This is a genomic window from Apilactobacillus kunkeei, assembly GCF_001421115.1.
GTDB lineage: Bacteria > Bacillota > Bacilli > Lactobacillales > Lactobacillaceae > Apilactobacillus > Apilactobacillus kunkeei_F.
In genome coordinates, this window is sequence record NZ_JXCW01000004.1 from 115,344 (window position 1) to 173,014 (window position 57,671).

60 protein-coding genes, 1 tRNA gene and 2 other annotated features (1 of these 63 only partly in view) are annotated in these 57,671 nt (G+C 35.3%); of the genes, 5 read left to right on the top strand and 56 right to left on the bottom strand.

What is annotated here, in order from left to right:
* From RZ55_RS03360 to RZ55_RS03415, 12 genes are all read right to left on the bottom strand, one after another.
* A protein-coding gene (locus tag RZ55_RS03360; RefSeq protein WP_057175790.1) for a vWA domain-containing protein crosses the window boundary here: on the bottom strand, positions 1-611 show its start. 619 nt of this gene lie to the left of the window's left edge; the window shows 611 of its 1,230 coding nt (coding positions 1-611); its start codon is at positions 609-611; its stop codon lies off the left edge, out of view.
* A gap of 5 nt (positions 612-616) precedes the next feature.
* On the bottom strand, positions 617-1,717 hold the full coding sequence (locus RZ55_RS03365) for a hypothetical protein (protein WP_057175791.1): 1,101 nt from the start codon (positions 1,715-1,717) through the stop codon (positions 617-619).
* A gap of 53 nt (positions 1,718-1,770) precedes the next feature.
* Positions 1,771-3,249 carry a signal recognition particle protein gene (ffh, locus tag RZ55_RS03370; RefSeq protein ID WP_034533538.1) on the bottom strand — a complete coding sequence of 493 codons (1,479 nt, stop codon included), beginning with the start codon at positions 3,247-3,249 and terminating at the stop codon, positions 1,771-1,773.
* 14 nt (positions 3,250-3,263) lie between these two features.
* Complete coding sequence (locus RZ55_RS03375; RefSeq protein ID WP_034531089.1) at positions 3,264-3,605, bottom strand: putative DNA-binding protein; 342 nt, start codon at positions 3,603-3,605, stop codon at positions 3,264-3,266.
* 25 nt (positions 3,606-3,630) lie between these two features.
* The gene (gene ftsY, locus RZ55_RS03380) at positions 3,631-4,854 is read right to left on the bottom strand and encodes a signal recognition particle-docking protein FtsY (RefSeq protein WP_057175792.1); all 1,224 of its coding nucleotides are present in this window, start codon (positions 4,852-4,854) and stop codon (positions 3,631-3,633) included.
* 3 nt (positions 4,855-4,857) lie between these two features.
* Positions 4,858-8,409 carry a chromosome segregation protein SMC gene (gene smc, locus RZ55_RS03385; RefSeq protein WP_057175793.1) on the bottom strand — a complete coding sequence of 1,184 codons (3,552 nt, stop codon included), beginning with the start codon at positions 8,407-8,409 and terminating at the stop codon, positions 4,858-4,860.
* A 21-nt stretch (positions 8,410-8,430) separates the two neighbouring features.
* Positions 8,431-9,123, bottom strand: a complete 693-nt coding sequence (gene rnc / locus RZ55_RS03390) for a ribonuclease III (RefSeq protein WP_034531086.1) — start codon at positions 9,121-9,123, stop codon at positions 8,431-8,433.
* A 62-nt stretch (positions 9,124-9,185) separates the two neighbouring features.
* Positions 9,186-9,434: an acyl carrier protein gene (gene acpP / locus RZ55_RS03395; protein ID WP_034531085.1), complete on the bottom strand. Its 249-nt coding sequence runs from the start codon at positions 9,432-9,434 to the stop codon at positions 9,186-9,188.
* A gap of 49 nt (positions 9,435-9,483) precedes the next feature.
* Positions 9,484-10,524 (bottom strand): phosphate acyltransferase PlsX, encoded by a 1,041-nt coding sequence (gene plsX / locus RZ55_RS03400; RefSeq protein ID WP_034533528.1) that lies wholly within the window; start codon positions 10,522-10,524, stop codon positions 9,484-9,486.
* 13 nt (positions 10,525-10,537) lie between these two features.
* Positions 10,538-12,571, bottom strand: a complete 2,034-nt coding sequence (gene recG, locus RZ55_RS03405) for an ATP-dependent DNA helicase RecG (RefSeq protein ID WP_057175794.1) — start codon at positions 12,569-12,571, stop codon at positions 10,538-10,540.
* A gap of 51 nt (positions 12,572-12,622) precedes the next feature.
* Complete coding sequence (locus RZ55_RS03410) at positions 12,623-14,299, bottom strand: DAK2 domain-containing protein (protein WP_057175795.1); 1,677 nt, start codon at positions 14,297-14,299, stop codon at positions 12,623-12,625.
* 16 nt (positions 14,300-14,315) lie between these two features.
* Positions 14,316-14,675, bottom strand: coding sequence for an Asp23/Gls24 family envelope stress response protein (locus RZ55_RS03415; protein WP_034531081.1), 360 nt, complete (start codon positions 14,673-14,675; stop codon positions 14,316-14,318).
* 227 nt (positions 14,676-14,902) lie between these two features.
* Here RZ55_RS03415 and rpmB point away from each other — a divergent pair, with 227 nt between their 5' ends.
* Positions 14,903-15,088, top strand: coding sequence for a 50S ribosomal protein L28 (gene rpmB, locus RZ55_RS03420; protein ID WP_034531080.1), 186 nt, complete (start codon positions 14,903-14,905; stop codon positions 15,086-15,088).
* An 87-nt stretch (positions 15,089-15,175) separates the two neighbouring features.
* On the opposite strand, the gene RZ55_RS03425 is transcribed toward rpmB, so the two are convergent.
* From RZ55_RS03425 to miaA, 28 genes are all read right to left on the bottom strand, one after another.
* Positions 15,176-15,823, bottom strand: coding sequence for a thiamine diphosphokinase (locus RZ55_RS03425; RefSeq protein WP_054483401.1), 648 nt, complete (start codon positions 15,821-15,823; stop codon positions 15,176-15,178).
* 2 nt (positions 15,824-15,825) lie between these two features.
* A complete protein-coding gene (gene rpe / locus RZ55_RS03430) occupies positions 15,826-16,476 on the bottom strand; it encodes a ribulose-phosphate 3-epimerase (RefSeq protein WP_057175796.1) in 651 nt (216 codons plus the stop codon).
* A 10-nt stretch (positions 16,477-16,486) separates the two neighbouring features.
* Complete coding sequence (rsgA, locus tag RZ55_RS03435) at positions 16,487-17,386, bottom strand: ribosome small subunit-dependent GTPase A (protein WP_057175797.1); 900 nt, start codon at positions 17,384-17,386, stop codon at positions 16,487-16,489.
* A 45-nt stretch (positions 17,387-17,431) separates the two neighbouring features.
* Entirely contained in the window at positions 17,432-19,327 is a 1,896-nt protein-coding gene (gene pknB / locus RZ55_RS03440) for a Stk1 family PASTA domain-containing Ser/Thr kinase (RefSeq protein ID WP_057175798.1), read from the bottom strand.
* 12 nt (positions 19,328-19,339) lie between these two features.
* A complete protein-coding gene (locus tag RZ55_RS03445; protein WP_057175799.1) occupies positions 19,340-20,071 on the bottom strand; it encodes a Stp1/IreP family PP2C-type Ser/Thr phosphatase in 732 nt (243 codons plus the stop codon).
* 2 nt (positions 20,072-20,073) lie between these two features.
* A complete protein-coding gene (gene rsmB, locus RZ55_RS03450; RefSeq protein ID WP_054483407.1) occupies positions 20,074-21,411 on the bottom strand; it encodes a 16S rRNA (cytosine(967)-C(5))-methyltransferase RsmB in 1,338 nt (445 codons plus the stop codon).
* Entirely contained in the window at positions 21,401-22,357 is a 957-nt protein-coding gene (gene fmt, locus RZ55_RS03455) for a methionyl-tRNA formyltransferase (RefSeq protein WP_057175800.1), read from the bottom strand. The genes rsmB and fmt overlap by 11 nt, the downstream gene beginning before the upstream one ends.
* Positions 22,358-22,370: 13 nt before the next feature.
* Positions 22,371-24,785, bottom strand: coding sequence for a primosomal protein N' (gene priA / locus RZ55_RS03460; RefSeq protein WP_081034501.1), 2,415 nt, complete (start codon positions 24,783-24,785; stop codon positions 22,371-22,373).
* Between the two features lie 18 nt (positions 24,786-24,803).
* Positions 24,804-25,994: a bifunctional phosphopantothenoylcysteine decarboxylase/phosphopantothenate--cysteine ligase CoaBC gene (coaBC, locus tag RZ55_RS03465; protein WP_057175801.1), complete on the bottom strand. Its 1,191-nt coding sequence runs from the start codon at positions 25,992-25,994 to the stop codon at positions 24,804-24,806.
* Between the two features lie 97 nt (positions 25,995-26,091).
* Positions 26,092-26,295 carry a DNA-directed RNA polymerase subunit omega gene (gene rpoZ, locus RZ55_RS03470; RefSeq protein WP_041152297.1) on the bottom strand — a complete coding sequence of 68 codons (204 nt, stop codon included), beginning with the start codon at positions 26,293-26,295 and terminating at the stop codon, positions 26,092-26,094.
* The gene (gmk, locus tag RZ55_RS03475; RefSeq protein ID WP_034531069.1) at positions 26,295-26,912 is read right to left on the bottom strand and encodes a guanylate kinase; all 618 of its coding nucleotides are present in this window, start codon (positions 26,910-26,912) and stop codon (positions 26,295-26,297) included. Before gmk ends, rpoZ begins: the two co-directional genes overlap by 1 nt.
* Before the next feature lie 63 nt (positions 26,913-26,975).
* On the bottom strand, positions 26,976-28,667 hold the full coding sequence (gene recN / locus RZ55_RS03480) for a DNA repair protein RecN (protein WP_057175802.1): 1,692 nt from the start codon (positions 28,665-28,667) through the stop codon (positions 26,976-26,978).
* A gap of 18 nt (positions 28,668-28,685) precedes the next feature.
* Positions 28,686-29,492, bottom strand: a complete 807-nt coding sequence (locus tag RZ55_RS03485; RefSeq protein ID WP_034531067.1) for a TlyA family RNA methyltransferase — start codon at positions 29,490-29,492, stop codon at positions 28,686-28,688.
* Positions 29,493-29,503: 11 nt separating this feature from the next.
* Positions 29,504-30,397 (bottom strand): polyprenyl synthetase family protein, encoded by an 894-nt coding sequence (locus RZ55_RS03490; RefSeq protein WP_057175803.1) that lies wholly within the window; start codon positions 30,395-30,397, stop codon positions 29,504-29,506.
* On the bottom strand, positions 30,397-30,627 hold the full coding sequence (locus tag RZ55_RS03495; protein WP_034531065.1) for an exodeoxyribonuclease VII small subunit: 231 nt from the start codon (positions 30,625-30,627) through the stop codon (positions 30,397-30,399). The genes RZ55_RS03490 and RZ55_RS03495 overlap by 1 nt, the downstream gene beginning before the upstream one ends.
* A complete protein-coding gene (gene xseA / locus RZ55_RS03500; RefSeq protein WP_053792719.1) occupies positions 30,627-31,967 on the bottom strand; it encodes an exodeoxyribonuclease VII large subunit in 1,341 nt (446 codons plus the stop codon). Before xseA ends, RZ55_RS03495 begins: the two co-directional genes overlap by 1 nt.
* Positions 31,960-32,817, bottom strand: coding sequence for a bifunctional 5,10-methylenetetrahydrofolate dehydrogenase/5,10-methenyltetrahydrofolate cyclohydrolase (locus RZ55_RS03505; protein WP_057175804.1), 858 nt, complete (start codon positions 32,815-32,817; stop codon positions 31,960-31,962). The genes xseA and RZ55_RS03505 overlap by 8 nt, the downstream gene beginning before the upstream one ends.
* Before the next feature lie 101 nt (positions 32,818-32,918).
* The gene (gene nusB / locus RZ55_RS03510) at positions 32,919-33,320 is read right to left on the bottom strand and encodes a transcription antitermination factor NusB (protein ID WP_034531062.1); all 402 of its coding nucleotides are present in this window, start codon (positions 33,318-33,320) and stop codon (positions 32,919-32,921) included.
* Positions 33,320-33,757, bottom strand: a complete 438-nt coding sequence (locus RZ55_RS03515; protein WP_034531061.1) for an Asp23/Gls24 family envelope stress response protein — start codon at positions 33,755-33,757, stop codon at positions 33,320-33,322. Before RZ55_RS03515 ends, nusB begins: the two co-directional genes overlap by 1 nt.
* A 45-nt stretch (positions 33,758-33,802) precedes the next feature.
* Positions 33,803-34,366: an elongation factor P gene (efp, locus tag RZ55_RS03520; RefSeq protein ID WP_057175805.1), complete on the bottom strand. Its 564-nt coding sequence runs from the start codon at positions 34,364-34,366 to the stop codon at positions 33,803-33,805.
* Positions 34,367-34,538: 172 nt separating this feature from the next.
* On the bottom strand, positions 34,539-34,835 hold the full coding sequence (gene rpmA, locus RZ55_RS03525) for a 50S ribosomal protein L27 (protein WP_034531059.1): 297 nt from the start codon (positions 34,833-34,835) through the stop codon (positions 34,539-34,541).
* A 21-nt stretch (positions 34,836-34,856) separates the two neighbouring features.
* Positions 34,857-35,201, bottom strand: coding sequence for a ribosomal-processing cysteine protease Prp (locus tag RZ55_RS03530; protein WP_057175806.1), 345 nt, complete (start codon positions 35,199-35,201; stop codon positions 34,857-34,859).
* Positions 35,202-35,215: 14 nt separating this feature from the next.
* Complete coding sequence (gene rplU, locus RZ55_RS03535) at positions 35,216-35,524, bottom strand: 50S ribosomal protein L21 (RefSeq protein WP_034531057.1); 309 nt, start codon at positions 35,522-35,524, stop codon at positions 35,216-35,218.
* Positions 35,525-35,542: 18 nt separating this feature from the next.
* Positions 35,543-35,619, bottom strand: a sequence feature (ribosomal protein L21 leader region).
* Positions 35,620-35,717: 98 nt separating this feature from the next.
* Positions 35,718-35,791, bottom strand: a tRNA-Arg gene (locus RZ55_RS03540).
* A gap of 75 nt (positions 35,792-35,866) precedes the next feature.
* Positions 35,867-36,379 carry a hypothetical protein gene (locus RZ55_RS03545; protein ID WP_057175807.1) on the bottom strand — a complete coding sequence of 171 codons (513 nt, stop codon included), beginning with the start codon at positions 36,377-36,379 and terminating at the stop codon, positions 35,867-35,869.
* Positions 36,380-36,471: 92 nt separating this feature from the next.
* Positions 36,472-37,815, bottom strand: coding sequence for a type I glutamate--ammonia ligase (gene glnA / locus RZ55_RS03550; protein WP_034531055.1), 1,344 nt, complete (start codon positions 37,813-37,815; stop codon positions 36,472-36,474).
* A 36-nt stretch (positions 37,816-37,851) separates the two neighbouring features.
* Complete coding sequence (locus RZ55_RS03555) at positions 37,852-38,220, bottom strand: MerR family transcriptional regulator (protein ID WP_053791775.1); 369 nt, start codon at positions 38,218-38,220, stop codon at positions 37,852-37,854.
* Positions 38,221-38,297: 77 nt separating this feature from the next.
* On the bottom strand, positions 38,298-39,227 hold the full coding sequence (miaA, locus tag RZ55_RS03560; RefSeq protein ID WP_057175808.1) for a tRNA (adenosine(37)-N6)-dimethylallyltransferase MiaA: 930 nt from the start codon (positions 39,225-39,227) through the stop codon (positions 38,298-38,300).
* Between the two features lie 135 nt (positions 39,228-39,362).
* Between miaA and RZ55_RS07175 the strand changes: the two genes are divergently transcribed.
* Entirely contained in the window at positions 39,363-39,539 is a 177-nt protein-coding gene (locus RZ55_RS07175) for a DUF3042 family protein (RefSeq protein WP_034531052.1), read from the top strand.
* 49 nt (positions 39,540-39,588) lie between these two features.
* Here the strand turns inward: RZ55_RS07175 and RZ55_RS03565 are convergent, their stop codons facing one another.
* From RZ55_RS03565 to RZ55_RS03595, 7 genes are all read right to left on the bottom strand, one after another.
* Positions 39,589-39,969, bottom strand: a complete 381-nt coding sequence (locus RZ55_RS03565; RefSeq protein WP_053792724.1) for a rhodanese-like domain-containing protein — start codon at positions 39,967-39,969, stop codon at positions 39,589-39,591.
* A gap of 20 nt (positions 39,970-39,989) precedes the next feature.
* Positions 39,990-40,958, bottom strand: coding sequence for an ROK family glucokinase (locus RZ55_RS03570; RefSeq protein WP_034530854.1), 969 nt, complete (start codon positions 40,956-40,958; stop codon positions 39,990-39,992).
* A 24-nt stretch (positions 40,959-40,982) separates the two neighbouring features.
* The gene (locus RZ55_RS03575) at positions 40,983-41,180 is read right to left on the bottom strand and encodes a YqgQ family protein (RefSeq protein ID WP_034530853.1); all 198 of its coding nucleotides are present in this window, start codon (positions 41,178-41,180) and stop codon (positions 40,983-40,985) included.
* Positions 41,181-41,210: 30 nt separating this feature from the next.
* Positions 41,211-41,837 carry a rhomboid family intramembrane serine protease gene (locus RZ55_RS03580; protein WP_054483639.1) on the bottom strand — a complete coding sequence of 209 codons (627 nt, stop codon included), beginning with the start codon at positions 41,835-41,837 and terminating at the stop codon, positions 41,211-41,213.
* A 34-nt stretch (positions 41,838-41,871) separates the two neighbouring features.
* Positions 41,872-42,414 (bottom strand): 5-formyltetrahydrofolate cyclo-ligase, encoded by a 543-nt coding sequence (locus RZ55_RS03585; protein ID WP_080997703.1) that lies wholly within the window; start codon positions 42,412-42,414, stop codon positions 41,872-41,874.
* 53 nt (positions 42,415-42,467) lie between these two features.
* A complete protein-coding gene (gene rpmG, locus RZ55_RS03590; RefSeq protein ID WP_034530852.1) occupies positions 42,468-42,617 on the bottom strand; it encodes a 50S ribosomal protein L33 in 150 nt (49 codons plus the stop codon).
* Positions 42,618-42,752: 135 nt separating this feature from the next.
* Complete coding sequence (locus RZ55_RS03595) at positions 42,753-44,816, bottom strand: peptidoglycan D,D-transpeptidase FtsI family protein (RefSeq protein ID WP_054483430.1); 2,064 nt, start codon at positions 44,814-44,816, stop codon at positions 42,753-42,755.
* 113 nt (positions 44,817-44,929) lie between these two features.
* On the opposite strand from RZ55_RS03595, the gene RZ55_RS03600 reads away from it, so the two are divergent.
* Positions 44,930-47,527: a YfhO family protein gene (locus tag RZ55_RS03600; protein WP_057175809.1), complete on the top strand. Its 2,598-nt coding sequence runs from the start codon at positions 44,930-44,932 to the stop codon at positions 47,525-47,527.
* 43 nt (positions 47,528-47,570) lie between these two features.
* Here the strand turns inward: RZ55_RS03600 and greA are convergent, their stop codons facing one another.
* The 8 genes from greA to RZ55_RS03640 form a co-directional block, all read right to left on the bottom strand.
* A complete protein-coding gene (greA, locus tag RZ55_RS03605) occupies positions 47,571-48,047 on the bottom strand; it encodes a transcription elongation factor GreA (protein ID WP_034530847.1) in 477 nt (158 codons plus the stop codon).
* Between the two features lie 22 nt (positions 48,048-48,069).
* Entirely contained in the window at positions 48,070-48,744 is a 675-nt protein-coding gene (udk, locus tag RZ55_RS03610; RefSeq protein WP_034530846.1) for a uridine kinase, read from the bottom strand.
* Between the two features lie 21 nt (positions 48,745-48,765).
* Positions 48,766-49,890, bottom strand: coding sequence for an endolytic transglycosylase MltG (gene mltG, locus RZ55_RS03615; protein WP_054483434.1), 1,125 nt, complete (start codon positions 49,888-49,890; stop codon positions 48,766-48,768).
* Positions 49,891-49,912: 22 nt separating this feature from the next.
* Complete coding sequence (gene pheT / locus RZ55_RS03620) at positions 49,913-52,324, bottom strand: phenylalanine--tRNA ligase subunit beta (protein WP_054483436.1); 2,412 nt, start codon at positions 52,322-52,324, stop codon at positions 49,913-49,915.
* Positions 52,325-52,336: 12 nt separating this feature from the next.
* Entirely contained in the window at positions 52,337-53,377 is a 1,041-nt protein-coding gene (gene pheS / locus RZ55_RS03625; RefSeq protein WP_053792728.1) for a phenylalanine--tRNA ligase subunit alpha, read from the bottom strand.
* A gap of 39 nt (positions 53,378-53,416) precedes the next feature.
* Positions 53,417-53,635, bottom strand: a binding site (T-box leader).
* Positions 53,636-53,670: 35 nt separating this feature from the next.
* Complete coding sequence (locus RZ55_RS03630) at positions 53,671-54,018, bottom strand: winged helix-turn-helix transcriptional regulator (RefSeq protein WP_034530839.1); 348 nt, start codon at positions 54,016-54,018, stop codon at positions 53,671-53,673.
* Complete coding sequence (locus tag RZ55_RS03635) at positions 53,997-54,524, bottom strand: hypothetical protein (protein ID WP_034535299.1); 528 nt, start codon at positions 54,522-54,524, stop codon at positions 53,997-53,999. The genes RZ55_RS03630 and RZ55_RS03635 overlap by 22 nt, the downstream gene beginning before the upstream one ends.
* 24 nt (positions 54,525-54,548) lie before the next feature.
* Entirely contained in the window at positions 54,549-55,319 is a 771-nt protein-coding gene (locus tag RZ55_RS03640) for a TrmH family RNA methyltransferase (RefSeq protein WP_057175810.1), read from the bottom strand.
* Positions 55,320-55,421: 102 nt separating this feature from the next.
* On the opposite strand from RZ55_RS03640, the gene RZ55_RS03645 reads away from it, so the two are divergent.
* A complete protein-coding gene (locus RZ55_RS03645; protein WP_054483442.1) occupies positions 55,422-55,697 on the top strand; it encodes an acylphosphatase in 276 nt (91 codons plus the stop codon).
* Between the two features lie 74 nt (positions 55,698-55,771).
* Complete coding sequence (yidC, locus tag RZ55_RS03650; protein ID WP_057175811.1) at positions 55,772-56,698, top strand: membrane protein insertase YidC; 927 nt, start codon at positions 55,772-55,774, stop codon at positions 56,696-56,698.
* 45 nt (positions 56,699-56,743) lie between these two features.
* Here the strand turns inward: yidC and RZ55_RS03655 are convergent, their stop codons facing one another.
* Complete coding sequence (locus tag RZ55_RS03655; protein WP_237757111.1) at positions 56,744-57,619, bottom strand: aldose 1-epimerase family protein; 876 nt, start codon at positions 57,617-57,619, stop codon at positions 56,744-56,746.
* Between the last annotated feature and the right edge of the window lie 52 nt (positions 57,620-57,671).

Here is a 57,671-nt window from a genome sequence, read left to right on the forward strand (position 1 = left end):
TTTCTTTGGTCATAGTCTTGATTACTGATATTGCCATCCTCATCAAAGTATCGGTGATCATCAACAATTCGGAGGTGATCATTATCTAATTTACCAACACCATCCTGTTTATCTTGGCTAAACAGATTATAAAGCTGCTTAGCATATTGACTCGAATCCAAATTAGGTTTCATATCAAGATTGTATTGGTAGTTAATCTTGTCTAGCGTCCATCCCTTGGAATAAACATCTGATACGTATTGGTTAACGGCAACGTCTGAAGCCACGTCGTTCAATTTGCTGTGATTGACGTATCTGAGGGGATGCAACCACAAAATATGCATGGCTAGATGTTCTAGGATTGCAATCATATCATTCGCATCTGAAACGTCATCGTTTAAATGACTGGGATTATATGCCAGTTCCAATTGGTTATCATTCCATTTCAATGCTAGAAATGAATCAATCGTATCATCTGCATCTCTGTTTAAATGGAGCAAAATTTCGCCATAGAAGCTCTTATTACGAATTAAGGATAAAATCCCTTTAGCAATGATTCCATCTACCTCAGTTGGACTATTTTGCTGTGAATTCGTATTAATTAGGTCGTAAATATCACTATTGAGTGTCATATTAATCACCTGTATGCATTAAAACTGATTTCGGTTAACTTATCATATAACTGTTTAGCAACTAAAATTGTTTCGGCCATATTGTAGATATCATCAATTAACCCACTATCGTTAATCAACGTTCTCGCAATCGCGTATTGACCATCTGAACTTAATAAGTCGATAAACGTTGCTAAACGATGGCAAACGTCATCACTCAACGTTGATAATGACTTTACGTACTCACTGACCAATGATTGCTTAGTAACCTCATCTTTAGATGCTAGTTTATCAATGGTATCTTGTAAGTCACCGTTTAAATAAATCTTGTCATCAATCGATTGATGCATGAATTTAATAAAGATTTCGGCAATGGATGGACCTACATTTCCCGAGATGACCTCTATTAAAATGTCTTCATCATAATCGTCATTGTATTGATTAATAATATTTGAAACACGGTGCCAAGATCTAGGGGTTGGCTTAATCTCATCGTTACCACGGTCTAAAAACTCTGGATTGTCACTAATAAAATTAATGACTTGTTGGTTAACATGGTTATCTTTTGCCCACTTTAGCCAATCGTTTGCATCAGTTTGCATGTTCACGCGGACAGTTCTATCGGTAATGGCGTCATCACTAGCATAGACATCATAATTAGAATTCATGTCATCGGGATTTTCAGCAATGATGATGTGGACTTGCTTTGGCAATACCACCGAGTTAATGCGGCGTTGTAAAACCAGATTCATTAACTCACTTTGCACATCAGATGTCCCACGATTAAATTCATCTAAAAACCAATAGATTGGTGTATCTGGATTGGCCTCAGAATATTTGATAATTTCAATAATGGTGTGCGAGTAACCAAATTTAACATCAGCCAGGGTGCCATACTTGTCAGTTTCAATAAATGATTTGTCTGTTAGTGGTGGCACAGGGATGGCTAGGTCACCTTTCTCGGATAAACTCACGACCGTAGTAAATAATTTGGCGTGATTTTGCTCAGCTAATTGATTTACTAATGCCGACTTACCGATTCCAGCAAGACCAACGATATTGGCTACCGCGCCACTTTTTTCAATCAAATCTACCGCTTGCATTGTTTTAGTAAAACCTAATGCCATAAACATCCCTCCTAAAAAAGACACAACTACCCAGGGTAATCATGCCTTTTCCATTATTTACGCTTCTTGTTACGTTTGCGCTTGTTTTTATTCATTTTCTTACTAATTTTTCTGCTCATGCGTTTCATTGCCATTTGTGAGATCTTGCCACCTAGGCCGCCACCCATTCCTGGCATTGAAGGCATTCCGTCCATGCCCATGTTACCCATCATTTGTTCCATACCAGACATGTTACCCTTAGACATCTTATTCATCATGTCCTTCATTTGATTAAATTGCTTAATCATACGGTTAACTTCTTGAATTGGACGTCCACATCCACGTGAGATACGACGTCTTCTTGATGGATTTAATAAATCAGGGTTATTACGTTCTTCATAGGTCATTGAATAGATAATTGCCTTGATGTGTTCTAAATCCTTAGGATCCATGTTTACGTTCTTCAAGGCAGGATTATTAGCCATCCCTGGAATCATCTTCATGATTTCATCCAAAGGACCCATCTTTTGAATTTGTTCTAGTTGGTCTAAGAAGTCTTCAAATCCAAAGGTGTTATTTTGCATCTTTTCGGCTAATTCTTTGGCTTGCTTTTCATCATAATCGTTTTGAGTCTTTTCGATTAATGATAGAATGTCACCCATTCCAAGAATACGAGAAGCCATACGGTCTGGATGGAATACATCAAGTGCTTCCATCTTTTCACCTTGTCCCACAAACTTAATTGGTTTTTGGGTTACTTCACGAATTGAAAGGGCAGCCCCACCACGAGTGTCACCATCTAACTTAGTTAAAACAACACCGGTAATGTCTAGTGCATCGTTAAAACCTTCGGCGGTATTAACAGCATTTTGACCAGTCATTGCATCAACAACCAATAGGATTTCATCGGGATGAGTCAATTCCTTAATGTTCTTTAATTCGTCCATTAAGGCTTCATCGATTTGTAGACGACCGGCAGTATCGATTAATACGTAGTCATTATGGTCTTCTTTGGCCTTAGCCATCCCATTTCTAACAATTTCAACTGGATCGACATCAGTTCCTTGTTGGAAAACTGGAACATCAATTTGTTTACCAACTGTTTCCAATTGGTCGATGGCAGCTGGACGGTAAACGTCGGCTGCGATTAGTAATGGACGAGCATTTTCTTCTTTTTTAAGTTTTAAAGCTAATTTACCAACAGTGGTAGTTTTACCTGCCCCTTGTAAACCAGCCATCATGATAACAGTTGGAATCTTTTCAGATTTGTTCAATGGGACTGCTTCTTCACCCATTGTCTTTGTTAATTCTTCATTAACAATCTTTACGATTTGTTGAGCTGGATTCAATCCTTCCAATACTTCCGCTCCACGAGAACGTTCTTGGACACGCTTAACAAAATTTCTTACAACTGTGAAGTTAACATCGGCTTCAAGTAAAGCAAGTCTAATTTCACGCATAGTTTCTCTTAAGTCAGCTTCAGAAACTTTACCTTTACCACGTAAATTACGCATTGCTTTTTGAAGACGTTCTGTTAATCCTTCAAATGCCATTTATTTCACCACTTTCATTTTTCTTCAGTTATTTCTAAATCATCAACTAATTGATTTAGTTTATCGTCGTTTGGATAGTTATCCTTAACGTAATTTCTAATTGCATCAGTTTGATCATTTCGTTTCACAAAATCTGCATACAAGTGAAGTTGTTCTTCATATTTTTCCAGAATTACTTCTGTTCTTCTTATGTTATCATACACAGCCTGCCTACTGACATTAAACTCTTCAGAAATTTCTCCCAATGAGTAGTCATCAGCATAATAAAGTTGAATATAACTATCTTGCTTATTTGTTAATAATGGACGATAAAATTCGAATAAAGAGTTAATTCGATAATTTTTTTCCATTTCCAATTAAATCAAGTCCTTTCAGTTCAGACTATTTAATTAGACCCTTAAATAATCCATATACAAAATCATTTGCGTTAAATTCTCTTAAATCTTCTACCTTTTCACCTAAACCAACGTACTTAACTGGAACGTGAAGTTCATTTCTAATTGCTAAAACAATTCCACCCTTAGCAGTACCGTCTAACTTAGTTAATACGATACCAGAAACATTGGTGGTTTCCTTGAATAGCTTAGCTTGGTTTAAGGCATTTTGACCTGTGGTTGAATCTAGAACTAATAAAACTTCATGAGGAGCATCTGGAATTTCTCTAGTTAAGACCTTCTTCATCTTAGCAAGTTCATTCATCAAGTTAACCTTGTTTTGAAGTCTACCAGCAGTATCTACGAATAAAATATCATAGTTTTCATCCTTAGCCTTATGAACTGCTTCATAAACAACTGCAGATGGGTCACTTTGTTCAGGCTTCTTGACGATATCAACACCATCACGTTTGGCCCATTCATCTAATTGTTGGATAGCACCGGCTCTAAATGTATCTGCGGCAGCTAATAATACTTTCTTGCCTTGTTGCTTGTACATATTAGCCATCTTACCGATGGTAGTAGTCTTACCTACACCATTAACCCCAACGAATAAAATAACAGTTGGTCCTTGATCAGCAAAATGAATTTCGGTGTTTTCATCATTACCATTTTGATCATAGATATCGATCATCTTTTGAATGATAACGTTTTGCACGTCGTCTTTACTCTTGGCATTTTGTAACTTAACTTCATCCCTTAATTGGTCTGTTAAGTTAACAGCCATATCAAAACCAACGTCTGATTCGATTAGAGTATCTTCTAGGTCTTCGAAGAAATCTTCATCAACACTTCTGAAGTTAGCAAACAAACGATTCAAACGTTCCCCAAATGTACTTCTGGATTTTTCTAGTCCTTCAGTAAACTTAGTTTGATCATCTTCAACAGGCTTTTCAGCAGCAGGTTGTTTCTCATCAGTTTGTTCTTCAACTTTTTCTTCGTCAGTGTTGTCATCAAAGTCTGATTCTTTTGAAGATTCTTCTTGGTCAGATGGTTGTTGTTCTTCTTCACTAGTTACAGTTTTTTGTTCACTAGCTTGGTCATCTTTATCATCTGCTTTTTGTTCATCATCAACAGCAGAATCAGTTTCATCGTTTTTTACTTCTTCAACTTTACTATTGTTGTTTTGTTCTTCGTTATTACGCTTTTTAAAAATATCAAATAATCCCATAGCTTATTCCTCCGCGGCATTAAATTTGTTTAGGTTAGCTGTAACCACTTTAGAAACTCCGGAATTTTGCATGGTAACTCCATACAATGTATCGGCATAAACCATTGTTTCTTTTCTATGCGTGATAACGATGAATTGGGTTCCATCGTCTAGTTTAGTCATGTATCGAGCATATCTATCGACGTTTTCTGCATCCAATGCGGATTCAGCTTCATCCAAGATACTGAAAGGTACTGGCTTAACTTTTAACACGGCGAAAAGTAATGCAATGGCTGTTAATGCTTTTTCTCCTCCTGATAATAGAGACATATGACGGTACTTCTTACCAGGTGGTTGTGCCATAATTTCAATTCCAGTAGTTAACAAATCATTTGGATCTGTAAGTAATAACTTCGCTTTTCCACCACCAAAAATTTCGTTATAAACTTTTGAGAATTGGGTAGCGATTGCATCGAAAGTATCCTTGAATTTCTTTTCAACAGTAACATCAATCTTGTTCATGGTATCAGTTAGTTGTTGGCTAGAATTCTTCAAATCATCTGATTGTTGTACTAGGAATTCGTATCGTTTTGATACTTCCTTGTACTCATCAATTGCGGATACATTGACAACCCCTAGATGGTCGATTGAACGACGTAAGTCGTCAATATGAGCCTTAATGTTATCGATGGTATCGTCAACAACGATATCATCAATTTCATTTAGGTTAACCTCATACTTACCAATTAGTTGTTGTTTTAGACTAGCAAGTTGCTTTTCCAATTGATCAAACTTATTAGTTTGTTTATTTAGATAATTTTGTTGGTTAACTGAATCCATTGTTTGCTTATCAATTTGGTCTTCGACTTGCTTGATTTCAGCTTGGTGTTTATCAATGGATTCCTTGCATTCTTGTAGATTACTTTGGATTGATTGAATTTGTTGGTTAACTAACTTAATTTCGTCATCTTGGTTTACTGAAAGCATATTATTACTAATTGCTTCGTTTAACTCATCAATGTTGTCTTTTTCGTCATCAATGTCAGCATCTAATCGATCAAAGTCTTCAATTAGGTTTGCCTTTTGGTCACGGAAATTGGATAGTTTTTCCTTCAATACAATTAACTTTTCACGAGTTGATTGTACCTTTGAAGAGTTATTATCCTTCATTGATTCCAAAGTTTCAATCTTTTCTTGAATATCTTTTGATTTAGTTTGATTATTGACCAAATCAACATTCAATTGTTCTTTTAGTTTCTTGTTTTGACGTTGTTTTTCATCAATATCATCGTCAAACAATCCACCATTAGACATTCTGATTGCCTTTAGTTCACGTTGCTTTCTAACTAGGGATTCCTTAGCAAAGGTCAATTTGTTATTGATTGAATCTAGTTGACCATCGTATTGACGCTTGTTGTCATAGAAAGAATCTGATTTAGCATTTAACTCTTTTAGTTGATCTTGTAATTCAACCAACTTAGCCTCAGTTTGCTTGGCAACCTCTTGGCTTTCCTTAAATTGCTTTTCTAACTCTTCTAACTTATTCTTTTGGGTCAAAACACCATCATATTGACGCTTGTTAGAACCACCGGTGATTGAACCACCAGCATTAACGATTTCACCACTTAGGGTCACAATTCGGTTAGAATGTCTAATCTTGTTACTAATATCGGTAGCAGTATGTAAATCCTTAACGATTAAAACATTACCTAGCAAATGACTAGTAACAGATTTAAGTTTGTAATTAATTTGGACCAATTCGTTGGCTACACCAATGAATCCATCGCTATTTTGACAGGTACTTAAAACGTTATTGTTAACGCTGCGTTGTGAAATTTCATTAACGGGCAAGAAAGTAGCTCTTCCCAAACGATTATCATTTAAAAACTTAACCGCTTGTCTAGCTGAAGCATTGTTAGTGACCACAATTTGTTGTAATTGATTACCTAAAGCAGTTTCAATTGCTGTGGTATATTCAGCAGGTACTTTGATAAAGTCAGATACTGAGCCCAATACACCATTAAGATGATCTTTATTGTTTAAGACACTTTGGGCACCACGATAAAAATTACTGTGGTCGTTTTGCAAATTATTCAAACTATTGTATTTAATTTTTAGGTTTTGCGTATCCTCTAATTGCTTGTACCAAATAGCTTGTTGATCATCTACTTGTTTTTTTAGACCGTTCACCTGAGCTTGATAGTCGTTAAAATCGTTTTGCACCTTTTGAACTTCTTCGTTCTTCTTGTTGTATGCTTGATTTAACTCTTCAACTGATTGTTCCAATTGATTGATTTCATCGTTTACTCCAGAAATCTTTTGACGATTGGAATCGTTTTGAACATCAGCTTGTTTTTGGGTCTTTTCTAGGTAAGTAGATTCATTGTTAACATTAGCAATCTTTTGCATAATTGCTAGATATTCACCACGAACATCTTCATACTCTGCTTTCTTATCAGAAATCATTTGGTCAATCTTATCTTCATCGATTTCTTCAAGATATTGTTTATGCTTATCAATTTCTTGATTTAACTTGTCGATTTCAGAGTTGATTTCTTTTTCTTTTGCTTGTAAATCAGCAACTTGTGAATTTAACTTTTCTAGGTTGGCCTTATGTTCCTTCAAACTAGTCTTTTTAAATTCAATTTCTTGCTTAGAAAGATTTTGTTGACCGGATAACTGTTCAATCTTCTTAGAGTAGTTCAAAAGATTGTCTTGTTGTTCTTCCTTCTTGGTTAGAAGCACTTCAAGTTGTTCATTCAATGACTTCTTTTGACCGGTAAGCTCATTTAAGTGTTTATTAATATCTTCGGCATTTTGCTTTTCTTCAGCAATAATCGCCTTGGTATTATTCCAGTCAGCGCCAACTTGATTTAATTCAAGCGCAATTCTTGAAACATCGTATTTTTTCAATTCTTTTTTCAAATCTAAATACTTAATTGCTGTTTCACTTTGCTCTTTTAATTGGTCATTTCGATCTTTAAGTTCGAAAATAATGTCTTCAACTCGATCAAGATTTTCATGAGTTTGTTGAAGCTTTAAGTTGGCATCATGTTTTTGTTGTTTGTACTTGAAAACACCGGCTGCTGTTTCAATAATAGAACGACGATCTTCAGGTTTACTGTTAAAGATATCTTCAACACTACCTTGAGAAATGATTGAAAATGAACCAATTCCCATCCCTGTGTCCATAAATAGATTATTGATATCCTTCAATCGACATTCAGAATTATTGATTAAGTATTGGCTTTCACCGCTACGATATAAACGTCTTGTAATGATAATTTCTGAATATGAACTATTAATGTATTGGTCGGTATTGTCCAAGGTTAACTTAACTTCGGCACGATTGACCGGTTTATGAGTACTAGAACCAGAAAAAATAACGTCGGACATTTTTGAACCACGTAAAGTCTTAGAAGATTGTTCCCCGAGTACCCATCTGATAGCTTCGATAACATTACTTTTACCGCTACCATTAGGACCAACAATCGCAGTTAAACCATCTGTAAAGTTAATGGTTGTTTTGTTTGCAAAGGATTTAAATCCAGCAATCTCTAATGATTTTAACTTCAAAGTGATTTCCCCATCCTGTTTTTATTCTGTAAGGTTTTTAATTGCCTTCTTAGCAGCACCCTGTTCTGCATTCTTCTTGGAGTGACCTAAGCCAACACCTTTTTCAACGCCATCGATGGTAACGGATACCTTAAAGCGACGGTCGTTTTCAGGACCATTTTCATCCAATAAGTGATATTCAATATCAACTGGTCCATTTGATTGTGCTAATTCTTGTAATTCAGTTTTGTGATCAAAGAATTCGTCAAACCATCCCTCGTCTAATTTAGGGAAAATTACTTGATGACAAAACTTAACTACAGGTTCCATCCCTTGGTCAAGGTATACCGCACCAATGAATGATTCAAAAATATCACAAAGTAGTGAATCTCTAGTTCTGGCTTGAGCTTTTTCTTCACCCTTACCTAAACGAATATATTTATCAAATTCACATTCTCTAGCAAAACTGCTAAAGCTGTGTTCATTTACCATTGCGGCTCTTAATCTAGTTAAACGGCCTTGTGGTAAATTTGGATAACGCTTATAAATGTATTCTGATACTACTAGTTCGTAAACAGCATCACCCAAAAATTCAATTCGTTCATAAAATTTCAAATTCTTACCTGGATGTTCATTAACGTATGAAGCTTGAGTAAAGGCTTCATCTAATAATGATTCATCCTTGAACTTAATGTTAAATCGTTTTTCTAATAAATCATCAAATTCTTTTTCCAAGTCTTTCCCTCCAGTGAATAATACAACAAAAGACGATTACTATTGAGTAATCGCCTTTTTAATTATTTGTTATCAGCGTTAGACATAACGTAGTCTACAGCTTCATCAATAGTCTTAATGTTTTCTGCATCTTCATCTGAGATATCAGTACCAAAAGTACTTTCTAGAGATAATACAAACTCAACAAAATCAATTGAATCAGCGTCTAAATCATTTTGAAAGTTTAAATCACCTTTAATGGTATCTCTATCAATACTGAATTGATCAGCAACCATATCAGCAATTTTGTTAAATACTTCTTCTTTTGTCATAATCTATCTCCTTAAAATCGTAATTGATAATTCTAATTATAACAGATTTTTAGTTATTTTTGGCGTTTTGTTTGATTTGTTGCATATCATCAGCATGCTTATCAAAGTATTCAACAACGTCATCAATAGTCTTATTATCAATCATTGTCTTAATTTGGAAAATAGTGTTCTTGATTGTAACAGCTTCACTACTACCATGAGCCTTAACAACAGGAGCCTTAGTACCCATTAATACGGCACCACCATATTGTGAGTAATCCATTTCCTTAGCAATCTTCTTGAATGTTGGCTTAAGCATTAAAGCACCAACTTTTGACTTAACGCCACCAGACATGATTTCACCCTTGATTAGAGTAAGTAATGAAAGTGCAGTTCCTTCGATTGCCTTCAATGCGGCGTTACCAGTGAAACCATCAGTAACAACAACATCAGCAGCACCATTTAATAATTCACGTGATTCAACGTTACCAATGAAGTTTAGGTTTTCATCCTTAGATAGCATTTCGTTAGCTGCCTTATGTAATGAGTCACCTTTATCTGCTTCAGTACCGTTGTTTAATAAACCGATACGTGGGTTTTCAATATGTCTAACAGTTTCAGCATAGTACTTACCCATAAATGCGTATTGGTATAGGTTGAATAGTTTTGATTCAGCGTTAGCACCAACATCTAGCATAACGAAGTTATCATGATCTTCATCATTTACGATTGGTAATGTGGTTGCAAGACCTGGACGATCAATTCCCTTAATTCTACCAATGATGAATAGACCAGCAGCTAGGATAGCACCAGTGTTACCAGCTGAGAAGAATGCGTCTGCTTCTTTATCTTTAACAGCTTGAGCAGCCATGTCTAGACTTGAGTTTTTCTTCTTCATAACAGCCTTAACAGGTTCTTCACCCATTTCGATAATTTCGTCAGATTGAACTAATTCAATTCTTTCTTCGTTTTGAATTAATGGTTTAACCTTATCGATTTGACCGAATAACTTGAATTCAATATCAGGATATTGGTCTCTTGCCATTTCTACCCCTTTAACAACTTCTAATGGGGCGTTGTCTCCACCCATGGCATCAATTGCGATTTTCATTTATAAAACTCCTTTAATCAAACATTTTCTTATTATTTTTTTGGTGAACGTAACTATATAATTTACTATACATTGGATTGTTTTGCCAATCATTTGTACTTACAATCTGAATTGCCTCTTGTTGAGCAACACTTAGCATCGTTAAATCTGCAACCGGATCTCCTACCTTAAAATCAGGAAGACCAGATTGTGCTTTCCCCATGATATCACCAGGTCCTCTAAGTTCTAGGTCCTTTTGCGATATAACGAAACCATCGTTACTTTCAACCATGACGTTCATTCGTTTAACACCTGTCTCAGTTTTGGGATCAGATACTAATAAACAGTATGACTGACTACTTCCTCTTCCAACTCGACCTCGTAATTGATGTAACTGAGCCAATCCAAAATGATCAGCATTAAATACGATCATCATAGTGGCATTACTAACGTCCACACCTACTTCAATAACTGTCGTAGAGACCAAAATTTGAAACTCATTGTTTTTAAATTCTGTCATCACCAAATTTTTATCTTCATCTTTCATTCTACCATGAAGTAGACCAACTTTGAATTCTGGTTCAAACATATTCTTAAAATTTTCATAGATGTTGATGGCATTCTTCATATCAACAGCTTCCGATTCCTCAACCAATGGCGTTACCACGTAAATCTGTTCTCCGGCATTCAATCTTTCTTTGATAAAACCAACAGAATTCTTAAATTGGCCCTCCTTGATCCACGCCGTTTTAACCGGTTGGCGACCATTAGGTAGTTCGTCAATAATTGAAACATCCATTTCGCCATATGAAGTAATGGCTAAAGTTCTAGGGATTGGCGTTGCCGTCATCGCTAAAACGTTAGTTCCATCGTTTTTCTGTCTTAACTTAGCACGTTGGTTTACACCAAAACGATGTTGTTCATCGATAATGGCTAATCCTAAGTTCTTGTATTCAACGCTATCTTGAATCAAGGCATGGGTTCCAATAACCAAGTTAATTTCACCAGACTTAATTCTTGGTAAAAGTTCTTTTCTGGCAGCCGGTTTCGTATCACCAGTTAACAACGCAACATTCACTTTTGTATCTTTAAAGAGTGTTGCTAGCTTATTAGCATGTTGTTCAGCCAATATTTCGGTCGGTGCCATTAAGGCCGCCTGATATCCGCCATCAATACATGCCAAAATTGCTAATGCAGCCACAATTGTTTTACCAGAACCTACATCCCCTTGAAGCAAACGGTTCATCTGACGAGTCGATGATAAATCGTTTTGAATTTCATTTACCACACGCTGTTGTGCATTTGTTAATGAAAATGGAAGTTGGTTAATAAAAGCATCCATGTCAGCTTGGTTAAACTTAATGGCTAAACCAGCATCCTTTTGTTCTTCACTCTTTAATGCTTGCAAACGCATTTGAAATAAGAAAAACTCATTAAACTTCGCAGTTCTTCTAGCTAGGTATGCATCCTTTGTATCATTGGGGAAATGCATATCCTGAATAACTTGTTTTTGTGATTCCAATTTATATTTTTCAATGATGTCTTCTGGAACGACATCATCAATTACATCTTTGTATTCATCAAACGCCAGCTTCACCAAATCACTGATTGTCTTTTGACGAATATGCTTGTTAGCGGGATAAATTGGATTCATTTCATTACCATCAACCGAAGATAAAATCTTGATTCCAGATAATGACGCCTTGGCCTTATCAAAACGACCGTATATAAGAACTTCCTTGCCAACCGGAAGCTGTTTCTTTAACCATGGTTGATTAAAAAATGTAACCTTTACGACGTCGTTATCAACCAATAGTCTTATGTTCAATAGATTTCTTTTCCGACCAAAGTGTGCAACCACTGGATCAGCTGCAATCTTACCCTTAATCGTTACCTTTTCTTGGTCTTCAATTTGCGATAAGTCTTTGACTTGAAAATCATCATATCTAAATGGGTAATATGTCAATAAATCATATATAGTATCGATACCCAATTCATCCAAAGCTTCGACCTTTTTAGGACCAACACCCTTTAAAACGGACACACTATCGTTTAAATCTTTCAACATATCACCTCATTTTACTTATGTAATAAAAAAATCGGAGAAAACTCCGACATTTTATTCAACAGAAATTAAGTATGGGTAGACTGGTTGTCCTCCCGGATGAACTTCAACTTCTAAGTCATCATCAATTGATTCAACTTGTTCAGCTAGTTCATCAGCTTGATCTTGTGTCATGCCTTCACCATAGATAATGGTTACAACTTCACTATCTTCATCAAGCATTTCCTTAATCATATCGATAGTAGTTTCATTTAAGTCGTCTTTAACAACCTTAATCTTACCATCGATAATTCCCATGTAATCGTCTTTCTTGATTTTAACACCATCAATTTCGGTGTCTCTAACAGCGTTAGTAACATCTCCACTGACTACAGTGTCTAACATATCTTCCATTTCAGATACGTTATCATCTAGACTAGCATCAGGATTGAAAGAAAGCATTGTTGTTAAACCTTGTTGAATTGTCTTTGCGTGAACAATTTCAACTGGAATTTCGGCAACGTCAGCAGCTTGTTGAGCAGCCATAAAGATATTACCGTTATTTGGAAGAATAATTGCTTTCTTAGCATTGCTATTATTAATAGCATCTAGAATGTCTTGAGTACTTGGGTTCATGGTTTGACCACCCTTGATAACATCAGTAACACCTAGACTGGTAAATAGTTCACCAATTCCGTCACCAGAAGCGACAGCAATAATTGCTGTTTCTTTTGGTTCTGAATTGGTTTCTTTCTTAGCTTCATCGTCTTTTTCAATAATTGTTTCTTGTTGTAGACGCATATTATCAATCTTAACGTTGGCTAAGTCACCGAACTTTTGTCCCCATGAAATAACTTCACCAGGTTGTTCAGTATGAACATGGACCTTAACAATTTCATCATCATTAACAACTAGTAATGAGTCACCTAAACCGGCTAAATGATCATAGAACTTATCGTAGTCAAAGTCGTATTCAACTTCCTTACCGCGACCAATTCTAACCATGATTTGGGTACAGTATCCAAACTTAATGTCGTCTGGGTTTAACTTACCTTGTGCACTTTCATGACTTTGTTCATGACTTGCATCAATCATTTGATCCATTTCACCAGTATTTGGTTGATGGCTAGCTTCAATTTCTCGTCCATTTAGAACATCACTAAATGCTTTAACAACGAAAACTAAACCTTGTCCACCTGAATCAACAACACCAACTTGTTTCAATACTGGTAACAAATCAGGTGTTGATTGAAGAGCTTGTTCAGCAGCATCAGCTAAAATATCAAATAATTCAGCTAGGTCGTTTGTGGTTGCACTTTGACCTGCTTCAGAAATCCCTCTAATAACTGTTAGAATTGTTCCTTCAGTTGGTTTCATAACTGAACCATACGCTGTTTTTTCACTGTTTTTAAAAGCTTCTACGATGTCTTGAGCAGAAAGGTTATCCTTTTCAGCAACAGACTTTGAGAAACCTCTAAAAATTTGTGACAAGATAACTCCAGAGTTACCTCTTGCTCCCATTAATAGCCCTTTAGCTAATGATTGAGCTAATTCTCCAACAGATTCACTAGTATCACGACTAACGTAATCTGCCCCACTTTGGAAAGACATACTCATATTAGTACCAGTATCACCATCTGGAACTGGGAAAACATTAAGTGAGTTTATAAATTCTGCATTATTATTAAGGGTAGTAGCAGCGGCTTGCACCATTTGATCAAATTTTGATCTATCTATATTTGAAATAGACACAAAAATGAACCTCCTTTTAGTCTAGAACTCTTACACCTTGAACAACGACATTAACAGAACTAGCACTAATGCCAAGCATAGATTCCAAATTGTACTTAACCTTGCTTTGAACATTTTTACATACTTCTGAAATTTTAGTACCGTAGCTAACAATGATATTTACTTCAATTGCAACATCATTGTCTTGTTGTGTAACCACAACTCCACGGGAATAGTTATCTTTTTTCAAAATATCGTTTACATTGTCTCGAATTTGATTTTTACTTGCCATACCAACAACTCCGTAGTTATCAGTAGCAGCTCCACCAACTACGGTGGCAATTACATTGTTATCAATATCAATTAATCCATAATCAGTTCTCATTTTTACGGCCATCACAATAGCCTCCTTAAAAGATAGATTTCTTAATATATTCGTAATATAATATTACCACATGTTTAAAAAAAGCTAAAGTATTGATATAATGAATAGCGAAGGCTGTCAAGTATATTCACTTGAAAGAAAAGCATTGCAAAACAGGCTTCAATATGCTAAATTATTAGAGTGAGATGTAATAAAAGCAACGCTTTTGACTAGAAATCAATTAAAGGAGGAATTTACCAATGGCTAAAGATTTTATTAATGGTAAAAGAACTCATTATGGTAACAAACGTTCCCATGCTTTGAATTCTTCACGTCGTAGCTGGAAGCCAAATCTACAAAAGGTTCGTATCCTTGTAGATGGAAAGCCTAAGAAAGTTTGGGTTAGTGCCCGTACTCTAAAATCAGGTAAAGTTACTCGTGCCTAACAATATTTAAGTCTGACTCTTAATGTCAGACTTTTTTTATACCCTAAATAACAAAAAAGAGAACTGATATAATCAGTTCTCTTTTTTCTATGCATCTTTACTTTGGATCACACATAATACCCCATCATCAAAATCGAAGTGACATTTATCACCATCGAATTGATTACTGGAATAAGCAAACGGTCTTTCAACATAGTAGTTATCGAGTTTATATACCGCATCATGAATTGATAAGTGCATTGCATTCATTGGAATAAACGCTAAGTAATGCATCATATCAATCTTTGTAATTTCATGTTGTCCCGGAGTAAAGTATTGAATTACATTTTGTTTATCAATAATTCTAATTTTTTCAACGATATCCCTAAATTTAGGTTCAGTCGCCAATAAGTAGTTAGAAATAAAGTGATCAATTCTACCACCAGTGGCACCAAAGATATTAATGACATCCGCCTTTAATTCATCGGATGCAATCTTTAATGCTAGTTGGGTATCAGTATAGTCTTTATCAGGATTATAGGTTCGAATGTCAGAAACGTTGTTTGAAATAATTTCAAATTCAGATTGATCCATTGAATCAAAATCACCAATTGAAATTAGTGGTTTAATTCCCATTTGAACTAACCACACGTTTCCTCGATCGACTCCAATCCAATCGCCATCGATTTTGCCTTGTCTTAAACTATCAGGCCATAAATCCGTTGGCCCACCGACTAATAAATTGATCGTTTTCATAATTATTTAGTAGCGTCCTTAATTGCTTGAATTCTTTCAGCAGGATTTTCAGCACCGAATACGTATGAACCAGCAACTGCAACAGTTGCACCAGCTTTGGCAGCAGCTTGAACAGTTTCGTTGTTAACTCCACCATCAATTTCGATGTCAAAGTCGTATCCTTCAGCCTTCTTGATGTCGTCTAATTGCTTGATCTTCTTAACAGTTTCGTCTAGGAACTTTTGACCACCAAAACCAGGGTTAACAGTCATTACTAGAACTTGGTTAACCATGTATAGTACTGGTTTGATAGCTTCTACGGGAGTACCTGGGTTGATTACTACTTCAGCCTTAACACCCTTGTTCTTAATCATTTGTAAAGCACGGTGAATATGTGGAGTTGCTTCAACATGCACACCAATAATGTCAGCACCCTTGTCTGCAAATTCGTCAACGAATCTTTCAGGGTTAACTACCATTAAGTGAACATCTAATACTAAGTTAGAAATCTTTCTGATTTGTGGAACCCAGTTTGGACCGTATGAAATTGCTGGAACAAATGAACCGTCCATTACATCAATATGTAATAGTTCTGCGTCCTTTTCAACTTTTTCAATATCTCTTTGTAGGTTTAAATAATCTGCACTTAAGATTGATGGTGCTACTTTAATCATTATTAATTCCTCATTTCTTTTTATTGTAAATTGGTTTTTTATTCTTTAATAAATCATATAACTGAACATAATCATGATAGCGTTCATGTGATAGTTCATCTTCATCTAACATTGCCTTGATTGCACAACCAGGTTCGTTGATGTGAACACATCCCCTGAATTTACATCTATCAGCATTTGCTCTGAATTCAGGAAAGTAATCCCTTAGTTCCTCAGGTCTGATATCAAAAGCTTCGTAAGATGAGAAACCAGGTGTATCAGCTACTAATCCATTATTAATTTGAATAAAGCTGACTTTTCTAGTTGTATGTTTACCACGGTTTAATGCCATGGAAATTTCACCAGTTGCTAAGTTTAAATCTGGAGAGATTTGATTCAACAATGTTGATTTACCTGCCCCAGTTTGACCCATAAAGACAGTTTCTTTATTTTCAAACAATGATTTAATTTCATTAACTGATTCAGTTTTATCCTCGCTGTTGCTAGGAAGGATAACCTTATATCCAGCTTGTTCATAAACTTTCTTAACACCTTTAAAGTACTCGAACTGTTTATCATCTAATAAATCAGTCTTAGTAAAGTAGATGATTGGTGTAATTTTGTTAATTTCAACCGCAACTAATTGACGGTCTAACAAGTTATATGAAAAATCTGGCTGAACAGCGGAAGTAACAACTACGGCTTGATCAATGTTTGCAATTGGAGGTCTCACCAATGAATTTTTACGGTCAAAAATCTTTAATAAGTATCCTTCTTTTTGTGAACTGGATTCAAACTCGACGTCATCACCAACTAAAGGAGTTATTTTTCTTTTTCTAAAGTTACCTCTAGCTCTTGTTCGGTATATCTTTCCGTCACTAATAATATCATAGAATCCACTTAGGGATTGGAAAATTTTTCCTTCAGCCAATGTATCACCTCGTTAATTTATTTACTATTTTTATTATACCTTGCATTACTTCATTATCAAATCACCATTTCGATAAATTCGATATTGTGGTTTTTGATTTTTCTTCAAACTGTAAGGAATGCTGATGGTTGTATCTTTATTTATATAGACGGTTCGATAAAATTTTTCGTTACCGCCATCCTTATTAGAATAGATTGTGATCTTATTTAGACCACTGCTATCAACCTTTTTATAAGGTAATTTTACCGATACGTTAACGCTTCTTCTTAGATTTTGATTATCAGAGCTTCCCTTCGATACCCAAAGTTCTACCTCGTCTCCGTAACTTAACAATAAACCAGTTGATGGACTTTGTTGGTAGACTTTTCCGGCAGGTTGACTCTTAGAATTTTCGTAGAAAACCTTAACGTTTAAATGGTTTTCCTTCGCATAGTTTCTTGCCTGTTCTTCGGTCTTACCAATGAGATTAACCAACTTAAAATTTCTAGTGTTAACTGCCACTACCAGGTTAATTGTTGTGTTATGTGGTTCCACCAAAGTTCCAGGACGAATGCTTTGGCTAAGAATGGTATCCGACTTAAATGAAGTGTCATAACTGTATGACTTCTTCACCGTGAATCCCATTGTTGTCAATGAATGTTCAGCAGAATCGACTGAATCACCTAGGTAATTATCCATCTTGACCTTCTTATAGCCACCAGAAACCTTCAAGACGATTCCTGAATGGTTAATCATCTTGGTTCCCTTGGCTGGATCGGTACCAATTACCTTATTAACAGCAACGTCAGTGTTATAAGTGTATTTTACCTTGCTGACGATTAAGTGGGACTTCTTTAAAACCTTCGTAGCTTTACTAATCGACATGTTTGAAACGTTTGGTACCGTTACTCGAGTGAAGAAAGTAAAGTTAAAGAATAAAAATATTCCCGAAATAAAGGCAAATAGTATCACAATTAATGTAAGTAATTTAAAGATACGATATTTATCCTTATATTCATGTTCTTCATCTACATGATGATCATGATATTTGTTTAGATCCTTTAGGTCCAAGACCTTGGTTTCACCATCATCAATTTCAGTCTTCGGAATCATGAAGTGTAATTTAGCTTCATCCATTCTTTCTTTACTCATTGAAGTAAGCAGGTCTTCCTTCATGTCTAAAACAGAACTGTAACGATCCGATAATTTTTTAGCAGTTGCCTTAATCACAACATTTTCTAGCGCTTGTGTCACTAGACTATTTTGTTCAATTATCGAAGGCAAGTTTTCCTTAGTATGCTTCATTGCAATGTTTACTGGTGAATCACCATCAAAAGGAACCTTCCCTGTGAGTAATTCGTACAAGATAATTCCCAATGAATAAACATCCGATTGGGTAGTAACCTTCTTTCCCAATGCTTGTTCAGGTGAAATATAGTGAATTGAACCAACAACTGCATTGGTTTGAGTTAATGCATTTTGACTTTCAATTAAGGCAATCCCAAAGTCTGTGACCTTAACGACACCTTTCTTATCAATTAACACGTTCTGTGGCTTTAAATCACGATGAATAATTCCATGACTATGAGCTTCATAAACCGCATCAATTAGTTGCGTCATGATTGCAATAACTTTATCAATACTGATTGGATAGTGCTTTTGAATGTAATTTTTTAAGTCCTGTCCATCAACGTATTCGGTTACCAGATACTGTAAATCACCTGATTGATTCAAGTCGTATACCTGGGCAATATGCTTACTGTTTAATTTATTAATAGCTAATTTTTCATACTTAAAATGACGTTTAGCTTTTTGACTACCCTGAAAATCAATTCGAATAATCTTAATAGTGACAAGACGGTTTTCCTTCATATCATATGAAAGATAAACATTAACCATCCCACCTTCACCAATCTTATCGATGATTTTGTAGCGGTCATTTAAAACGTATCCTTTTTCCATAAACGATCACTCCTAACCTAAATCATCGATTAAAATAGCGGAAATGTTATCTTTTCCACCATTATCATTGGCAGTATCAATTAAACGATCAATCTTTTGTTTTTCACTTAATCGCATGTTTAAAATTTTTGAGATTGTCTCATCACTAACCATTTTGGTTAACCCATCACTACATAATAGCAGTTGATCACCTGGTCTAAACTGAATGTTTGAGATGTCGACATCTGCATCCGAAGAAACACCTAATCCCTTTACAATTACGTTTTGTAAATTGGAATCAACGTTTTCTCCATCTTTAACTTCGCCTTTTTCAATTAAAAAGTTAATGTATGAATGATCAACGGTAAGTTGCTTAAGCTGACTACTTCTTAATAGATAACAACGACTATCGCCCAGATGGGTTAATAGATATTGATTTCCAAAGAACAATGCGACAACAACAGTGGTTGCCATTTTACTTAAACTTTCATCTTTAATTCCCATTTCAACAATCTTATTATTTACATCGCTAATCGTTTGAGATAGCCATGCTTTAGTATCGATAATTGAACTAATATGATGATTTTGAAAAGCTTGTCCAATAAAATCAACCGCTGTTGAAGCAGCAATTTCACCACCATTGCTTCCCCCAACTCCATCGGCTAGGATTGCAATCAAAGCGCCCTGTTGATTTTTAAAATAGCCAACATAATCTTCATTACTAATTCTTTGTTTACCAATAACAGAATTAGCAGCAACTTCCATTTCTATTCACCACCATTTTTTATTAAATTACATACGAAGAATCCATCTGAATCGTAGTCATCTGGGTAGATTCGAATGTAACCATCATTTAGCGGAATACCCATTTTGGAAACTGGATCAACACGTTTAAAATCAGGATTTTGTTTTAAGAATTCAGCAATCACGTCTGAATTTTCTTGATTTAAGATGGTACAAGTACTGTAGACTAGCTTACCACCTTTTTTAAGTTTTTTGGCCGCAGAAGTTAAGATATCCAATTGGATGGATGCTAACTTTTTAACATCTTCCATCTTCTTTTCGTATCTAATTTCTGGTTTTCTTCTAATCAAACCAATTCCTGAACATGGTGCATCAATTAAAATTTGGTTGAATGTTTCATCATCATATAAATCATCAAGCTTTCTAGCATCACATGCTTGAGTGGATAAAACATCACTAACGCCTAGTCGTTTAGCATTCTTTTGCACTTGTTTCAAACGATTATTGTGCAAGTCCAATGCTTCAACGTGGCCACCAGCTTCTTTAGATAGATGTTCTGCAATTTGCGTGGTCTTTCCACCAGGTGCTGAACAAGCATCTAAGATTACATCAGATTCTTTAATATCCATGGATTCCACTGGTAACATTGCGCTTTCGTCTTGAATTGTCATTTGACCATTCTTAAAAGTATCACTGTAACTAGCAGACTTCTTGGTTAAGATTAGTCCTGATTCAACCAGCTTACTGTTTTGCACGCCATAACCATCAGCTTTTAATTTATCTGACAATGATTGCTTACTGATTAACTTAGAATTAAAACGTACTGACTGCTTTGAAGGTTGATTAATACTCTTTAGGATGGAAAGTGTCTTTTCTTCACCCACTTGCTTGTTCAACTCTTCAATCATCCATTCAGAAATACTGTATTCAATTGAAAGTTTCTTAATTGGATCATCGATATCAGAAAAGTCAGGTAATCCCTTTCTTTCAATTTGATGAAGAACACCGGTAACTAAGCGTCTAATTCCATCATGGCCCATTTTCTTAGCAATCTTAATGGTTTCATTAAAAACGGCTCTGGTAGGAATTTTATCTAAGTATTCCATTTGATAAATTGCAGAATACAATAATTCCTTCACCCAATCATCAACCTTATTGGCATTTTTTAGGAAGTGATTTAATTGGTATTCCAATGTTAAACGATGTTGGATAACACCATAAACAATGTTGGTAAGCAATGCGATATCACGACTGCTTAAGTCACTATTTTCAATGACTTGGTTTAGTTGTAGGTTGGAGTATGCTCCATTTGAAATTTTACTAAGCGTCTTTACAGCCAGTAATCTAGGGTTACTTGACATCTTCTATCACCATATCTCCTTGTTGAATTGATTGGCCAGCACCATTTAAGAAGGCGTTGATTGGTTGTTTTGGTTTACCTGAAGGTTGGATTTCCAAAAGTTGTAGCACAGTTCCGTCTCCACAGGCAATCTTCAAAGCTTTCTTTGTCTTTTCAACCACTTGGCCAGGTTTTAAGTCAGTGGTTTCATCTAAAGGTTTAGCACTCCAAAACTTAGTACGTTTGCCTAACATCATGGCAAATGCATTTGGTGATGGACGTAGTGCTCTAATCTTGCGATCAACTAGAAAGGCAGACTTAGCAAAGTCTAATTCTTCTTGTTCTCTAGTGATGTTTGGTGAAAATACCACCTTATCTTCATCTTGTGGAGTTGGGTTAACATCCCCAGCAGCCACCTTTGGCAATGTTTCAAGAAGTAAATCACGACCAATGATACTTAATTTATCAAATAATGATTGGGTATCATCATCTGTTTGAATATCCAATGCTTGTTGAGATAATACATCCCCAGCATCCATCTTCTTAACCATGTACATGATTGAAATTCCTGTTTGCTTATCACCATTTATCAATGAATATTGAACGGGTGCACCACCGCGGTATTTTGGTAACAATGAACCGTGAACGTTAACTGCGGCAATCTTTGCAGCATTCAATAGCTTTTCAGGTAAGAATTGACCAAAAGCAGCGGTGATAATGAAATCAGGATTAATTTCTATAATCTTAGCCATTTCATCACTACCACTAATTTTTTCAGGTTGAAGCACTGGAATTGATAATTCCTGTGCAGCTTCCTTTACTGGTGATGGTTTTGATACTCTTTTTCTTCCAAAAGGTCGATCTGGTTGGGTCACGACTGCTTGTACATCATAGTCGTCACTTTCCACTAAACCTTTTAATACAGGAACTGCAAATGATGGAGTTCCCATAAATACAACTTTTTTCATTTTATCTACATCCTTACATAAAGTTCAAAGGATCAGGGTCTATGTTTACATATAGTCCCTTTTGAGCATCCTTTTGATAATGATTCAATATATATTCCAAACATGGTTTCATATTTGGTTCGTTTTTATACTTAATAATAATTTGATAGTAGTACTTATTCTTTAATTTTAAGATTGAACTAGGTGATGGTCCTAACATAATCGCTTGGTCACTTAGCTTCGCCTTTAAAATCTTAGCAATTTCGTACATCTTAGCAGCTGCCTTAGCTTCGTTGACATCGGAAGCTGATATCTTAACAGTGAAAAAGTAAGGTGGATAGTTAGTTTGATGTCTAACATTCATTTCCTTACGATAGAACAATTCATAGTCCTGTCTTTGCGCTAGCCTAATTGCATAGTGATCCGGATTAAAGGTTTGAATATAAACCAATCCTTTTTTCTCTGCACGACCAGCACGTCCACTCACCTGAGTTAACAAGTTAAATGTTCTTTCACTAGAACGGAAATCAGGTAAATCAAGGGAAGTGTCGGCATTCAAAACACCGACAAGTGTAACGTTAGGAAAGTCCAAACCCTTCGCAATCATTTGAGTTCCAAGTAAGATGTCGGCTTCACCGTTACCAAACCTTTGTAAGATGCGTTCGTGTGAACCTTTTCTTCTTGTGGTATCAACATCCATTCTTAAGATGCGAGCATTGGGTACTAATGATTGAAGTTTTTCTTGGACCTTTTGAGTTCCAGTACCGTAGTATCTGATCTTTTTACTACCACAGTTTTTACACTTGTTAGGAATTGGTTCCTCGTGACCACAGTAGTGACACTTCATCGTTCTTGAATCCATGTGTAGCGTAAGTGAGATATCACAGTTTGGACAATGCAATACGAAACCACAACTACGACACATCACAAATGATGAGTATCCCCTGCGGTTTAACATCAACACAATCTGTTCGTGTTTTTGTAAACGATTGTTAATCGCTGATAGCAATTCAGATGAAAAATCTTCTTGACCGCTATTTTTAACCTCTTCCTTCATGTCAATAACCCTAACCTCAGGTAAGGATTGGTTATTGATTCTGTGTGGAAGTTTGATTAGTTGATATACGCCCTTAGTAGCTCTTGCTCTTGATTCCAATGAAGGAGTGGCACTACCTAAAACTAACGGACAGTTGTGAAAACTTGCTCGCCACTTGGCAACGTCTCTTGTATGGTATCGAGGCGAATCATCTTGCTTATAACTAGCTTCATGTTCTTCATCCATGATGATGATACCGATATTATCTAGCGGAGCAAAGATGGCAGAACGTGCTCCAACGACCACATCAGCTTCACCATTGTTAACTCTGCGCCATTCATCGTACTTTTCACCATTTGACAAACCACTATGTAACATCGCTACTCGATTACCAAATCGACCCTTAACTCTTTTTACCATCTGAGGAGTTAACGAAATTTCAGGGACCAACATTAAAGCAGTCTTGCCTAACTCAAGTGCTTTTTGGATTGATTGAAGATATACTTCAGTCTTTCCAGAACCCGTAACACCCTCTAATAAAAAGACAGTATCCTGGTTGCGCTTGGTTGCTGCACTGATTCTATCGACTGCACTTTGTTGATCGTCGTTTAACTGTAATGGTTTGTTTGTGCCAACTTTACCTTGGTATGGATTACGGTATTCCTCTTGCAAGAACCTAGTAAACCATCCCTTATCCACCGCACTTTTAATCGCAGCTTCAGGAATATCAAAGTCATGAACCAACTTACGTTGAGCAATCTCTTTATCATTATGGTTGATGATAAAATCTAGAATTTTAATCAGGTTCTTTGAGTTCTTACGGACCTTAGTTGACTCTTCTTTTGCTTGCTCAGTTGTTAAGTTCGGTTTAATGGCATAAATCTTTTTAGCCTTGGCACCATCTGAAACCTTGTATTCAACAGAAAGTTTGTTTTCTTTACGATATTGAATAATCTTCTTTAATACTGCTGCTGGGTATTCATCCACGTCAAAATCAACGACAGTATCATCACCAAAAATGGCTAAAATATCGTCGTCGATTTCACTTGAATCATTTAATAATAGTTGTTTTTGATACTTCGCTCTCATTACGCTTGGGAGCATCGTTAAAATACAACTAATTTGAAAGGAATAGGTCTTTTCTGCCATCCATTTAGACATGTCCAGTAATTCAGTATTCAATACCGGATCCAAATCCAATAGTCCTGAAATTTCCTTTAATTCACCGTCAAAAGTTCCATTATTGTCGATATCCCAAACGATTCCCTGAATTTTACGGCCACCATTTCCAAACGGAACAATGACACGCATCCCTTTTTGAAGTTTATCGTTTAGCTCATCTGGCACTAAGTAAGTATATGGTTCGTTAGTTTGCATTGTTGGCACATCAACAATTACTTTTGCTAAATTCAATCTAACTCCCCCTTTAATTTAATCGATTCTTTCACTAATGATATCAATCAATTCATTAGCAATTTTATCCTTACTTTCTACATCGCTTTTCTTAAATACCCCGGTTTCATCGATAAATGAAACTTGGTTATTATCGCTGTTAAATCCAATTGCCTTGTTGCTAACATCATTTGCTAACAATAAGTTTAACTTTTTCTTGGCTAGTTTTTGTTTGGCGTTATCCAATAGGTTTTGGGTTTCTGCAGCAAAACCGACAACAAATTGTTCATCCTTTATCTTTGATAATTCCTTTAAAATATCAGGTGTTTTTACCAAATGAATGTCTAATTCATCACCATTTTTCTTGATTTTTTGTTCTGAATATTTCGCTGGTGTGTAGTCAGAAACAGCTGCGGCCATTACTAAAACATCAGCATCACTGAAGTTATCTTCGATTGCACTCTTCATTTCACTAGCAGAATTAACATTGACAACGTTCACATTACCGTTGATATGTTGAGTTTCTGAAGATGAAATTAAAGTCACGTCAGCTCCGGCATTCATGGCAGCTCTAGCAATCGCATAGCCCATCTTACCTGATGAATTATTACTAATGTATCTAACCGGATCAATGGCTTCTCTTGTTCCACCAGCTGTGACAATCATCTTCTTGCCCGCTAATCGATTATCTTGTTCGACCATCATTTCAAGTCTTTCGATAATCTCTTCAGGTTCAATCATTCTACCCTTGGCTTCGTATCCTTCAGCTAAGAATCCTGAAGTTGGATAGATAATTTTACAACCATCAGCCTCGATTCGTTGAATATTTCTTTGGGTTGCAGGATTATCCCACATGTTATTGTTCATTGCTGGAACAATCACTTTTGTAGAAGGTGTTGCAAGCAGTGTCGTAGTAACTGCTTCGTCACCAATCCCATTAGCCAACTTAGCAATCGTGTTTGCTGTGGCTGGAGCAACAATTGAAATATCAGCCCATGTTGCAATATCAATATGGGTGATTTCATTAGCATCCTTTTCGTCAAAAGTATCAGTGAAAACAAAGTTTTTAGTCAAAGTTTGAAAAGCCAATGGTGTAACGAATTGTTGTGCACCACCGCTCATAACGACTCTGACATCGTTTCCATTTTTAACTAATAATCGCGCTAAGGTTAATGACTTATATGCGGCAATACTACCAGTAACATATAGTGCTATTTTTTTATTATTCACTAATCAAACCTCCCATATCTTAAGAACTTATTACCTATATTGTATCAAAAAATCAAAATAAAAACCCTTGCATTGCTGCAAAGGGTTAATTTATTTATTATTTGTTATCTCTAGTTAGTTCAACCTTGCCGGCAACGATTTCTTCGAAAGCCTTACCAACAGATTTTCTAGATTTGTATGAGTCTAATAATAATGGTGATCCAGCATCAATATCATGAGCTCTCTTACTTGCTAGCATGATTAATGAGTATCTTGAATCAACTCTTTCAAGTAGTTTGTCAACAGATGGATATAATAGCATTAGTCTTCTTCTCCTAACATTGATAGATAATCCGGCATTACGCGGTTAACTTTTAGTCTTTCGCTGTTAACGATAGTCTTAATTCTATCTACAGCATTTTCAACTTTGTCGTTTAATACAGCATAGTCATAGTTTCTCATCATCTTAATTTCAGAAACAGCTGTCTTGATACGCTTGTCGATAACGTCCATATCATCAGTTCCACGACCAATTAAACGATTCTTTAGCACAACTAAATCAGGTGGGGTTAGAAATACAAATACTGCTTCTGGGCAATTAGCTCTAACCTGCATTGCACCATTAACTTCGATTTCTAAGAATACGTCATGACCTTCATCCAAAGTCTTATTAACATAGTTCAATGGAGTTCCATAGTAATTGTCAACGTACTTTGCATATTCTAGCATTTCACCATTTTTGATATGGTCTTCGAATTCTTCTTTACTAACAAAGAAATAGTCTTTACCGTTTACTTCACCTTCACGAGGACTTCTAGTAGTCATTGAAATTGAGTACTTGAAATCAACGTCTGGTTCGTTAAACAATGCTTTTCTAACAGTACCTTTACCAACACCAGAAGGTCCTGAAAGAACAATTAGCATTCCTCTTTTTGCCATTTTAAAACCCCTCAAAATTTTATAATACTACCATTATGGCCTATTTTACTGATTTTTTCAAATTTATTTTTTGGTTTCATCTGCTAACTTTAATAATTCGTTAGCATGTTGAAGTGTTAAATCAGTGACCGTTGTACCAGATAACATTCTAGCAAGTTCATCTACACGTTTTTGAACTGATAACTTGATGATACTTGTCTTAGTGCGATTCTTATCAATCTTCTTTTCAATAAAGTAATGATGATCAGACATTGCAGCAACCTGTGGTAAATGCGTAATACATAGAACTTGAGATTTTTGCGCAATTTTACTGATTTTTTCGGCGATTGCTTGAGCAACTCTACCGGAAACACCGGTATCTACTTCATCGAAAATAATTGAAGTGACACCTTGCATATTAGTGAATAAAGTCTTTAGTGCCAACATAATTCTAGATAGTTCACCACCGGAAGCAATCTTTGATAGTGGCAACATTGCTTCTCCTGGATTAGTTCTCATATAGAATTCAACACGTTCTGTGCCGTATCTGTGAAATTCACCGATTGGTAACTTTTCGAAGTTAACTTTAAACTCGGTCTTAGCCATGTATAGGTCAGATAGCTGGTCATGAACTGCTTCTTCTAGCTTAGTTGCAACAGCGTGACGATCTGTGTTCAATTCATCAGCTAAATCACTTAACTTGTTTACGGTTGATTCGTATTGTTCGTTTAAATCTTCACCAGTAGTTTGATCAGCTTGCATGGTGGAAAGTTCCTTAACAACATTATCGTAATGCTTTAGGATTTGTTCGATTGAATCACCATACTTACGCTTTAAACCGTAGATGACGTTCAATCTTTCTTCGATTTCTTCTAAACGACCTTGGTCAAATTCTTGTAGGTCCATTTGATCAGAAATATTGTCAGAAGCATCTTGTAATAAGTAAAAGGCATTTTTGATGTTGTCAGAAATTTCTCTAAATTGAGGGTCAACTTCTTCAATTGATTCCATTGAATTCTTAGCTTCACCAATCACATCTAAAGGATTAAATGTTTCATCACCGTTAATGGCACTAAAACTCATGTTTAAGGCATCAACAATTTTTTGGTAGTTAAGCAAATGGTCTCTTTGGCTGACTAATTCTTCTTCTTCGCCAACTTCTAGATGAGCATTGCTAATTTCATTTTCCTGAAATTCCAACATATCAAGTCGTTGTGACCATTCTTTTTCATTACCACGTTTTTCTTTAATTGATGCTTTTAATTGTTGGTAATGATCAAAAGTTTCCTGGTACTTAGCTAAAGTATCGCCAATTTGTTTATGACCAAATTCATCAAGTAAATGAACGTGTCTTTCTGGTTGCATTAATTCTTGATGTTCATTTTGACCATGGATATCAACGATTGTCTCACCAATTTTCTTTAGCATTGTGGTATTTACAAGCATCCCATTGACACGACAAATATTGCGACCATTTCTATAGATTTCTCTTTGTAAAATGACGCTATTATCACTATGATCTATTCCCATATCATCCAACACTTTGTATGTTAGACCATCTTCTGGAAACACAAATAATCCTTGAATTAATAACTTATTACTGCCCGTTCTGATAAAGTTTTGTGAACCTCTGCCACCGGCTAATAGGCCAACGGCATCGATAATAATTGACTTACCAGCACCAGTTTCACCAGTTAAAACAGTCATACCATTGGAAAAATCGATTTCCAAATGGTCGATAATCGCAAAATCGCTAATTGATAGGTTTTCAAGCAATCAAAAGACTCCCTTTCATTACTTTAGTTCGTCAGCTCGTTTGATAGTATCTTCAATCGAAATATCTGGATTAATTGAAGGATTGTCAACAGACTTTAAGTCTACTAGGAATTCAATGTTTCCTTCGCCACCCTTGATTGGTGAGAAGTCTAATCCTTCAACTGAGTAACCAGCGCTAACGGCAAATTTTATAATGTCTTCTAAAACTTCGGCATGAACGGCGTGGTCTCTGACAATACCGTGCTTACCGATTTTATCTCTTCCGGCTTCAAATTGTGGCTTAATTAACGCCGCAACATGGCCGTTTTTAACAAGAATATCTTTTAGTGGTGGCAAAATCAAGTGAAGTGAAATGAAAGAAACATCAATTGAAGCAAATTCTGGTTGACCTTCAGTAAAATCATCTAGCTTTGAGTATCTAAAGTTGGTGTGTTCCATCACAACAACTCTTGGATCTTCACGTAGCTTCCATACAAGTTGGTTACTACCAACATCCAAAGCATAACTTTTTTTAGCACCATTTTGTAACATCACATCAGTAAATCCACCAGTGGATGAACCGATATCTAAAACAGTCTTATCTTTAACATCAAGATTAAATACTTTCAAGGCTTTTTCAAGCTTTAGGCCACCTCGACTAACGTATGGCATTGGTTTTCCTTTTAAATGCAACTTTGTGTCTTCAGGAATCTTAACACCTGGTTTATCCAAACGTTCTTCGTTTTTACCTAAAACTTCGCCGGCCATTACGGCTCTTTTGGCTTTTTCTCTTGTATCAAAAATACCCTGTTGAACAAGTAGCACGTCTACTCTTTCTTTTTTCATGCGAACTACTCCTATTTTTCTATTTTAAAGTAATCTAAAAATGATGATAACAATTCTGTATCCACATCATTTTCGTCTTTTAATTCGTCTAAAATTTGGCGGCTATGGCTAATTGTGTCTTCTAAGTAAGAATATGACTTATCTAATCCTAAATGATTAGTATAAGTGTTTTTGACGCCATCTTGATGCACTGGTTTTCCTAGTTCTTCTTGACTGGAAACGACATCTAAAATGTCATCATAAATTTGAAAAGCCAAACCAAAGTCAGCACCAAATTGGTCTAACTTATCAATCACATCATGACTAGCATTTGCCAAGATACCACCAGCAATCATGGCATATCTAATTAATGCACCAGTTTTTCCTTCGTGTAATTTCTTAATTTCATCTAAGGAAAGCTGTTTATTTTCATTCAAAATATCCATTGATTGACCGGCAACCATCCCTGATGGTCCAGCGAATTTAGATAGATAATAAACTAATTGAGCCTTCATATGATCATCTAAATCATTATCAGTTAACCATTGAAATGCCAATGTTAATAATCCATCACCAGCTAATGTGGCTAAACCGGCACCATAAATCACATGATTAGTCTTTTTACCACGTCTTAAATCATCATCATCCATAGCTGGTAAATCATCATGGATTAATGAATAAGTGTGTAGTAATTCAAGTGCACTAATTGCCTTTAAATCATCGTCTGTCATTTCATGATTTAACATCTTTAAGGTTGCGATGCTCATTAGTGGTCTTAGTCTTTTTCCACCAGCCATCAATGAATAGCTCATTGAATCAGCAAGTTGATCATTGCTAACATCCTTTTTTACTTGATTAGCGAGTTGGCTTTCAATTTGTGGTTTATATTCATCAATAAAATCAGATAAAACTACAGATTGACTCATTACTTATCTTCACTTTCTTTTTCGAATGCAACTTCAGAATCATCATCTGTCATTTCTTTAGCTAATGTCTTTTCAGCATTCTTCAAAGTACTTTGTAGTTCGCCACTTAGCTTAACACCTTTTTGGAATTCACTTAGTGCTTTTTCCAAAGGAATGTCACCTTGTTCTAATTCGGAAACGATTTGTTCTAGTTTGTTCATGTTATCTTCAAAACTTGCTTTTTCAGCCATTATTTACTCTCCTTTTTCACTTCGTTAACAGTTGCTTTCGCATATCCATCAATTAATTTTAGTTCAATATCATCATTTTGCTTAATGTCGTCAACTTTCTTTACGACCTTGCCTTCGCTATTAGTTGTAAAACTAAATCCACGAGACATAACCTTTAATGGGCTTAGATGATCTAACGCATCAACTCTTTGTGTTAGTTGATTTTGTTTATTTTGAATCAACAACATAATATTTCTCTTTAATTGATCATCTTTTACCTGTAGAACTTGTTGTTGTTCTTTGATTAAGTTCTTTGGTGAATTGATTTTTAGATTATATACTAAGTCATTTAGCTTTCTATCGGACTGGTTGATAGTTTCCTTTAGAGCGTTCATCAATCTTTCGTTTAGCATATCAATCTTTTGGACGTATGAATCATACAAACGTTCAGGTTGTTTGAAAATGTATGATTGTTGGATTTTTGCCAAACGTTGTTGTAATTGATTTAACTTATTTCTAAATGCATTAAAAATTCGTACTTGGTCATTTTTAATGTCGGTCATAACATCAGTCAATACCGGTACTGCTAATTCGGCAGCAGCAGTGGGTGTCGCTGCTCTTACATCCGCAACTAAATCAGCAATTGTTGTATCGGTTTCGTGTCCAACTGAAGAAATCACTGGAATCTTACTATCAAAAATTGCTCTGGCAACGATTTCTTCGTTAAATGGCCAAAGGTCTTCAATCGAACCTCCACCACGTCCGATAATCAATGTGTCAAAATCATCGCGTTCATTCACACGATTGATTTGTCTAACAATATCAGCAGCGGCTGCATCCCCTTGCACAACGGCAGGATATAAAACGATTTGAGCAATTGGATATCTTCTTCTAGTAGTTGTAATAATATCTCTAATAACAGCTCCACTAGGTGAAGTAACTACCGCAATTCTCTTTGGATACTTTTCCAAGGCCTTTTTAGGGGCATTGAATAATCCTTCAGCAGATAGCTTTTTCTTTAATTGTTCATATGCTTGATACAAGGCACCAACACCATCGGGTTCCATGTGATCAATATAAATTTGGTAGTTACCGGTTGCTTCATAGACTGAAATTCTACCAGTAACTAATACTTTCATTCCTTCTTCGGGTTTAAACTTAACCTTATCGAAAGCTGATTTAAACATGATAGCGCTAATCTTTGCGTTATCATCCTTCAAGCTAAAGTATTGATGTGCTGGTCTCAATCTAAAGTTGGAAATTTCACCAGTTAAATAAACCTTATCTAGATAGGGATCACGATCAAATTTTTTCTTAATATAGCTTGTTAAATCGCTAACACTTAGGTAATCATTACCCATTAATATCACTCCACTTTGATAGTTCTACGGTTTGTCTCATCAATGTAGCGATGGTCATTGGACCAACACCACCAGGTACAGGAGTTATGTATGAGGCTTTCTTAGCAATACCATCATAATCAACGTCTCCAACTAATTTACCTTCATCATTCACGTTTTGACCAACGTCAATTACAACTACGCCATCTTTTACATCACTTTCTGTTACTGTATTAACCTTACCAGTAGCAGATACGATAATATCGGCGTCTAATGTGTATTCTTTAATATTTGCATAATGGTTTAACACTGTTACTTCTGCACCAGCATTGATTAATAAAGCTGCCATTGGTCTACCCACGATGGTACTTCTACCAATTACGACTGCTTTTTTACCCTTTAAATCAATATCATATCCTTCAAACATTGTCATAACACCCTTTGGTGTACATGCCACAGGATAGTTACTTTGTTCGTTTAAGAATAACTTACCAGAATTAATCACTTGGAATCCATCCACGTCTTTATCTGGGTTAATTTGACTCATAACGTATTTTTCATTGATGTGTTTTGGTAGTGGTGATTGAATCAAAATTGCATCAATATCATCGTCATGATTGTAGTCGTTCAATATGTTCAATAATTCGTCTTCAGTGGTTTCTACAGGAAGAGCATTAACGATTGACTTAATTCCTAATTGTTGAGCTTTCTTATGTTTGCTTCTCACATAGCGGTGGCTAGCTTGATCATCCCCGACGATAATCACAGCTAGACAAGGGTTCTTACCTTGTTCGTTTAATTCTGAGACCATATCTGCAGTCTCTTGATTAACTTTCTTTGCTAAAGATCTTCCATCAATAATATTGCTCATCGTAAAACCTCCAAAGGATTATTTAATTCTCTTTTATTTTAGCATATAAAAAAATGTTTATGTAATAAAAAAAGACTCGCTTTTACGCGAATCATTTTTTCTTAAGCAATTGTGTTTGATAAAACTCCATTAACAAATTTTCTTGAGTGATCATCACTGTATTTCTTTGTTAATTCCAACGCTTCATTGATTGCCACCTTTGTAGGGACATCGTCAACGTATTTAATTTCAAAAAACGCAAGTCTTAGAATTGCAAGGTCTGTCTTGGCAATTCTGTTAATGGACCAACCGGAAACAAGATATGAGATTATACTATCGTCTAAGCTATCCTTATTTTCGATAACACCATCTACTAAAGTGTTGTAGTATGATGGAATTTCTGTTTCTTCATCGGTTCTTGAGATAGCATGAAAAAATAGTTCTTTATCGGTTGTATCATTTGCATTGATAGCAAACAATGTTTGAAATGCATACTCTCTTATTTTATGTCTAGTAAATTCCACTATTTTTCACCCTTATCGCTACTATTGCCGTTTAATAAACTTTTTGAATTAGCTCTTTTATCTTGTTTTTCATGAACGACACCTTCTACGTGAACATTAACTTCACCTAAATCAAGCTCAGTCATGAATAGAAGTTGTTGTTTTACTTGTTCTTGAATTTCTAGAGCAACTTTAGGAACAGAAACCCCGTAATTTAGATATACGTAAACATCAACAATTAATTTTTCATCTTTAAAATTAAGTCTAATGCCCTTACCCATTTCTTTACGACCGAATAGTTCATTAACACTTGTCGCCAATGATCCACGCATGCGCTTTACGCCCTTTACTTGGACAGAGGCAATACTTGCGATTACTTCCAATACGTTTGGTGAGATTTGAATATCCCCAAACTTTGAACTAGCCTTTGGTAAAGAAATATTTGTTTGTTCTGCCATAAAAATTACCCTCCAATCAAAATAAAAGCATCAATTATTTATTAATTAAGCTCTTGAGATGTATGTTGCATCATTGGTGTTAATAACTAGCTTGTCACCAGCATTAACAAAGAATGGTACTTGTACAATTAAACCAGTAGTCATAGTAGCTGGCTTGCTTCCACCTGAAGCAGTGTTACCTTTGATACTTGGTTCAGTTTCTGAAACTTCTAGAGTAACAGTGTTTGGTACTTCGATACCGATAACTTCGTTTTCATATTGAACGATACTTACGTCCATGTTTTCTTGTAAGTAGTTTAAAGCATCCTTGATCTTGTCACCAGGTACAGTAATTTGTTCGTATGAATCCATATCCATGAATACGTAACCTGCACCATCTTCGTATAGGTATTGCATGTTTCTAGTGTCAATTTGTGCTTGTTCCATCTTAGCACCGGCACGGAAAGTCTTGTCTTGAACAGCACCTGTTCTTAGGTTCTTAAGTTTAGTACGTACAAACGCACCACCCTTACCTGGCTTTACGTGTTGGAAGTTAATGATACGCCAAATTGCGTTATCTACTTCAATAGTTAATCCTGTTTTAAATTGGGCAGTTGAAATTGTTGCCATGATTAAAACTCCTCCTAGTATTACTAATATGTTTTATATGATAGCAATGTTAGTGCAGCGATTGCAATCGTAATCGTTACTACCATTGTATCATGTTAGCTTTATTTAAATAAGTCTTTGGTAATAAAAAAAGCCTGAAAATAAATCAGGCTTTTTCTACATTATTCACTAATTACTTAGCAACTGCTTCAGATACTGGGTATACTGAAACTTGGCGCTTGCTGCGGCCCATACGTTCGAAACGTACAACACCATCAACTAAAGCAAATAAAGTATCATCACCGGCACGCTTAACGTTTTTACCTGGGTAAATGTGAGTACCACGTTGACGGTAAATGATTGAACCAGTAGTAACTTTTGATCCATCAGCAGCCTTTGTACCTAGACGACGACCTGCAGAGTCACGACCATTGGCTGTTGAACCTCCCCCTTTATGGTGAGAGAAGAATTGTAAATTCATTTCTAACATTGGATTACACCTCCGTACAATTTAATCTATTGTAATATCTAATTTAATATAATCAGCATAACTTTGAGAAATATCCCGCATTCCATTTTGGAATGTTGATAAAATTGCTTGAGCAGCAATCTCATCTTCGGAAGAATTAGCTTCAGGAACTGTAACTTCCATAAAACCACCTTCGATGTCATCACTGACAACTTTAGGTTCTATGTTAGCAACTTCGGTCAACCCATTTACAGTAGAAATGGATAAAACAGAAACCGCAGCGCATACAATGTCCTTACCATACTCACCTGAATCAGCATGACCGGATAAACTAAAACTAGTAATTCGATCACTTTGCTTATCATGAATAATATTTGCTAATATCATTTTTTATCCTCTAATTAAGCCTTGATTGAGTCAATCATAACCTTAGTGTATGGTTGTCTATGACCCTTCTTAGAACGAGAACCCTTCTTAGGCTTGTAACGAAGAATAGTAATCTTCTTACCACGGCCTTGCTTTTCAACAGTACCTTCAACTGAAGCACCGTCTACAAGTGGAGTACCAACCTTAGCTGAGTCACCACCAACGAAAACTACTTGATCAAAAGTAACCTTTTCACCTTCGTTTGCGTTTAGCTTTTCAACGTAGATTGCTTCACCTTCAGCAACTTTGTATTGCTTTCCGCCTGTTACGATAATTGCGTACATAATGTGCACCTCCTTGAATAATATGCTTAGACTCGCCGAACATAAGCGCTTCAATAAGAAGACTTAATACTCAGTCCGTGCGGTTGTAGCTGTGAAAGTCCACAAATACAACAAAGTAAGTATACATATTTTGAATAATTTAGTCAAGAAAAAAAGCATATCATAAGTGATATGCTTCAACAATTTATTCAAATGTCGCGAGAGAGATTCGAACTCTCGACCTACGGTTTAGAAGACCGTTGCTCTATCCAGCTGAGCTATCGCGACATCAAAACTCAACAAAAAACATTATATCGGATAATCGACATGGTGTCAATATCATTTTTAAATCAATTAAAAATTTTATAATGAATTAATTTCACTAAATTGAGCTGACAATGATTTATCATCAACGCCAAGGTCTACTATACCAAATTTTAAGAACATTTTCCAGGAAAATTGGAAATCTTTTTTAGAATGATTATAAAAACCGTTAAACATCATTCGTTTAATTGATAAATATACTTGGTTAAAGTCACGATCAGCATCAATGCTTGTGATTTTGTTGTAATCTTCTTCATCAATAACGATTACGTCTAACCAGTTATGAACGCTAGCAAACAACAAGTAATACTTCATTGTGTTGGCAACGTCTTTAGTAATCATTTCCTTATAGTTTTTTACATCAATATTTTCTTGATCTTTTTTATATACAGAAAAACGTTTTGAATCCTCTGCTAATTTAGCTAATGATAAATCCAATTGGATAAATAGCTTTTGTTGCTTATTATTGCCGTTTAAGAGCAATTGTTGCTTTTTCCCCATGTTATTGAACTTGGCAACAGCTTGTTGAATCATTTCATTAAATTTTAGCAATCTAAACACCTCACATCCTATTTTATCATTATGACAAACGTTTGAAAAATAAAAAAGAGCCGGCAATAAGCCGACTCTTTTTCAAATGGTTATTAGTATTTTTCCATGTATTGGTTACGTTCCCAATCAGAAACTTGAGCACGGTAAGCATCGTATTCTAAATGCTTAGCAGCTAAGTAACTGTTGAAAATCTTTGAACCTAATGCATGTTTCATTGTTTCATCAGCAGATAATTCTTCTAGAGCATCTAGTAAGTCATCTGGTAAGTTAACAATTTCGTTTTCTTTTCTTTCTTGAGCATCCATTCTGTAGATGTTACGGTCAACACTCTTAGGAGGTACGATACCGTTCTTCAAGCCATCTAGACCAGCTTCTAGAACAGAAGCAATTGCTAGGTATGGGTTTGCTGAAGCATCAGCACTTCTTAATTCAAGACGTGTAGCTTGTCCACGAGCATTTGGTACTCGGATAAGTGGAGATCTGTTTGAACCAGACCAAGCAACGTAAACTGGTGCTTCGTATCCAGGAACAAGACGTTTGTATGAGTTTACTAATGGGTTACAAATTGCAGTGTAACTCTTAGCATGTTTGATTAATCCACCTAAGAAGTGGTAAGCAGTTTCTGATAACTTCAAGTCACCATTTTCATCGTAGAATACATCACCACTATCATCAAATAATGACATGTTTAAATGCATTCCAGAACCATTGATACCACTTAGTGGTTTTGGCATAAATGTAGCGTATAAGCCGTATTTTCTTGCGATTGTTTTAACAACTAATTTAAATGTTTGAATATTGTCTGCAGCGTTTAGAGCATCTGCATATTCGAAATCAATTTCATGTTGACCTGGAGCAACTTCGTGGTGAGCTGCTTCAACGTCAAAGCCCATTTCTTCCAAAGTTAGAACGATTTCACGACGACAGTTACCACCTAAGTCAAGTGGTGCCATATCAAAGTAGCTACCTTCGTCATTTAATTTAACAGTTGGTTTGCCATCTTCATCCATCTTGAATAGGAAGAATTCAGGTTCAGGTCCAATGTTAAATGATGTAAATCCAGCATCCTTCATGTCCTTTAGAACACGGATTAAGTTATTTCTTGGGTCACCTTCAAATGGTGTTCCATCAGTCTTGTAAACTTCACAAATAACTCGAGCAATCTTACCGCGTTCTGAACTCCATGGGAAAATCATCCAAGTTGATAAATCGGGATGTAAATACATGTCACTTTCTTCGATTCTTACGAATCCTTCGATTGATGATCCATCAAACATAATCTTGTCATTTAATAAATCATCTAATTGACTGATTGGAACTTCAACATTCTTTAAAGTTCCTAAAACATCAGTAAACATTAAACGTAAGAATTTTACGTCCTCTTCTTTAACAATACGACGAATGTCGTCTTTTGAATAATCATGCTTTGTAGCCATATACACCTACTCCTAACGTATTCAACATTAAATTAGTTAAAAAGAATTATTTGCAGCATCATGTGAATTCAATCCACCGATGTTCAAAAGTTCATCAGATAAAATTTTACGTGCTTCTTGATCAGTTAATTCCTTCGTGTCGTTATTCTTGTTATCTTCTTTACGCTTCTTGTAGATTTCTTGAATCTTGGCAATATTTAAACCTTCGTCTAAATAATCCTTGATTTCTAAAATCACATCGATATCATTCAAAGAATACATACGGCGGTTACCATCATTTCTTTCAGGTGAAACCAAACCCTGTTCTTCGTAATATCTAATTTGTCTTGCGGTCAAGCTAGTTAACTTCATAACAGTTCCGATTGGAAGTACTGAAAGCGAACGTCTTAAATCCTTTTCTTTCATATCTAACTCCTTCTAACAACATTATAATAACATTATATTTTAATATGTCAACATTTAATGTAACAACTTCTAACATATTATGGCACTTTTTTATCATTTAGCCAATTAAATACATCTTTTTCGATGTTTTTCACAACTTCCATGTTAGATATTATGTCATACCAGTTAACTTTCATCTTATTTCTAAACCAAGTTAGCTGTCTTTTAGCATAATGTCTAGAATCCTTTTTAATTAATTCAGAAACATCCTCTAGGTCTAAATCGCCATGGAAATAGTTGATGAATTCTCGGTAACCAATCCCCTTATATGCAGGTAAGGAAATGTCACCTTTTTGATCTAACCATTTTGCTTCGTCGATTAAACCATCTTTAAACATAATATCAACACGTTTATTGATGCGATCGTACAATACCTTTCTATCGGTATTAAGTGCAATAATATATGGATCAATTGATACGGCATTATTGGTTTGTTCAGAAAATTTAACACCTGTATTGTGATAAACCTCTAAAGCTCTAATTACCCTGCGTTCATTTTCTTCACCAATCTTTTTGGCGGATACTTCATCAACGCTCTTTAATTTAAGCCACAATGCATGCTTACCGTTTTCTTCGGCAAATTCATGCATTTGCTTTCGATAGTCTTCATTATCATAATGATCACCGCCGAGGTTTAACCCATCAACGAGTGATTGGATATAAAATCCAGTACCTCCAACTATAATAGGAAGTTTTCCCCGTTTATGAATGTCATCAATTAATTTATTAGCCGATTCAACAAAATCAGCCGCTGAATATCTTTTGTCGACATCGATAATATCGATTAAATGATGAACAATTCCCTCTGATTCTTCTTTTGTCACTTTGGCTGTTCCAATGTCTAAGTGTTTGTAAACCTGCATAGAATCACCAGAAATAACTTCACCATTTAATTCCTTAGCCAACTCAATTGATAAACTTGTTTTTCCGACCGCTGTTGGTCCGACAATTATTAGCACTTTTTGCATATTATCCCACCATTTCTGCCTATATAAGTTTAGCATATAAAATATTGAATTAAAATATACTAAAGACTGGATAAATAAATAAAAAAACATCATAATGGTAAGTGTAAAGTAAATTATTATATAGGAGGACTTAAAATGAAAAAATTCGCTAAAGGATTCTTTGTTGGTGCATTAGCAACTTCAAGCGCAGTTGCTGGAGCATTATTCTCTTTCAAGAAAAAAGTTGTAGACCCTGTTGAAGGTCAAGCTGATAAACTAGAAGAAAATAGAAAAAGAGTTGTTCGTAAACAACGTTCCGCTCATTTAAACTAATATGAAATAATAAAAAAAGCACTTTACTCTTTGTAAAGTGCTTTTTTATTTACTTCTTAGTCTTTCCATCCCAGTTTCTAAAACCTGATTTTAGGATATAAATATCTTTGTATCCATTCTTACCAAGTAGAATAGCTGTCTTAATACTCAAAGTCTTACCTTGATCGTATAAGTAAACTGGCATGTCTTTTCGAATGTTCTTATAAAACATCTTGATTGTTGAGTAAGGAATACTTCTGGCACCTAAAATGTGACCAGATTCAAAATCTCTGTTTTCTCTTAAGTCAACAATTTGTCCCCTGTGACTACCTTGCTTGAATTCTTCTTCATCAACAAAAGTAGCAACACGGTTTGCTCTCATTCTAGTAATGCTGTTATAAATTAGGATTGCTAATAAAATAACAACAATTAAAAGCATGGATGGAATCATGTGTTATTACACCCCTAATGTTATTTGTTAATGTTTCTTAAAGCTAATGAACCGGCACCAATAACCCCAGCATCATTACCTAATTGAGCTAGACGAATCTTGGTAGAATCTCTAACAGGTCTAAATGCATTTTCTTGGAAGTACTTAGTTGTTGGTTGTAATAATGTGTTTCCGGCGTTTGAAACACCACCACCGATAACAATGTTGTCAGGGTTCAATGTGTTACCAACGTTAGCTAATGCAAGACCTAAGTAGTAACATACGTGATCTACAACTTGGTTTGCAAAAATATCACCGTTATCAGCTAGGAAGAAGACAACCTTTGAAGTTACTTCTTCACCAGAGTTAATCATTTCTTTTAGTCTTGATTGACCAGTAAATTCACTTGAAAGGTTCTTAGCAACCTTAACAACACCAGTAGCTGAAGCGTATTGTTCTAGACAACCGCGCTTGCCACAAGTACATTCGAATCCACCTGGTTCAACAGTAATGTGACCAATTTCACCGGCACCACCGTTAACACCGTGAGCTAATTCACCGTTAACGATAACACCTCCACCAACACCAGTTCCTAGTGTTACGAATACAACGTCAGAATCCTTACTTCCGGCACCCTTCCAGTATTCACCTAGTGAAGCAACGTTAGCATCATTATCTAAAGCAAATGGTAGGCCTAATGCTTTTTCGATTTGATCCTTAATATGTTGGGTAGTCTTCCAGTTTAGGTTGTAAGCCCCAATTACAGTACCTTCCTCACGGTTTACTGAACCTGGAGTTCCCATTCCAATTCCAATAAAGTCGTCAATTTTATGATCAGAGTCCTCCATCTTTTTTGCGATAGAGTTAATGATATTTGGAACAATATTTTCTCCGTTAGCGCTTACATCGGTGGTAATAGCCCACTTATCTAAGATTTCACCGCTATCAGTTAGGAATGCCAACTTAGTTGTTGTACCTCCTAAATCGATTCCAATTAACTTACGTACCATTTTAGTTTCCTCCTAAAAATTGTATTATTTCTTTTCTTCGATTCCATGTTCATGTTTTAATACAAGCTTTGCCTGTATGAACTCTTCTTTAGTTACAAGTCCGGCATCATGTAGATGATCAAGCTCTAATGCCATAACCTCTATATCCCACAATCTCTTGCCAACGTAAACATAGATTCCAAATTTTTTTAAAAGTTGTTGAACATCGTACAACGTCTTCATTTTCCCACATCCTAACGAAAAATGCACTAATTAATTTGCAAAATAACCAGTTTTTAAGCAAAAATATGCAAATACTAGCAATACAATTAATGCCAATATTTTCTTTACCATTGGAATTTTAAACTCTGATGGTAGTCCTACTACGTAAGGTAATAAGAACCCGGCAATTAAACCACCAATATGACCTATTATATCAATATCTGGTGACATTAAGTCGAATCCAATGTTTAAGACGATTAGTAATAGAAAACTTTGTGACATTCTTCTAACATACATATTATCATGAAAAGTTTCACCTAACATCAAAAATACACCGAACAATCCGAAGATGGCGGTACTTGCTCCAGCACTTGCTCCATTAGAGAATGCAAATCCAGCGATGTTACCAAATATTCCTGACAACATGAAAATCACAAGAAATCTAACGTGTCCGAAAATCTTTTCAAGCTGAATCCCTACATAGTACAAACTAATTCCGTTCATTAAAATATGTAGAAATGATAGGTGAATGAATATTGGTGTAATAAATCTCCACCATTGACCAAATTGGACTAGTGGACGATACATAGCACCATAATTAATAATTGCATCCGTTGAATTAGTAACGATACCAAATACATATACGAATATAATTATTGCAAGAATTCCTTCCGTCATAAAAGGAACATCATCTATTTTTTGGTATAAAGGATTATTTGAAATTTGAGTGAATAATTGTTTCAACTTGTTGATCAAACTCATCTACTTTCCATATTGATTTTTCATACATTCTAATTCTATCAGCAAGTGCAATAGTATTTCCAGGATAATCAACTAAAACTCGGTCATAGTATCCTCCACCATAACCAAGTCGATTATTATTAGACATATCAAAAGCCATCCCCGGAACAATCAACAAATCAATATCATTGACGTCGATGCCTTGACCATCAACTGGTTCAGAAATCCCCATCTTATTAACGAATAACTTGGTTTCATGATTATACTCAATGAAATTCATATCACTCTTATTAATCACCTTGGGAACGTATACTCTCTTGTTATCACTTAGTGCCTTTTCGATGATTGGATTGGTATCAATCTCGATATCAGTACTAAGAGTTACTCCAATTGAAGTTGCCGCAATCCACTCATCAGTTTCAAACAACTGATTATATAAATATTGTACATCTTCTCTATTATCTAAATTTTTAAGTTTATTTAAAATTCCACTTCGAGCTGCTGATTTATCCATCTATTCACTTCCCAGAATATAAAAAAAGGATTTGGGCCTTTAAACCCGAATCCTTATTTTGTTTCACGATGTAATGTAACTTTTCTTTCACGTGGACAGTATTTCTTTAATTCCAAACGATCAGGGTTGTTACGACGACTCTTAGTTGATAAGTAATTACGTTCGTGACATTCTGTACATTCTAAAGTAATGTGTACTCTCATCTTAGTTACACCTCCAAGTTAGTTGTATTTTTAATTTTTATATAAACAACTTTCAACTCTTAATATATTATCATTTTTTCTTCGATTTGACCAGAGTTTATATAAATATTGTTAAGGAAAATTACTTAACAGCAATTATTTCAAGCCACTGTCGGATTGAACGTACTTCCAGTATGCTTGATAAATCTTTTGAGCTAAGTCAATATTATTGCTTTCTGCGTTACTTGGCAAGTTTGGAATTGCAACTACAACTACAACTTGTGGGTCATCTGAAGGAGCAAATGATCCTAAACTCAAAGTAACTGTTTCAACTGGCTTAGAACCCTTCTTTCCACTTGAATAGAATGTTTGGGCAGTACCAGTCTTAGCCGAGATTGAAGGTTTAACAGTGTTTAAAGTGATACCAGTTCTGTATTCGTTAGTACCATGAACCACCTTGTAGAAACCGTCAGTAACAACTTTTCTTTGTGCAGCTGTCATATCAATCTTGTTTAGTACCGTTGGTGTAACAGTGTATTTAACTCGACCTAACTTACCGCTCTTGCTTGAAGCACGGATGCTTTGAACGATGTGAGGTTCAATTCTGTAACCACCATTAGCGATTGTAGAAATGTATTGAGCAATTTGCATTGGTGTGTAGGCATCATAGTTACCATATGATAAATCGAGTGCCTTACCAATGTTTGCTGAACCACTAGGACCTTGAATACCCTTTGTTTCACCAGGTAAATCAATTCCAGTGTATACACCTAAACCAAATTGGTTGAAGTAACCTCTCATAATGTTGAAGACATCCGGATTCATAGTTAATGCTCCACCTTCAACATAGTTGAATTTAGCTTCTTTCATTGCTAGTTGCATCATGTATGAGTTAGATGAAACTTCAAGCGCAGTTGAAGCATCAAGTGCAATATCATGGTTACCATCTTGGTTAAACCATGATGCCTTTCTGATTCCACCAGTCAAAATTGGCTTATCAGTTAAAGTAGAGTTAGTTGGTGTAATGACCTTGTCCATTAAAGCACCAGAAATCATGGCACCCTTAACAACAGACCCCATAACGATTGAACTGTTAATTGTTCCAAGCGCATTTGGTGTTTCTTTACCAGTTTCTGGATCACGACTAACCCCGGCTAAACCGATAATTCCACCAGTATTAGGGTTCATAACAACTGCGTATGCACCTGTTGAATTACCAGTACCTTGGTCAGCTTCTTCGACTAGTGATTGAATCTTCTTTTCAAATTCAGAGTTAATGGTTAATTGAAGGTTGTCACCCTTTTGACCACCATATTGTTTAACAGCTTTATCTAAGCTACCACCCTTGATTAAGGTTTGTGATTTTGAACCACGTAAAGTAGATTCATATTTTTCTTCTAGGTAACTTTGACCAACACTATCATTTCTAGAGTAACCTTCTGCTAAAAGTGTATTGATTCTGTCACTTGGCAAACCAACCTTCTCAGAAGAAACAGTTCCAACAATACTTTGGATGGCGTTTCCGTTTGGGTATTCTCTTGTCCAACTATCACCAATTTGAACCCCAGGCATTTCATCTAAATGTTCACCAATTTCGGCAATTTCCTTATTAGTAACATTGGTTGTCTTGATGTATGTAGTTGATAATTGGTAAGAACCACTCATCTTTTGGAATATTGTTGCAGCATTCTTAGTTGCTTTATCTGTGCTGTATAGCTTATCATTCATAACTTTTTGAAGTTCTAGAACGTATTCTTCACTAGTACTTGCACCCTTAGGGAAAGTAATACTAGAACTTACTTTCTTAAGGTTATCAGCATTAGCTAAGTAAAAATCAGCTTCTTGTCTAGGGGTTAATGATGAAGTGTCAACAGTTAAGTATTTGCCTAATGTATTGGCAATCTTATATAGGTCGGCACTAGTTACGGATAATCCCTTAGTGTATTGAATAGCTTGGTGGGCTTTATTTCCAACAAGGACACGACCGGTAGAATCGTAAATCATCCCTCTTTGAACATTTCCATACTTAACGGAATTATCTGATCTACTAACTTCAGCCTTATATTGGTTTCCATTAACGACCTGTAAATAACCCAATTGAATTATTAGAATGGCAAATAGTACTCCGACAACTGTCAAAATAATATTTAATCTAAATGGTACCTTTGAATTTTCCCCACGATCACTGTGGTGAAATATTTTTTGCAAAAAACTATTCAAAACAATCTAACTCCTTAATTATTATATGTTAATCAGTCATTTAGTCTGGTTTATTGTATACTATAGTTAGTTACTTTATAAGTAATAATCAAAATACATAGGAAGTATTAACTATGATTAATTCAATTAAAAAAATCATAAAAAAACACCGCTTATACTTATTAAGCTTTTTTATTCCATTTATTATTATGTCATGTTATTTTGCTTACCGCAATATGTTTCCATTTGGAAATAGTAGCATTTTAACTGTAGACCTAGGTCAGCAATATGTAGATTTATTCGCATATTTCCGTCGAACACTTCTATCGTTAGACCTACATAGCATATTATACTCATTTTCAAACGGATATGGTGGAGAAATGATTGGAATTTGGGGATATTATCTATTAAGCCCGCTTAATATCATTTTATTAATCATCCCTGCAAAATTTATCAACTTCTCAATTCTTTTGATAACGCTATTTAAATACGGTTTATCAGGATTAACTTTCAGCATTTTTCTAAAGCATAAGGGCATCAAAAAAGACCTAATCATTTTATCGATGGCAATTTCCTATGCTCTTAATGGATGGATGATTGCTAACCAGTTAAATGTAATGTGGTTGGATGGTGTTATCCTCCTACCAATTATCATTATGGGTATTGATCGAATTTTTAAAAACAACAAATATAGCCTATTCATTATTAGTTACACCGCCATGTTAATCATTAACTATTACATTGCATACATGATTACAATTTTTTCGGTTACCTATGTAATTGGTAAGTTAATAAATGATAATCATTCATTAAAGATGCGCCTTGGTAGATTAGTCTCGATTGGTGTTAGTTACTTCGTATCATTATTGCTTTCAGCATTTATCTTTTTACCAAACCTAATCGAGCTAAAAAATGGTAAAGGTGCATACACCCTATCAACATTCAAATGGAAGGTTGAATACAACCCATTGAAAATGATAAGCAAGCTTTTCGATGGTAGCTTCAACTTTTCTCAAATGCCTAGCGGTTACCCTAACATCTTTGTTGGAGCGATTGCAGTAATTGGTTTCATAATATTCTTCTGCAATAAACAAATTCAGTTAAAACGAAAAATAGTTGCACTTGCCATCACAGTTATCCTAATTGTTTCGATGTTCTTTGAACCATTAGATTTACTATGGCACGCAATGCAATTTCCAATTTGGTATCCTTACCGTTTTTCATTCATTTTTTGCTTCTGGATTATTTATATCGCTGCAATTGGTTTGGATAAGCAAGCTGGACACATTAACTTCAAAGAAATTATCATCTCCGGGGCTATTTTAGTTGCTGGTTTAATTTATACAGCACTAAACATTAATAGCTTTAACTACTTATCATTAACCAAATATTTAATTTCATTGGCATTCGTTGCCATCAGTTTTATTGTCATCCATGTATCAAACAAAGACAATAAGTACTACCTACTCTGCTTGGTAGTTATTGCAATTGGTGATATGGGAATGAATGCATTTAACTCCTTAAACGCCATTAGTTATGTATCAAATGATGATTACATGAAGTACACAGCAACGTTAAATCGTCACGTGAATGATATTAAACAAAAGGATGATAGTTTCTATCGAATCAGTAAGGACTTCTATCGAACTAGAGATGATCCAATCGAATCAAACTTTTACGGTGGTTCAACATTCTCATCAACACTTAGAAAATCAACACCTGATTTCAACCAAAAGATTGGTAATGCATATACTACCGGATCAATTGATTATTCCAACGGAACCATCGTAACTGACTCATTACTTTCATTTAAGTACTTCATTAATACGATTAACTACAATAAGACATATCCGATGATTCAAAAGAGTAGCAATCGTTATGATATCGTCAATAATGATGTGCAAAAGATAGATATCTTCCAAACCTTTAAATCAAACAATGCATTTCCACTTGTTTACACAGCATCTAATAATGTCTTTTCAAAAATCATTGCATCAGATCCTATCAAGTACCAAAACTTGATGGTTAAACAAGTCACTGGTAATAATAGCGACGTGTTCAATGAAAACATGCACTACACTATCCTTTCAGAAAACACTAATGCATTAACTGGCTTAAACAACCAAGTAATCGCTAAAAACAATCTTCTAAAAGATGGCGAAATCGTAATCAAGTATAAACATCAAAATAACATGGTGCCATACATGATAGTGCCAGCTTCAATGAATCAACAAAAATGTAGCATTAAGGTTAATGGTGAAGAATTAAACCTTCCAAGCGAATTTCAAAGTACTTTCGTTGTAAGCTTGCCAAACAACAAGGATAACAAAGTTACCATCAAGCTATTAAACGGCAAAGTATACACTAACGAGTTTAATATTGCTTCCTTAAACCTACCTAAATTCCTAAGTGAAACAAAGGCAATTAGAAACCAACGTAACAATATTAAACTTAACGGTAATACCGTTTCTGCTGATATTAACGTATCTACAAAGCGTCAATCCGTTGCAACCTCAATTCCATACTCCAATGGATGGACGTTGACCGTCGATGGTAAGAAACATCCTATTAAGGTGATCAATGATGAATTCATTGGTTTTGATAATCTTTCCGTCGGTAAACACAAAATCAAGTTATCATTCTATCCTTCAGGATTAAACGCTGGAATAATAATCTCAGTACTAACCTTGATGTTTGTAATTGGATTCTATATCTACAAGAAAAAAAGATAATAAAAAAGGACTCGTCTAAACGAGTCCTTTTTATTTTATAAAATTATTCAACAGAAATAATCTTAACTTTCATATCACCGGCAGGAATTTCGATAACTACTTCATCGTTAACCTTGTGGCCTAATAGACCTTTAGCAATTGGTGAATCGTTTGAAATTTTACCTTCCAATGGATCTGCTTCAGCAGCACCAACGATTTGGTAAGTTTCTGGGTCTTCATCTGGTAGTTCTTTAAAAGTAACCTTCTTACCAACGTTTACCATATCACTTTCAACGTCGTCGTTATCAACAACGTCAGCGTATTGTAGCATGTGTTCTACAGTTGTAATACGGCTTTCTAGCATACTTTGTTCGTTCTTAGCTGATTCATATTCAGAGTTTTCTGATAAATCACCATAACTTCTGGCAATCTTGATTCTTTCAATGATTTGTGGACGTTGATTTAATCTTAAATCTTCCAATTCAGCTTCAAGTTTTTGTTTACCTTCGACTGTCATTGGGTAGCTTTCATCTTTAGCCATTATAAACTCTCCTTTAAATTAATTAGATTGTTGTATCAATATTATTGAAAACCTTGTTGTTACCGTGTTTTACCAAGATTGATTGAATCTTAGTTGTTAATAAATCAATCGCAACTTGGTTCTTACCACCTTCTGGAACGATGATATCTGCGTAACGCTTACTTGGTTCAACAAATTGGTTGTACATTGGGCGAACAGTTTCCAAGTATTGTTGGATAACTTCATCCAATGTTCTGCCACGTTCCTTGGTATCTCTTTGAATTCTTCTTAAAATACGAATATCGTCGTCAGTATCAACGAACACCTTAATGTCCATTAAATCTCTAAGACGCTTGTCGTCTAGAATTAAGATTCCTTCTAGGATGATAACATCACGTGGTTCTTGAGTAACTGTTTCAGTACTACGATTTAATTTAGTGTAGTCATAAACCGGTTTTTCAATCGCTTCATAGTTTAGAAGCTTATTCAAATGTTCTAGTAATAAGTCACTATCAAAAGCTAATGGATGATCGTAGTTAGTTTCTTCTCTTTCAGCCATTGTCTTATGTGATTGATCCTTGTAGTAAGAATCTTGTTGCAAAATCATAATTGAATGACCCAATAGTTGGTTAAAAATGGCACGACTAACAGTAGTTTTACCACTACCTGAACCACCAGTAACACCAATAACAACGGGACGCTTTTTCTTTTCTACCATAATAATCTCTCCATAACCGATTTATCTCATAACACTATCATTGCCGATTAAGTCATCGACATCTTTATCTGAATTATAATACTTAACCTTCTTATCATTCATATTAACACTATATGCTAAATAAAAAGTAGTCATATCCTTTGGATTCAAAATTGAATCTAGTGACTTAACCGTTGGGTTATTAATCGCACTAGGTGGGAATCCAGTATTCTTATATAAATTATAAGGGGTATTAGCATCATAATCTTTCTTTGAAAGTTTTTGTCCAGAAACTTTACCATTAGCATACCTAATAGAAGATTGCACTTCAAGAGGTAAATTACTATTTAGACGATTATATAATATTCCCGCAATCTTTTCTTGATCTTTTTTATCAACATGATTGTGTTCAATAAATGAAGCCAAAGTAATTGCTTCATCGACTGTTAGGTTTTGTTTCTTTATTTCCTTGAAATATGGACTAAATTCATAATTAGTCTTTGCTACCATTTGGTTAACAATTTGTTTCAAGGTGACATTTTTTTGTGAATTGTATGTGGCTGGATATAGGTATCCTTCTAACACATACTTTCTATTCTTAGCCTTAAATGCTGAATCTAAAAGCTTAGGATATTTTTTCTTCAATTGATTCAAGAAATCAGTATCCTTCATTAGCTTTTTGAAGTCCGCATTTGAATATTGACTGCTTTGTTCTACTGATTGGGCAATTTCATCGATGTTATCACCTTCACGAACAAGCAAGCGACCATATTTACCTTGTAGCGGTTGAGCTGTTCCACCTTTTTTCAACTTGTCAGCAATCTTTTGCAAACTCATTGAAGGTGAAAGTTCATAATAACCCGCCTTTAGACCAGAATAGTTATGACTATTAACAAAATAGTCGAATACTAAACCACTTTTGACAATTTTACTTTCTTGTAAGATTGATCCAATTTTCTTATCGGAAGCACCCATTGGGATTTGAACTTGAATTAATTCTTTATCCTTAGGATTCAATGGTTTTAGTGATTCTTTAACGTATTGATGTCCAAGAATAAATATAAAAATTCCCAAAACTATTAAGATGGCGATAATACTTAGTGAAATCTTTTTGCCTAAATTAGTGTGCTTCTTTTCGAAATCATTGGAGTTCTTTTCTTCATTCAAATCCATTTCCTCCATTTAAAAATTAACGTATTTCTACATTGAATTCTTTTTCAAGATTTCTTTGCACTTTTTCCATTGCATTATTTACATCATCATCAACCAAAGTATCATGCTTGTTTTGGAATGTTAATGAATATGCTAATGACTTCTTATCTTCAGGAACATGTTCACCTTCGTATAAGTCAAACAACTTAACGTCTACTAAGTATGCTCCACCACGTTTTTCAATTACCTTAACGATTGAATCATTTTCAACATTCTTATCAATTAGCATTGCGATATCACGCTTGATTGAAGGATATTTTGAAACTAATTCGTAGCTTTGTTCTTTCTTAGGCAAGTCAATGATTGTTTGTAGGTTTAAGTCAAAGACATAAGTTTCATTAATCTTAAATTGCTTTGCAATCTTTGGATGAACTTGTCCCACAAAACCAACATAGTGACCATGAACAAAGATATCAGCAGTTCTACCTGGGTGCATTTCTGGATATGATTCGTTAGCGACGTAGCTAATTTCACCGTTTAAACCAATTGTTTCCAAGTATTCGTTAACAATTCCTTTGATTTGGAAGAAATCAACGTTCTTAGCAGGTTGGTTCCATGAATTATCAACTAGTGAACCAGTCATTGCACCAGCTAAATGTTCAATTTCATCTGGTTTAACAACATCAGCATTTTCCTTATGGAAGACACGACCTTGTTCGTATAAAGCAACGTTATCAACTTTTCTAGCCTTGTTGTAAGCAATGTCATCTAATAGTCCTGAAACTAGGTTCATTCTTAATGTAGTGTGATCACTGCTCATTGGGTAACTTAAATCAGTTTGTGCTGATTCACCCATCATGAACATTTTAGCTTTTTCTTCAGTAGTTAAAGCATATGAGATGGCATGAGTTAAACCTAAACCTTCTAGAATATGACGACTGTCTCTGATTAATTGTTGTTCATCATTTAAACCACCAGTTGTCATAGTAGTTGTTGGTAAGGTACTTGGTAGGTTATCGTATCCGTAAATTCTAGCAACTTCTTCGATTAAGTCCGCTTGGATATGGATATCACCACGTCTAGTTGGAACTGTAACAACTAAATCATCACCATTAGTCTTAACTTCAAAACCAAGTCTTTCAAAAATGCCTGTCACATCAGCAGCACTTAATTCCATACCTAGGACATGGTTAATACGAGCAACTGAGATTTCAATAACAGCCTTCTTAGCTTCGTACTTGCTACCAACTAACACATCGCTAGTAACTGAACCGTTGGCAATTTCTCTTGCCATTTCACTAGCTGAAGATAAAACATCTTCAACAGCCATTGGATCTACACCACGTTCAAAACGTTGTGATGCTTCAGTATGAATAACATGCTTTCTAGCCATTTTTCTAACTTTAATTGGATCAAAGATAGCACATTCGAACAATACGTTCTTAGTATCAGCGGTAATTGAACTGTCCATACCACCAATTACACCAGCCATTGCGATTGGGCCGTTTTCATCAGCAACTACTAAATCGTTTGAATCTAATTCTACTTCGTTTTCATCTAAAGTAGTAATCTTTTCACCGTCATTAGCGTATCTAACTGATACATTGCCTGAAAGTTTATCTAGGTCATATGCATGCATTGGTTGACCAAACTTAAGCATTGAGTAGTTTGTGATATCAACGATGTTATTTACTGGTTTAATTCCGGCATTCCAAAGTCTAACTTGCATCCATAGTGGACTTGGTTTTACTTCAACATCATTAACAACACGGTTTAGGTATGTCCAAGCAATTTCTTCGTTAACATCACTTTTGATTTGATCGGATGTTAATTTATCTGAAGTTTCGCTAACTTTATCTAAATCAAACTTAGCTGGCTTGTTGTAGATAGCAGCTAAATCATGAACAGTACCGTAAATACTTAGCATGTCACCACGGTTAGGAGTTACGTCTAAATCGATTAGTGCGTCATCCATACCAAGGTACTTGTAAACATCGTCACCCAAGGTAGCATCTTCTGGTAAGAAGTAAATACCGTCAGACCATTCCTTTGGCACAACATCTTTAGGGTAACCAATTTCATCTAGTGCACAAAGCATCCCATTGGATTGAACTCCACGCATTTTTGATTTTTTAATCTTCATGTTATCAGCAACTCTGGCACCAGATAATGCTGTAATAACGTTCTTGCCTACTTGAGCATTTGGAGCTCCACAGACAATTTGAACTGGTTCGTCTTCACCAACATCAACTTGGCAAATGTGTAAGTGATCTGAATCTGGATGGTTTTCCATTTCCACAATCTTACCTACAACGATTTTTTTAAGTCCATCGCTAGGTTTGATAACAGAGTCAACTTCGACTGATGAACGTTCAATTTTTTCGGCTAATTCGTCAGCAGGAATATCTAAATCAATGTATTCCTTTAGCCAATTGTATGAAATTTTCATTAGTATCTCTCCTTAATTAAATTGCGATAAAAATCTAACATCGTTTAGGTAGAAATCACGAATATCTTCTACACCGTATTTCAACATTGCAAAACGATCTGGACCTAGTCCAAATGCGAAACCACCATATACATCAGCATCTACACCGGCCATCTTCAATACGTTTGGATGTACCATTCCGGCACCTAGAACTTCAATCCATCCTGCGTGCTTACATACATCACAACCCTTACCATCACACTTGAAACAAGTAACATCTGCTTCAACTGATGGTTCAGTGAATGGGAAGTAACTTGGTCTCAAACGAATATCGTACTTGTTACCAAATAATTGGTGTAGTAAGTATTCAAGAGTTCCTTTTAAGTCACCCATTGTAATGTTCTTATCAATCACGATTCCTTCTACTTGGTGGAATTGGTGTGAATGAGTAGGATCATCAGTATCACGTCTGTATACGACACCTGGTGAAATCATCTTCAATGGACCCTTACTGAAATCATGTTTTTCAAGAGTTCTTGCTTGCATAGGAGAGGTTTGAGTTCTCATCAAGATTTCTTTAGTAATGTAGAAAGTATCTTGCATATCTCTGGCTGGATGATCCTTTGGTAGGTTCATCATTTCAAAGTTATACTTGTCTTCTTCTACTTCTGGACCACTTTTAACTTCGTAACCCATACCGATGAACATGTCACAAATTTCATCAATAATTGATTGGATAACATGTGGATGTCCCTTAGCCACTGGAGTACTTGGAAGAGTAACATCGATTTTTTCAGCAACTAGTTGTGCTTCTAAGGCTTTGTTTTCTAATTCTGTTAACTTTGCATCCAAGGCATTTTGAATTTCATCTCTAATTTCGTTGGCATAGCTACCAACTTCAGGTCTTTTTTCAACTGGTAAGTCCTTAATACCTCTTAGTGCCTGAGTAATTGGACCTTTTTTACCAAGTAAATTAACTTTAATTTCTTTAGTAATTTCGTTAACGTCAGTTGCTTGATTGATTTGAGCAATTCCATCATCACGCAACTTGGTTAAATCATCTTTTAATGACATAGTATTCTCCTCTCATTTCAACAAAAAAAGCCTCATCCCAAAAGGGACGAAGCTTCGCGGTACCACCCTAGTTTATAAATTGCGGTTCGCAATTCATACACTCTAAATCCATAACGGTGGAATACCGGATTATTTTTCGTTAATTGTAACTCCCAATATCAGTTCAGAAAATGAATTCAGCTGACTTGTGACTACTCTCATCAAATGCAGTCTTTCTGTATTATTTGTCGCCTACTAATTTTTCTTCAACACATTTAACTAAATAATATCTTAAATACATTAGTCGGTCAAGGTTAATCGTTAATATCACACCATTGATCTGACCAGTCATGAATTTGTTCCATGATTGGACCCAATGCTTCTCCTTTTTCAGTTAATTCATATTGAATTAATGAAGAATCGCAAAATGTTTTACGAGTAATGATACCGTCTTCTTCAAGTTCCTTTAGTCTTTCAACTAATACACGATCACTGCACTTAGAAACTACGTTTGCAATACATTTAAAACGTTGTGGTCCATTGACCAATAGTGTTTCAATAATTAAACCATTCCATTTCTTGCCTAACATTTGAAAAGTTTGTTCAAACTTAGGACACAAATGAAAATCGATTGTAGTGCTCATTTGACTTTCTTTTGCCATGAACTAACCTCCTTTTTATAGTGTCTATTTTTAATTTTGTTTTTTAAATTTTGGTATTTTGGTGCGAAATATTCTCGAATAGCATCGTAATCATCAATAAGTGAAACGACTACACTCTCAGCATACTTGGGCTTGGTTAAAGTCAATCCCCACATATGCTTAGTGATAATGTCTCTTTCCTTATCGTTTAACTTAGTTATTTTTTCAGCATTTCTAAGCGCCACTCTTGGGTGCATATAAGCATGGGAACCTAAGCGGAACTTGCTTACTCGCCAATCGTAGAAAAACAGATCATGCAGTAATCCACCACGGGCTGTGGCTTTAGCATCTAAACCAAATTTCTTAGCGATTAAATAACTCTCATATGAAACATGAATACAATGTTGTAAACGAGTTGATGAATGATGTTGGATATAGTTATCTAGTCTCAAGACTTCTGGACTGCTTAGTAAATCAGAAACATAGCTAACATATTCTTTATCATTTCGCCATGCATCTTCTTTCAATATACTATCTCCTAACTCAATAATTTATTTTTTAAGATGGAACATTGCGATTCCAGCAGCAATCGCTACATTAAGTGATTCTGCCTTTCCCTTGATAGGAATATATAAATTTTTAGTGGTTTGGTCAAGTATTTTATCTTGCATACCATTACCTTCATTTCCCATTATTAAGGCAAAAGCATCCTGTTTTTCAATCTGATCATAACTCACTGCTTGAGGATTTAATTCCGTTCCATAAACCGGCACATTGTTTTCCTTAAACTTGCCAATCCAATCAAGTAGGTCACCTTCCAGTAACTTCAAATGGAATTGACTGCCTTGCATTGAACGTAATACCTTTGGATTAAATTGACTGGATGTTCCTTCACCAAAAATAACGCCGTCAAATCCGGCAGCATCTGCAGTTCTAACCATTGTTCCGATGTTACCTGGATCTTGAATTTGGTCTAACAATAACCAAGAGCCAAACATGTCTAATGAATCAAAATGATCTTCTTTTGGTAATTCAACAATTCCAAAGATGCCTTGTGGAGTTGATGTTGAACCCAATGCCTTTGAAACATCGTCGGTAATTTCAATTACTTCACCGTTAAAAGCATCAATTTCAGCTTGATGTAATTCGTATTGCTTGTTGGTAGTTAATACAACCTCAACGTTTTGGTTAGCATTAATCGCTTCAGATACTAGATGCCAACTTTCCAAAATATATTGGTTACTATTTAAACGGCCCTTTTTAGTTTTTAACTTTGACCATTTTTTTACTCGTTCATTTTTTGCAGAAACAATTTTTTCCATTACTGGATATGACCCCTTTAAATTATTTATCTTTCCTATTATTTTAGCATAATAACCGAATAAAACATATATGTTACTATTGTTTAGTAAGGAGGAATCAATATGACCAATAAAAATATTGAAATCATCGTTTTAGGAAGAGTTCAAGGTGTTGGTTTTAGATACAGTACCAAGAAAGTCGCCGATAGAATGAATCTAAATGGTTTTGTCCAAAACTTAAGAGATGGAAGCGTCTTGATTCACGTTAACGGTGAAAACCCTGTAGTTGATGAATTCGTTTCTAAAATTAAAGATTCACCTACACCTTATGGACGAGTAGATAATATGAAAATAACTAATATCAATGAAATTCACGATAAAGGGTTTATAATAAAATAATTCGGGTTTTTATCTGATATAATTCCAATTTTCTGGTATTATTGTAAATGAAATTTACAGGAAAGGTTTTTGTAATGAAAAAATTAAAGAGATTCAGTGCCCTATCTTTGATCGGAGTAATGGCTTTAGTCTTATCAGGATGTGTACGTGTGGATTCAAACGGTAAACCATATGGTCTTACATATGAATACCTTGCTCTACCAGGTCAACACATTCTAGACTTTATCGCTAGATTCTTCGGTGGATATGGTTGGGCGATTATCATTTTAACTATCATTGTTAGAATGATCTTGCTTCCTGCAATGATTAGTCAAACTAAGAAGTCTACTATCATGCAAGAAAAGATGAGCTTCATCAAGCCTAAGATGCAAGAAATTCAAGAAAGACAAAAAAATGCTTCTTCAAAAGAAGAACAAATGAAGATTCAACAAGAAATGATGCAACTATATAAGGATAACAACATTAGCATGGCCGGTGGTGTTGGTTGTCTACCATTAATCATTCAAATGCCAATTTACCTTGCCTTATATAACGGAATTCGTTTCTCACCAGAAGTTTCACACACTATGTTCTTAGGTGTAAAACTTGGTGACAAGAGTTTAATCTTGGTTGTATTGTCATTCTTAGCGTACGTTCTTCAAGGATACTTGATGACTCTAGGTCTTCCAGAAGATCAAAAGAAGCAAATGAAGATGATGGCATACTTCACACCAATCATGATTGTGTTGGTAACATTCAGTGCTCCTGCCGGATTAGGTATTTACTTCTTCATTAGTGGTTTATTTGCTTGTTTACAAACATTAATCATTAACATGTACCGTCCAAAGATCAGAGCAGAAGTTGCGGCACAAGCAGCTGCTCAAGCGCAAAGTGATGAAAAAGTCATTCTACACGATGTAGAAGAAGATTCATCAGATGAACCTGAACAAATCGAAACGGTTGAAGAACATGATACCCATGAAGATTTAAGAAAACGTAATTCAGGAAAACAAAATAGATAAAACAAAAAACACCTTTTAAAAAGGTGTTTTTTTATTACATATTTTTTAGAAGAATAATAAATCATACTTAGCAGTGAACTTTTTGTCTGGACTAATCTTATTAATACCAACTTTATGTTCAATTTTTCCGTCTGTATGAACATCGTCTGCGATTCCCCACCATGGTTCAAGACAAACGAATGGTGCGTCTTTTGCAGACCATAATCCACCGTATTCAATATCGTAGGCAGTCATAGATACTCCATGATCTGAAACATCGTTAGATAGAATAGTTGTAAACTCTTTATTCTTAATTTCAACCACCTTAGCATCATCATAAAACAATTCATGTGATAGTTTAATTGGTTGATCTAACTCTATTTTTTCAACTTTTTCAAGGTTAGCATATGGAACATCAAATTGAATTTGGTCATATGTTCCTTTATTAGCGAACTTAACAGAATAATCGTCATATTGTTCGCTACCATCCTTCACCAATGGCACGTTGAATGCTGGATGGGCACCGACTGAAAAGTACATTTCTTTGGTATCAGTATTAAACACGTTAATGTTAGTAGACAGCTTATGATCATCCAATTGATAATGAATAACTAGTTTGAAAGCAAAAGGATACATCTTCTTAGTTTCTTCGTTACTAATAAGTTGCAAATCAATCCAATCGCTACCTTGGTCTAAAACATCGAATTCCATATCTCTTGCGAAGCCATGTTGACCCATTTCATAAATCTTGCCGTCATAAGTGTATTGATTATCCTTTAGACGTCCAACAATTGGAAATAAAATTGGCGCATGACGAGCCCAATACTTTTTATCACCGGACCAAATGTATTCTAATCCATCAGGACTTTTTACGCTGTTAATTTCAGCACCATGCGTATTAATTTTCACTTTTAGGTATTCATTACTAATTGTTTTAATCATAGTCTCCCCCCTAACAAATTTATAACTATATTTTACAATAAAGCGCTTTCAT

Excerpts from the sequence above, each read along its gene's own strand:
- RZ55_RS03365 (WP_057175791.1), bottom strand. The coding sequence starts at position 1,717 with ATGGCATTAGGTTTTACTAAAACAATGCAAGCGGTAGATTTGATTGAA.
- ffh (WP_034533538.1), bottom strand. The coding sequence starts at position 3,249 with ATGGCATTTGAAGGATTAACAGAACGTCTTCAAAAAGCAATGCGTAAT.
- ftsY (WP_057175792.1), bottom strand. The coding sequence starts at position 4,854 with ATGGGATTATTTGATATTTTTAAAAAGCGTAATAACGAAGAACAAAAC.
- acpP (WP_034531085.1), bottom strand. The coding sequence starts at position 9,434 with ATGACAAAAGAAGAAGTATTTAACAAAATTGCTGATATGGTTGCTGAT.
- plsX (WP_034533528.1), bottom strand. The coding sequence starts at position 10,524 with ATGAAAATCGCAATTGATGCCATGGGTGGAGACAACGCCCCATTAGAA.
- recG (WP_057175794.1), bottom strand. The coding sequence starts at position 12,571 with ATGTTGAAAGATTTAAACGATAGTGTGTCCGTTTTAAAGGGTGTTGGT.
- RZ55_RS03415 (WP_034531081.1), bottom strand. The coding sequence starts at position 14,675 with ATGGCCGTAAAAATGAGAACTGATTATGGATTAATTGATATTGATAAC.
- rpmB (WP_034531080.1), top strand. The coding sequence starts at position 14,903 with ATGGCTAAAGATTTTATTAATGGTAAAAGAACTCATTATGGTAACAAA.
- RZ55_RS03425 (WP_054483401.1), bottom strand. The coding sequence starts at position 15,823 with ATGAAAACGATCAATTTATTAGTCGGTGGGCCAACGGATTTATGGCCT.
- rpe (WP_057175796.1), bottom strand. The coding sequence starts at position 16,476 with ATGATTAAAGTAGCACCATCAATCTTAAGTGCAGATTATTTAAACCTA.
- pknB (WP_057175798.1), bottom strand. The coding sequence starts at position 19,327 with ATGGAAAAAGGATACGTTTTAAATGACCGCTACAAAATCATCGATAAG.
- RZ55_RS03445 (WP_057175799.1), bottom strand. The coding sequence starts at position 20,071 with ATGGAAGTTGCTGCTAATTCTGTTATTGGTAAACAAAGAATTAGTAAT.
- rsmB (WP_054483407.1), bottom strand. The coding sequence starts at position 21,411 with ATGTCAAGTAACCCTAGATTACTGGCTGTAAAGACGCTTAGTAAAATT.
- fmt (WP_057175800.1), bottom strand. The coding sequence starts at position 22,357 with ATGAAAAAAGTTGTATTTATGGGAACTCCATCATTTGCAGTTCCTGTA.
- rpoZ (WP_041152297.1), bottom strand. The coding sequence starts at position 26,295 with ATGCTATTATATCCATCTGTTGACAAACTACTTGAAAGAGTTGATTCA.
- gmk (WP_034531069.1), bottom strand. The coding sequence starts at position 26,912 with ATGGCAAAAAGAGGAATGCTAATTGTTCTTTCAGGACCTTCTGGTGTT.
- RZ55_RS03485 (WP_034531067.1), bottom strand. The coding sequence starts at position 29,492 with ATGAAAAAAGAAAGAGTAGACGTGCTACTTGTTCAACAGGGTATTTTT.
- RZ55_RS03490 (WP_057175803.1), bottom strand. The coding sequence starts at position 30,397 with ATGAGTCAATCTGTAGTTTTATCTGATTTTATTGATGAATATAAACCA.
- RZ55_RS03495 (WP_034531065.1), bottom strand. The coding sequence starts at position 30,627 with ATGGCTGAAAAAGCAAGTTTTGAAGATAACATGAACAAACTAGAACAA.
- xseA (WP_053792719.1), bottom strand. The coding sequence starts at position 31,967 with ATGGGTAATGATTACCTAAGTGTTAGCGATTTAACAAGCTATATTAAG.
- RZ55_RS03505 (WP_057175804.1), bottom strand. The coding sequence starts at position 32,817 with ATGAGCAATATTATTGATGGAAGATCTTTAGCAAAGAAAGTTAATCAA.
- RZ55_RS03515 (WP_034531061.1), bottom strand. The coding sequence starts at position 33,757 with ATGGCAGAACAAACAAATATTTCTTTACCAAAGGCTAGTTCAAAGTTT.
- efp (WP_057175805.1), bottom strand. The coding sequence starts at position 34,366 with ATGGCAACAATTTCAACTGCCCAATTTAAAACAGGATTAACTATTGAA.
- rpmA (WP_034531059.1), bottom strand. The coding sequence starts at position 34,835 with ATGTTAGAAATGAATTTACAATTCTTCTCTCACCATAAAGGGGGAGGT.
- RZ55_RS03530 (WP_057175806.1), bottom strand. The coding sequence starts at position 35,201 with ATGATATTAGCAAATATTATTCATGATAAGCAAAGTGATCGAATTACT.
- rplU (WP_034531057.1), bottom strand. The coding sequence starts at position 35,524 with ATGTACGCAATTATCGTAACAGGCGGAAAGCAATACAAAGTTGCTGAA.
- glnA (WP_034531055.1), bottom strand. The coding sequence starts at position 37,815 with ATGGCTACAAAGCATGATTATTCAAAAGACGACATTCGTCGTATTGTT.
- RZ55_RS03555 (WP_053791775.1), bottom strand. The coding sequence starts at position 38,220 with ATGAAAGAAAAGGATTTAAGACGTTCGCTTTCAGTACTTCCAATCGGA.
- miaA (WP_057175808.1), bottom strand. The coding sequence starts at position 39,227 with ATGCAAAAAGTGCTAATAATTGTCGGACCAACAGCGGTCGGAAAAACA.
- RZ55_RS07175 (WP_034531052.1), top strand. The coding sequence starts at position 39,363 with ATGAAAAAATTCGCTAAAGGATTCTTTGTTGGTGCATTAGCAACTTCA.
- RZ55_RS03565 (WP_053792724.1), bottom strand. The coding sequence starts at position 39,969 with ATGATTCCATCCATGCTTTTAATTGTTGTTATTTTATTAGCAATCCTA.
- RZ55_RS03570 (WP_034530854.1), bottom strand. The coding sequence starts at position 40,958 with ATGGTACGTAAGTTAATTGGAATCGATTTAGGAGGTACAACAACTAAG.
- RZ55_RS03575 (WP_034530853.1), bottom strand. The coding sequence starts at position 41,180 with ATGAAGACGTTGTACGATGTTCAACAACTTTTAAAAAAATTTGGAATC.
- RZ55_RS03580 (WP_054483639.1), bottom strand. The coding sequence starts at position 41,837 with ATGACGGAAGGAATTCTTGCAATAATTATATTCGTATATGTATTTGGT.
- RZ55_RS03585 (WP_080997703.1), bottom strand. The coding sequence starts at position 42,414 with ATGGATAAATCAGCAGCTCGAAGTGGAATTTTAAATAAACTTAAAAAT.
- rpmG (WP_034530852.1), bottom strand. The coding sequence starts at position 42,617 with ATGAGAGTACACATTACTTTAGAATGTACAGAATGTCACGAACGTAAT.
- RZ55_RS03600 (WP_057175809.1), top strand. The coding sequence starts at position 44,930 with ATGATTAATTCAATTAAAAAAATCATAAAAAAACACCGCTTATACTTA.
- greA (WP_034530847.1), bottom strand. The coding sequence starts at position 48,047 with ATGGCTAAAGATGAAAGCTACCCAATGACAGTCGAAGGTAAACAAAAA.
- udk (WP_034530846.1), bottom strand. The coding sequence starts at position 48,744 with ATGGTAGAAAAGAAAAAGCGTCCCGTTGTTATTGGTGTTACTGGTGGT.
- pheT (WP_054483436.1), bottom strand. The coding sequence starts at position 52,324 with ATGAAAATTTCATACAATTGGCTAAAGGAATACATTGATTTAGATATT.
- pheS (WP_053792728.1), bottom strand. The coding sequence starts at position 53,377 with ATGTCATTAAAAGATGATTTAACCAAGTTGCGTGATGATGGAATTGCT.
- RZ55_RS03630 (WP_034530839.1), bottom strand. The coding sequence starts at position 54,018 with ATGGCAAAAGAAAGTCAAATGAGCACTACAATCGATTTTCATTTGTGT.
- RZ55_RS03640 (WP_057175810.1), bottom strand. The coding sequence starts at position 55,319 with ATGGAAAAAATTGTTTCTGCAAAAAATGAACGAGTAAAAAAATGGTCA.
- RZ55_RS03645 (WP_054483442.1), top strand. The coding sequence starts at position 55,422 with ATGACCAATAAAAATATTGAAATCATCGTTTTAGGAAGAGTTCAAGGT.
- yidC (WP_057175811.1), top strand. The coding sequence starts at position 55,772 with ATGAAAAAATTAAAGAGATTCAGTGCCCTATCTTTGATCGGAGTAATG.
- RZ55_RS03655 (WP_237757111.1), bottom strand. The coding sequence starts at position 57,619 with ATGATTAAAACAATTAGTAATGAATACCTAAAAGTGAAAATTAATACG.